The sequence below is a fragment of the uncultured Methanobrevibacter sp. genome, from assembly GCF_902770715.1.
Lineage (GTDB): Archaea > Methanobacteriota > Methanobacteria > Methanobacteriales > Methanobacteriaceae > Methanocatella.
In genome coordinates this window covers 1-48,312 of the sequence record NZ_CACXTS010000013.1, presented here as the reverse complement: position 1 = coordinate 48,312, position 48,312 = coordinate 1, and the positions used below count along the sequence as shown (strand labels likewise).

Here is a 48,312-nt window from a genome sequence, read left to right as displayed (position 1 = left end):
AATCCTTCCAACAGTAGTAGAAGTGTACTTTGAATCTTTTAAAAGAGCTAAATCCATGTCAAAATTAGATAAGCGATTAGCCAAACTTTTATTAGACTTTAGTTCACTTGTTTCAGTGTCGAGTGCGGCCAACTTACTTTCAATAACACTAGTTTTACTTTCCACTTGTGCTAAAGTATCTTCAGCTTTTTCAATAAAAGCAGGAGTGTCTAATTTCTCAACTTCCTTTTGAACAGGTACGTCTGGACTAATAAAAGACATTAAAGTATCTTTTAACCCATGGCCTTCAGATAAAGAATTTCCTAGTAGTTCAGATATACCGTTTGTTTTCATCAGAAGTGAAGATAATTTACCAGTGTAAGGACTAGTTTTTGAAGGAGTTACTAATTCCGCTAATTCAGGATCTTGCTGAATGCTTTCAGAAATATCACTGACTTGTATGAGCCCTGATTCGTGGAGAGCGTCCACTGTAGGAGCCACATACTTTTCCAGTGTAACAATTCTAATTTTACGCATTCTAGCTGTCTTGAACATATAAACTCACACTACAATATATTTTTGACAATAATAGAAGCAGCATCATCAACATTTGCCATAGCTTTGTCTTTTAAGGCTTTAACTTCACCTTTGGACTTTTCAGCAATAGTTTGCGCTTCTTTTTTAGCCTCATCTTCTTTCACAAAAATAGAATTTTTCGCTTCTTCTTCTGCTGCAATTTTAGCTTCGGAAATAATTTCTTCAGCTTTTAATTTTGATTCTGCAATCAAATCTTTTGATTGAGCTTGTGAATCAACAATAAGTTGTTCAGCATCAGATTCAGCTTTTTTTATCATTGCGATTGCGTCTGATATCTCTGCCATAATTAATCACCATGGTGTATTTATTTTTGTTGTGTAATATATATATCTTTTACTATTTAATATTGGTAAAAATAGCTGAAATTTAAATTTAAATGAAAAAATCTATTCAAAAGATAAAATTTAGATTAAAATAATAATTAAAAAAAAGAATAAAAGAAAAATAGATTATCTATAAAACCATTTCAAAATATTAGGCGGTAATTTTTGCAAATAAGCAAGGATTGCTATCACAATGATGATAAGACCCACTATAGAAAGCTCTATGTTGTATGGATAATCCAATAACATATACCCTGCAACACCAATGACAATTCCTTCAAAAAAGAAAACCGCCTTGGTCCAGCTAGGATTATATAAGATTATCAAATAAGCCACACCTATCAAAATCAATATGATTGAAGTAGCAAGTACATCATTTGTCAAAGCCTGATGTCTGAAAATTGGTGTTAATGCCCAAACTATCAGCATTAAAGCCAATGCCATACCTAATAATTTAAACATTTTAATATTTGCCATAATAACACTAATTTTAGTATTTATTTCATAATATTTATATCATTTTATACAAATCACTATACATGGAAAGAGCTGTTTGGATTATTTTAAATGAAAATTTTTCACTTACTTTGGATAGTGAGATAGATAATGGCAAAATTGTTGACAAGAAATTCTCTCCAGGCGAGGACATCTGGACAAATGAACTTCCGCGTTTGGGTTTCAGTGATGAAAACATACAAAAAGATTATGATGAATTTATAAATGACATCATATCCTTATTTAGCGAACCGGAAGTCAATAAAGTATTCATTGATGCAAAAATAGGAGAAGAATCAGAATACATTAATGCTAAAAATCCATTAGTAATAAGAAAAATAGAAGAATATAGTGTAGATGAAATTATAGAATAGCATTTGCCTTGTTTAATACTTCATTCATATCACTAAATTCTAAAGGATTGCCTTCATCATCAACCTTTTCAGTCGTAATCAGCACATGTGGAGATGCCCAAAGGTATGAATAAGTAAAATAAACCACATTTAAAATTAAAAATACCCAACTGACCTGCAAAGCCAACAATAATGAAACAATCTGGACTAAAATATTGCCGTACCTTCTTTTTCTCATCAACTTGAACCTATCGTCTTCATCAATGAGTTTGAATTTTTTTAAAGACAACTCGCCGGCGATATCATCCATCTCTTTTGAGTTGTCCGCTTTGAGAATGTAAAGTTTCATCTTAATCCATATATACTACAAATTCGTCCAATTCTTTTCTTGGAGTATCGCGAGGTTCTGCATCCCCATAACCCAATGGAGTGAACAATATTGCTTCTTCATTTTCATCCAAATTTAAGAATTGGTGAGCTTTATTTTTCTTAAACGCTCCAATGTAACATGTTCCAAGACCAACATCAGTGGCGGCTAAAATAATATGATCCATCACAATTGTTGCATCTATATCAGCAATGTTTTTACGGTCCCATGGCCTTGTCCATGCTTTATCCCTTAAAGCAACAACACACAATACATATGGTGCTTCAACAAACCATTTAGCCCCATAGATTTCAGACAATTCATCCTTATACTTTTTAGCATTAATCACATAGACTTTGAATGGCTGGTAATTTACACCAGTCGGAGCCAATGTAGCTGCCTTTAGGACATATTCAAGCTTTTCTTTTTCTACTTCCTTATCCAGATATCCCCTTACGCTATATCTTTCAGTAATTACGTCTATAAATTCCATTTTATCTACCGCTTTGATATATTATGTCATCTAAATCACAAAATCTTCTAAATTCCTCTTCGTCCATATTTTCTTCATGAATATGTGCAATGATACCAGGTATTCTACCAATTATGAACACACCCAATCCCAAATCAGGGCTGAATCCCAAATCGGATAAAATTGCGGCATTTGCACCGTCGACATTGAGTCTGATTTTTTTCTTTTCAAAAGCCAAATCCTCAACAGCCAATGCTAATTTGACATGAGGGCCAACAAATCCTTCCTTTATAGCCAGTTCCATTAATTTATCAGCACGAGGGTCCACATTATGATATCTGTGGCCGAAACCTGGAATCTTCTTATTGCCCAGGATATATTCATTATAAATATCAATAGCCAAACCTGCAATTTGCTTATTGTCAATGTCAGAGTCTTCAGTTATGTAGAGAGACCCGATTTTTGATTGATATAACTGCATTGCCTTTTCAATAGCTCCGGCATGTTTATGTCCGAAGGACAATAATGCTCCGGCAACTGCAGAATTCATTGGAGACCCTGAAGATGCAACAAGACGTGCTGTTTGTGTACTTGGCGGAGTTGCACCATGGTCACAAAATGAAACAAGCACATGATTAAATATTTTTCCTTCAATGAGGGAAGGCAACCTTCCCTTCAACAGTAGAAAAACCATGTCGCTATATCTTATTTTCTCAATTAGATCTCTTTGGTTATAACCCCTAGTTATGATTCTATCGGTTTCAACTCGAGATATGGCAGTTTTTAAAGAATGAGGATTAACTTTAAAATTATTTTCTTGCATTTTTCATACCTTTTTGTTTAATTAATTAAGAATAATATTAAAAATGATATATAAATATTTACAATTTCAATGTCGCAACCCTTGGTTCGACAAAACAGGACGGCCTGACTGAAACAATTCTAACGCCGCTTGCCCTTTGATTTCCGATATTTAGATAAGTTCCCAAAACAGTAGTCTTTCCACCTAAACCCAATGGTCCAATGCCGCTTTGATTCAATCTATCAGAAATATGCTGTTCATGTTCGCTTTGATTATCCAGACTGCCGTATGCAACTGACTTTAAGAGCAGTGATGTCGCTTCAAAATGAGTTCTTCCAATGCCTATTGAAGGAATTGAAGGAGTGCAGCCAAGCATTTTTAAGGATTCCTCCAGCCATCCGCAAGCGGTGTCGATGACATTTTCAAAGGATCTCTGATGATATACCCTATATGTTTTTGCTCTAATTTCCGGACCTCCGCCTTCAAGTAGAAAATGAATATTCAATGTATCAGATGAAATGTCTCTTTTATAGCTGGAATCATCATTTGCGTTATCAATCAATATATTTGCAGGATGAAGCATTCCTGGTTTTTCATATAAACCCCTGCTTTGCTCAATTCTTTCAACAAAATCACCTTTAACTGCCATTGGCCTTGCAGGGAGATTATTTAAACCTAAAGCTATTCCTTCATGAATCTGGTTTAAAAGCTTGCCGGAAATTTCCCTATCCTGTCCGATTTCGATAATAACATGAGAAATTCCCGTATCATCGCACAAGGGAAATCCAGTCTTTTCAGCAACATGATAATTTTCCAAAATTTGTGCCAATGCCCATTTGGCATTTTCATTGTCTTCCATGTCAATAGCTTTTCTTAATGCCTTGTACTTATCGCTGGAAAGAGTAGTGGATGCCTTAATAATGGTATTTGAAATTTCATCTAAGATGTCCATGAAAATCACTCAGGAACTGATAAATCATCTGACTGCTTTGGAGAAGCAATCGCATCAGAACAATACTCTTCAATGACTCTTTTAACTAATAGAACCTGTTTTATACGAGCTATTGCTTCTTTTTCTGTTGTATCCCAATTATGATTGGTTGCAACAGACCCTCCTGTTTTTAAATATACGGGAGATGCAACTCTAATAAACTCGGGAACTTCATAATGCCTTATAAAACCGCCAGTTGACTTTGGATTTTCAGTATGCAAATCAATTGACATGTCACAGGCATCCCTGATAGATGCAATCATAGGAATCTGCAAATCCCTTACTGGATTTAACGAATCAAGACCTTGAGCTTCAAGCAGCTTTGCAGAAGCGGGGTTCGAATGGCCTGCATGGGCCGATAATTTAAAATGGACATTATGAGGTATTTCCCCTTCTTTTCTCATTTGATTTAAAATCCATAACAGACCTTCATCATACAGTAATATTCCTCGAACTCCAAGAGAGCAGGCTCTTTTTACATCTTCAATTGCATAAACAAGATTATCATAGCCTCTAAGGCGATATCCTATTCTTGCCCCCTCTTTTGTTTGAACGGTTGCTGAAGTGTCATATGTTGCTCTCGGACCGACGGCTAAAAATAGTTCGCATCCATAATTAATGGCCAAATTAACCATTTCCCTGATTTCATCATCAGTCAAAAGCATGATTCCCTTTGTTTGAGTTACCCTGTGAATGAAAACGTTCTGTTTGACGGATTCTTTCAATAAGGCACTCATTGTTTTTGGGGTTTGGATTCCCGGAACTTCAAAACGATATTGTCCACCATCATTAAACCTTTTCTGGGAAATGAAATCTTTTGAAACTTCATTTATGCCTATTTTTTTAAGGAATTCCTTTGTCTTTTCCATAATATCTACTCATTTAATTTTCGAACAACATAATTCATAGAATAATCTTCAAGAGAATCAATGACAGTTAGATTCTTAACATCATAATTAGGATTGAGATCTTTGAATTTGTCAATTAGCTCTCTGAGCTTGAATGGATTTTCAAAATCACCTTTCGGAATGAATGTAATGTTTTGGAAAATGCCATTTCTAAAGTTTTCATCTAATTTAATAATTACATTTGACGGCCGTTTAGCCGGATATAATTCATTCAACTTATCATCTGAAATGATAATCATCCCGTTTACAAGATTTTTAATGCTGTTTACTTTATCAACGGTGGAATAATTATCCAAAAGACCGTATTCAATCAATTGATTTATTGAATCTACACTTACCTCACCAACAACCAATGATATTGCAACAGCATATGGAAGGCTTTGCTTTAGCTCCTCTAAGTTTTTAGGTTGGAAATTATTGTGTTCAGCCGCAACGGAGTATGTTTTAATGGCAACATTTTTGATGTGGTCATATTCATCGCCAATACTTGCCTTCAGCTTTAATGCAGTATCAATCGAGGAGTGTATATGTCTGCAGAAGGGATATTTCTTAAAGTAAATATCGCGAACCCTTACCTTTCCAATGTTCTTCAAAACAGTTTCAAATGAGAAATCATCCATATTGTAATCAGTATTCTCAACAACCATTGTCTTTAGAAATCCTTCATCACCTTCAAAAATGGTTCCGCTACCAGTAAAACCATTCCTTGCCAAGAATGCTGATAAAATTCCATTATAAGCTGCTTTTCCAACATGCAGAACCTTTCCCATAGACCCGCCATGGTCTGATTCCAAAAGACCTGACGCCTGTGTTCCGCATAATCCTAACGCATTTAAGATCTGCTCATCATCAAGCTTTAATAATTTAGAAGCCACAGCCCCTGCAACAAATGTTCCTATGGTTCCTGTAGTGTGGAACCCTTTATTTCTATGTTCCGGATTTACGATTTTACCAAGAAGTATGCCGACTTCATAGCCAACAATAACTCCTTCCAAAAACTCTTTTCCGCTCAAATCATAAGCTTCTGAGATGGCTAAGGCTGTGGGGAAAATTACAGCACCCAAATGAAGCTGAGCACCTCTATGCCCATCATCCAATTCCAATACATGGGCGGCAACACCATTTACGAAAGCAGCACTTAAAATATCAGTTTTAATGTTTGTGCCGAATATAGATGCTCTTAAATTTGAATTGAAGTTTCCTGAAAATATTTCTTCAACAGTATTTAATGCAATTTTAGAAGCTTCTTCCCCCATTCCACGGTAAGTTACTCCTAAAAAGTCTAAAAAAGCAGCTTTAACAGTACTGACTGATTCGACTGTTGCCTGTTCATAGCGATAGTTAGAAATAAATTTGGAAATATTTTGTAAAAACATAGAACACCTATCTAAATATATGTCAAAAGTAGTATTAAATAGTTAAGTTAAAGAAAAAAATATTTTACAGAAATGGTTTAAGCTGCCGGAACGCCAGTTAAAACAAGCACAATATGCGCTACAATAGCTGCACCATAATAAGTAGCTGCAATAACTAAAACGGTTATGACAATCGCTCTCCAACCTAAAGCTTTGAATTCATCCCAACTTTTACCCATTCCAATACCCACATAAGCTAAAAATACGGTTACAATAGATAATAGTTCAACGTGAGATACGTAATATAAAACAAATTCTGAAGTAGGCATGCCTGGAAACGCTACTAAAATACCAATTATACTTATATAAAGGATGGATGAAATATCAAACGGCAATTCCCTTTCTAACCAAACACCAACAAGAGTTATAACAGATAAAATCGCCATACCAATTAATGAATCAGTCATAGGATGCTTATACCCTAAATAATTACCAATAACTGTGATTATTGAAAAGATGACCAATAACAAAATCCAATTGAAAATACCATGGACGGAAACGTTTTCTGATCCTTCAAGCAAATCAGGCATCTAATCATCCTCCTTTTTTTGAGTAATTGAATCTTTACCAATTTTAGGCTCTAGTATATCATATAATTTTTCAGTTAAAGGCATTGCAAGGAATATTACAATATATATTCCTACACAGAATGAAAGCAAGTTACTGAATCCTGCAAATGCTTCAATCTGGGTTTCCATTCCCGGAAATGCTGCAAGAGTCGGCCCAATAGCCGCAGCATTCATACTTGCACTTCCCACACCACTGGCCATAGCGAATGCATATGGGTGCAACGGTAAAAATGATAATGACAATGTGACAACAAAACTAATGAAAATTGTACCGATTACAGTACCGATAATGAATATGGCGAATACTCCTCTTGATTCGGGAGAATTAAAACCGAATTTATCAACAACAACAGCAACATTCGGTTCACGACCAATAGAATTTGTCATACCAATTGATTCACGTTTAAATCCTAAAAGCAATGCGATTGGAAGCACCAAAATAGTTGCCAAGTGCCCTATTTCTTGCAATATCAAAGCAGGACCCATCTCAAATATTAAAGTTATAGACTGTCCACTGGAAACTGCCAATTTTGCAATCAAAACACCAATGAAAAGCATCATCGCCCCTTCAGCAATACGGGCCTGTTTTCTTTTAATCCATTTAATAGGTTTTGCCAGATAAAATGCCAAACCCAAAATAATAGTATAAATCAAAGGCATTATGGTAATGGCAACATCATGGGTGATAGGAATTTTGATTGTGCCGATTAATTCCGCAATAACAACTAAAATAAGCACAGTAATATGTAAATTATAATCCTTCCACGGATTCTTCTTTAAAATACGTTTATCGGTTTTTTCCCTGTAAATATGTTCTACATGCGCATCGTCGCCCTTATCCGGAATAGTAACAATCTCCTAAAAAGTTTTAGAAATTTCCTTAGAAAATCTATTATAATTAATATTTTCTCAAAACATATTATATAAATTAATAACATTTAATTTTAAAAAATTCACTAAATAGGAATAAAAAATATAGGTAATATTCACAAAATAAGAAAAAAATTATGCTGGAACACCAGTCATAACCAAAACGCAATGGGCAACAATAGCAGAACCCAAATAAGTGGAAGCAATAACAATAACTGTAATGATGACTGCTTTTCCACCTAAGGCCTTAAATTCATTCCAACTTTTGCCCATACCAATACCCACATAAGCTAAAAATACGGTAACTATGGATAACAATTCCACTTTGGAGACATAATAAAGTAAAATATCAGATGTAGGCATTCCCGGAAATGCCAATACAATACCCATCACACTAATATAAATAATGGAAGAAATATTAAAGGGCAAATACCTTTCCATCCAAACGCCGGCCAATGTGATTAAGGACAGAATTGCCATCCCAATTAACGAATCACCAATCGGATGACTAAAACCGATTGAATTACCAATGACTGTAATAATTGAAAATATGGCTAAAAGCAAAATCCAATTCAAAATCCCCTGAACAGAAACATTTTCAGATCCGTCGATAATCTCAGCCATCTAATCAACCTCCTCATTAACAATTGATTTTTTTCCTATTTTAGGTTCTAATAGAGAGTATAATTTTTCCGTCAATGGCAATGCAATGAAAATTACAATATAAATTCCAACAGAAAATGAAAGCAAATTACTGAATCCTGCGAATGCTTCAATTTGAGTCTCTAAAGCAGGGAATGCTGCAAGTGTAGGGGCCAAAGAAGCTGCATTCATACTTGCACTGCCAACACCACTAGCCATCGCAAATGCAAACGGATGTAATGGTAAAACAGAAACACAAATGCTGGTTAAAAAACTGATGAATACGGTTCCAATAATTGTTCCTACAATAAAAAGTGCAAATATTCCTCTGGATTCCGGAGAATTGAAACCATATTTATCTACAACAACTGCAACTTCAGGCTCCCTACCAATAGAATTTGTCATACCAATTGCTTCACGTTTAAATCCTAAAATCAGTGCAACAGGAAGTGCAATTAAAATTGTTGCCAAATGCCCCAATTCTTGCAGCATCAATGCGGGACCCATTTCAAAAATCAAATGAATAGATTGTCCACTGGAAACCGCCAGTTTTGCAATCAAAACTCCAATAAAAAGCATCATTGCACCTTCAGCAACTCTGGACTGCTTTCTTTGAATCCATTTGATGGGTTTTGCTAAATAAAAAATTAATCCTAAAACCATCGTATAAAGTAATGGCATTATTGAGACTGTAACCCCTTTAGTAAGCGGAATCTCGATAGGCCCTATTATCTCTGCAATTATAACTAATATGAGTACAGTTAAATGAAGGCCATAATCCTTCCAAGGGTTTTTCTTTAAAATACGCTTGTCTGTCTTCTCACGGTAAATGTGTTGGATTTCATTCGTTTCATAATCTTTTTCTGAAATAATACCCCCTCCAATCCAGCATGAAAAATATGTCAGTTAAATTATTCTCTCACAATCATCATATATAAGTTAATATGATTTAGTTCTCAAAAGTTCTAAAAAATAGAATAAAAATCATTATAAATAAGAATTTATTTCCTAAAAAGTGAATTTAAAAAAAAGATTAAAAATCAATTATTTTAAAGATAAAGAATAAAAAAATAATTGTTTAAATTATAACATCCTACAAAGTGGTTTTGAAAGATGTCTCCTTGCAGAAACTGGAGTTTCATAAAACTGAGCATTTTTTAAAAAACGAGTTATCATAATAGGAACTTTTTTATCAGATTCAATTTTTCTTCCACATTTTTTGCATTTAAATCCCTTATTTTTACCAGCAGAAGTCATTCTTTTTCCACATTCGCAAATTGGATTTTTATATTCAATCTCATTTAATTTGATTACCTGAAACTTTTCAATATTGAAAGTGTTTTGCTCACCAATCCCGCCAAAAACTTTTATGATATCTCCAGGGCGCAAATGTGAAACGATTTTTCTAAAATTCTTTGTTGGTTCATAGGCGCCACATTCAATCTCCCCCGAATCATCTTGAATATAGAAGAACATATGTCCACCGTCGATGATTGTAGGTCTGTTTTTAACCTCACCCGTGACGCAGTAACATCCAAATTGTTTCATTGAAGCAATATTTTCTGCATTTTGTATATGCATATCAGTGTGTTGGTTTGTCTTGAAAATACACCAGTCCACAATAGGTTCATCGACTTTAACAATGCTTTTTGCTTTTTTTAATGCCTCAACAGTATTTGATCTGATTCCATATAAAACAGGGCACGGTGTTTTAGGCTCAATTGCAATGTAGTTTTCAGAATAGTCAATATTTTCAAAAGTGTCGGGAAAAGTCTCCTTATCCATTTCATAGACTGAATCATAGTCAATCTGCCTTTTGGTGCCGTAATTTTCACTGGACCTATATGCCAATAATTCAAAGGTGAAATCATCTAGAGGTAAGCTAATGGCCGCAATAGATCCGATAATGCCCCTTCCCTTTTTGAATTTATGAATTTCACACCCGACAGATTTTCCAAATTCTTCGGCTTCATCAATTGTTATGAACTCATAAATAGCCCTAAATGCATAATTTTCCATTTCCTCAGTTATTTCACCATCATAGAAAATTACTCCGGGATTTGTATTATCACAGTCAAACATGGATAATTTTTCAACTTCCGACAAAACAATCTGCTTGGCCAAACCGGCCTTATCATCGTTTGAAATCCTTAAGCTAACGCCCCCATTTCCACGAGTTTTAAATCGTGCAAAAGGATTCAAGCGGATTAGTCTTGGATAGTCCAATAATTCAATTCCGTTATCTTCAAACTTGTTTATAATCTGGCTTGCCAAATATGTTGTGCACATCCCATCGGGGGAATCTGTGTCATCTATTCCAATATGTAAAATATTAATTATAATCACCTTTAAACAAAAATATATTAGAGTTATAACAATATATATTTTAAACAAAGAGGTTATCTTATGTTAACTCGAGGAAACTTGTTACAGCAAATTGAAAAATTACTAATATCTCAAGGTTTTAAAACCTCCGATGTTTACGACCAGGGAGCATTTGATTTAGTAGCGAGAAAAAACTTGTTAATTTTACTTCTAAAAACTTTTTTGAATATTGACAGTATCAATGAACATAACGCCCATGAAATGAAGCAATTGGCCAATATATTCCTAGCATCACCGATTATCATAGGTGAAAAATCAAGAAACGGCATTCTTGAGGAAGGAGTTATCTATGAGCGTTATGACATTCCGACCATCGGCTTTGATACCTTCAAAAACATGATTGCCTATAATGAGTATCCTGAAATTCTGGCAGACCGTGGAGGATACTTCGTTAAAATTGACGGAAATGTTATAAAACAATACCGTGAAGAATATTCCATGTCCCTTAAAGACTTAGCTAGCCTAGCCCACGTGTCCAGGGCTACAATGTATAAATATGAAAATGGAATTGTCCGAGCAAATGCCGAAACCGCAATGATTTTAGAAGAAATTTTGAATACGAAGGTCACCCTCGACATTGATTTATTAAAACAGCCTCAACAAGAAAACATTGAGTACAGCGATGATGTTAATGACTTATCAAAACTGGGATACGGCGTCCTATCAACAAATAAAAGTCCTTTTGATGCCGTGGCAAAAATGAAAAGTTCGGATAAGCACTCACCATTAATGGCAAATGTTGAAAAAAACAGGACTGAAAAAACCTTGAAAAGAATGGCAATACCTTTAAAAGACTTATCAATGGTTACAACATCAGAACCTGTCTTCATAATTAATAACGATAAAATTAAAGAGTCAATCGGCACAATCCCCGTTATAAAATCCTGGGAATTGAAAGAATTTGAAAATTCAAAAGAACTATTGAAAATGATAAGGGAAAGAAAAGAGAACTAGAGTGATAATATGGAAAATTTACAGATTACCGGCATGGAAAACTATCCGATCAAATGGGTTTGCAACTTTAAAGGACAAAAAGCAATTGGAATATGTGGAAAAACCCAAAAAATAGCTATGTTTGCATCAGATGAAAGAGTTTCAAGAATCCTGGACGATATTGTGATTGGAACCGACGAAGTTCAAGAAGGATACGGATGTGAAGAAAAAGACAGATGCTGTAATTTCGAGTGTGAATACTGTGAAATTTCACCAAGACAATACCTGCAAATAACCGGTAAAAAACCATCCAATAAGAATATAACAGATCTGATAAATGGATTAATAGATTTGAACTTATCACTCGAAGCTGACGGCCACGTTCCATTTGAAGAATATGAAGTCGTTAAACTTTAATATTCTTTCAAAAGTGAAAAATCTTCAATAGCTTCATCTTTACTGGCAACACCCATACAGATTGCATCAACAAAATCAACATTTTTATAAAATGCAAAGGCCTCCTGCGGTTTTAAGACGCCTGTTGCCATAATTCTGGTGGCTATTATTTTTTTATTTAACTTGACTATTTTTTCTATAAATCCCTGCCTTTGAGAGGCATTGAATGCGCTGATATCCATCATGTATGAAAGACTGTTATATGGAATCATATAAAAATCAAACAGATTCATGTCTAAATTTTCCGCAACCAAATCTGATGTTTTTGATGGAAATGCGGTTACAAGGCCTGAAAGAGACCCGGCATCATTAATCCTATTCAAAATTTTTGATGTCAATGCCCAGTCATAAGCATCAGTTATAAACTCGTCAACAAGCATCACCGGACAGTCATACTGACTAAATAAATCAATATCCTCATCCCAATCCACTTCTTTTGCAACTTCATAATTTGGATTCAAATAGTCGACATCGCTTTTGCCAACAGTTGCAATGACTTTCATTTCACATCCTTCAGAAACTGCAAGATCGTATGCTTTAAGTAGATTATCATCATTGACAAGATTGATAGCTCTGATACCTTGGTTATATGATTCAATTATAACTTCAGCAATATTTTGAGGATTATTGTATAAATTATCCAGGTATAGCCTGAATCTATGGCCGAAATACAGTTCTGCCATGAACGGACCATAACCTAAAATAGCTTGCGGAATGGATTTGCCTTTATATTCAAAATCCTCAAAAAACATCATATCACTATTCCTTTTCAACTACAACAGCAGTTCCGTAAACTAAGATTTCCTGCATTACATCAGATATCTCATTTGAGTCAAATCTGATTGCTACAATTCCATTGGCGCCCAATTCCTTTGCATGTTGAATTGCCCTATGTAATGCTTCCTCTCTTGATTCTTCCATCATCTTAACATATTGGGTGATTTCCCCACCGAAAAGAGATTTGATACCGGCACCAATTTGTCCGCCAGCACCTCTGCTTCTAACGGTTAAACCATAAATAAATCCTTTAGTTTCAACAATTTTAAATCCCGGAATGTCGTTTGCAGTTGAAATTGCAAATTCGTCAACAGATACCATTTTTATACCTCACTAAATTTTAATATTTACAAGTTTATGTTAAATTATATTTAATAGTATCTAAATGCAGAAAAATGTGATATTTATATTTAATTTTAAATATTATAAAACACATAAATTTAAGTAATATTTATTATTAAATATTCATTTCAAATTAACAAATTATGGTGAAAAAATGAAAGTACTTATTGCTGATGCTATTAACGAAAAGGGTATTGAAAATTTAAAGGAAGTAGCTGAAGTTGTAGTAGATACAAGCATTACTCCTGAAGAATTGGCAAATACCATCCACGAATACAATGGAATTATTGTAAGAAGCCGTACAAAATTAACTGCTGATATTATCGAAAAAGCAGACAATTTGCAGATTATTGCAAGAGCTGGTGTTGGAGTGGACAACATTGACCTTAATGCTGCAACCGAAAAAGGTATTATGGTTGTAAACTCACCTGAATCCACTTCCGTTACAGTAGCAGAACATACAATGGGATTAATTTTAAGTATGGCCCGTAAAATTTCCATTGCAGACAAATCTGTAAAAGAAGGCAAATGGGAAAAGAAAAAATTTATGGGTGTTGAACTAAGAAACAAAACCCTTGGTGTAATCGGAATGGGAAGAATCGGTTCACAAGTTGTTAACAGATGTAAAGCATTTGGAATGGATGCTATGGCATATGATCCATACTTGCCTGAAGAAGTCGCTAAACAAATGGGAGTGGCTTTGACCGATTTGGATACTGTGCTTCAAAATGCAGACTTCATCACTATTCATGTACCTCTTACACCTGAAACCAAACACTCCATTTCCACAGAACAATTTGAAATAATGAAAGATAGTGCATTCATTGTCAACTGTGCTCGTGGTGGAGTCATTGATGAAGACGCATTATATGATGCATTAGCAAATGATAAAATTGGTGGTGCTGCACTAGATGTATATGAAGAGGAACCACCTGCAAAAGATTCAAAATTATTCGAACTTGACAACATCGTATTAACTCCTCATATTGCTGCTTCAACCAAAGAAGCACAAAGAGACGCTGCAATTATCGTGGCTGATGAAATCATTGACTTAGCAAAAGGAAACACTCCTAAAAATGTGTTAAACATGCCACGTATTGATAGGAATACCTATGCAGAATTAGCTCCATACATGGAATTATGTGAAAAATTAGGTTGCTTCATCTCCCAAGGAGTTAACGGTAAAATTAAAGAAATTGAAATCGTTTACAGCGGAGAATTAGCTGAAATCGACAACCTTGAAATATTGACAAGAACAGTCATTCAAGGTGCTGTAAACCCATACTTAAGCTCCCCTGTTAATGCAGTTAATGCTGCTTTAGTTGCAAAAGACAGAGGAATTAGCATTACTGAAGGCAGAAAGAATAATGCTAAAGGATACGAATCATTGATTAAAGTTATTGCAAAAAGTCAGGATGACGTTTTCTCAGCTGAAGGAACTCAATTGCACGAAGCAAGAATTTTAAAAGTAAATGATTATTGGGTCGATGTTATCCCTAAAGGACACATGTTTATTGCAAAATATGAAGATGTTCCTGGAAGTATTGGAAAAATCGGAACTAAATTAGGCGAACATAATGTAAACATTGGAATTATGCAAGTTGGAAGAGATGAAAAAGGCGGTAAAGCTATCATGGTTCTAACTTTAGATAAAGAAATTCCAAAAGACGTAATCAAAGAAATCCAAGCTTTAGACAATGTTTATGAAGCTAATGGATTAGAATTATAAAAACAATTTTCACCATAATTGTTTTTATTTTTTTACTTTTTTTAAAAAAAAATAGAATTACTCTTTAAATTCCCTGAAAATTCTTTTTACACTGCCATCAGGGTTGAGCTCAATTTTAATAACTTGATTTGAAAATTGATTATTTGGAATAGAATTCATCTGACTCCTTTTTTCATATTCCTCATACTGATTTCTTTTTTCATCATTCAGAGTTTGGAAAAATTCATCATCATCCTCATCGAGAAATCCCGGTTTGAACTCATCATCATCCGTTAAGACATCATCTTCATCAAAGAATTCATAATGGTCATTATTTTCAGCAAGATAACTGTAATCCCCTACTGTATATTCTGCACTTTCACCATACCTGTCATAAGCCCTGAATGTTTCTAAAGAGTAAGGAAGACAGACAATCATGTGAAAATATCCGTGCCTTGAAAATGTGATTAAATCTGCATCAGAGGGTCTTGCACTTGGTCCTGGATGTGAGTGAACTGATCCAAAATATTTGGTGTTGATTGGAATCAATTCCGTGTGAACGACAGCACCAGTACCGCAGGTTTCGCCAGGGACAAATATTAATCCTGTGATATAGAGAATTTTATTCTTTATTTCGCCGTCAAAAAATGCCAGGAATTCATTTGGATAAGCTTTTTTTGAGTAATAAATTACGGATTCGAGAACTTCCCTATCTATTCTGACTTCTTTGAATTCTTCATCATTATTTCCAAGTATCTTTGAGATAAAACTCATTCAATCACCCCAATTTCCTTAAAGAATTCTTCACTGAATTTTGGAAGTTCCCAGTCTGTGTAGACATAACTTCTGTAGGAAGTTTGATTTTTATTTTCTTTTTTATTAAATCCTACGACTTTTTTATTTTTCCTATATACTCCGATGCCTCGTTTTTTGTAGGTTTCAATATCATTTAAGTTAATTCCATTCTGGAACAATAATTCATGTATGTCGCTTGAATTCATGCCTTTTATTTTATCATTTGCTTCAGTATTTGAGTACTTTGATTTGAGGTATGAAATTCCATGAGCGTTGACGCAATTCCTCCATGATTCATCCTGTCTCCATTTGAAGTATTTAATAATATCATCATTTAAGATTGGAATTATTCTTGAATCAAAAGAAGGTGGCTTTTTAAATTGAGTATTATAATGTATGACAAAAGAGCTGGAAGTAAAACTAGCGATTACAGAATTGATTTTTTCAATTCTGCCGTCAAAAGGAACTTTATCTAAAAGCAAGCTTATCTCATCTGAAAAAGTATAGACAAAAAGTGGTGAAAACTCCTTAAACAAATCTTCGCACACATTTGCAATTACCTGATAAAAATTTTCATCATATGGCTTGACAAGATTTAAATCCTGAGCCAACTGATGAAAGCTTCTGCCATCTAAGCGAATGATGATTTTTGAGTTTTTTGGAACTTTTAATGATGAATAAACTTCATACTCCTTCATTACGCTCCCACACTGATTGTTTCATTGAAACTTTTAAGCAATTTAATAGCTGAAAGTGCGGCCAACATGCTTGTTTTTGGATTTGCAGAACAAGGGAAATTCATAGTTCTTGTTTTAAACTCACCGAAGTCACCTTTGGCGGTTATTTCATGAACATTCCTATCGACATTTGGATCAACAATTATCTTTACATCAATGTCCCTTTGGCATGCAATACTGATTGTTGCAGCAACATTGATGTTCAACGGGAACTCTTTTACTGCTTCGGAAGCTTTACCCTCAAACAATACCTCTTCCCTGTCAATGTCCTTTCCAAGAGATTTCGGAGATTTGCGGGTTACGAGACTAACTTCCTTAAGGCCAAACTTGGCGACAGCCTTTATTCCATCAAGACCAACAATTGCCCCTGAAGGCAAGTGAACTCTTGCATTGTTGTCTTTAGCAATTTTTTCAATTCTTTGATAAAAATCCATATCCATAAATGCGCCAATGCTCATTACAATCATGTCGCATCCTTTTTCTAAGACTTTAGGTGCAAATTCCCTGACTGAATCTGGAGAAGCTGATTCCAAGACCAAATCGACATTATCAACCATCTCATCAAAATCAAGTACGGCAACACCGCCCGCTAAAGTCGCCAAATTTTCCGCTCTTTCAATATCCTTATCAAAAAAATAATCAATATCGATTCCGTTATCCTCTGGAACTATGCTTGTTGTAATGATATTAGCAATAGCTCCACAGCCTAAAATACCTACTTTCATAGTATCACGCTAAAAAAAAGTTATAAAAAAAAGAATTCATGAAAGATTAATTATAATCTTTCAGCATCAAATTGGACTTGAGTTTCTTGTGGTTGAGTTTCAGGTTGTTTTGGAGGTACAGCTTCAGGGATTTGTGGTTCAGGAGCTACTTTTTTAATATCCCTTGGGTTTATTAACATAATATCTCCAATAGCTTGAACTTTATCAAAGTCCACAGTCAATAAATCACTTTGGAAAGACCTCATATCATTTTCTTCAGGCATTTCTCCACGAATACTTCCCAAAAATGTATTAATAACTCCAGTAGGTTTTCTTTCTTGTTCAATTGCTCTTACTTGTAATTTTGAAATAGTTCCTAATCTAATATTAAGAATAACATCTTCTACACGACCAACATAATGACCTGTGTTGGTATAAATATCTAAACTGCGTAATTTTGAAACTTCTACCATTTTTACACCACAACATAAATAATAGTTAAATAAATATGTATAAATTTATTTTATTGTTAATATAAATAGTTTTTGTTTTTAAAAGTTTAAAATCGGCTTATTTTACAAAAAATTTATTAAATTATAAATTTAAACTATAAAATAGATAAAAAGGAGACTTCAAATGTGGGATACAACAAAAGATTATAGAATTTTGGTAGCAAGCAAAGCAAGGGAAAATTATATGAATCTTATTCCAACAGCTTCATTCAGAGGAAGCTGGAATAAAAAACAAGCTATTGATATGGGAAAGCAGATGAACAGTGATTTTCAATCATTGACCTATTCATACCTTGAAGGAGATGAATTGGTAAACTCTCCAGATGTTGCTGCATTAAAAGAAAAAGCAGAAAAAATTATCGAATATTTGGGAGGTCCCGACTGGAATAAGAAATTCTTAAGCAATGCACCCAAAGAAGACAGGGAAAAGACCCAGGAAAATATTGCAAAAGTAAGATTTTTCCTAGACACAATTATCGGTTTGAAAGACAGATTGGCATTAGGCTCCATCAATGATCCCATTATGGGGGTTGACATCAAAGTTGGAGAGGTAATGAGCGTTACAAAACATCCGAAAAACGATAATCTCTTAATTTGTAATGTTAATCTTGGAAAACGCGCAATAACAGTTGTCACTAACGATTTGAATGTTAAAGATGAAAATAAAGTTAGCGTCTCCTTACTCCCACCGCAGGCATTCAGTGACATTGTAAGTGAAGGAATGTTTCTCGGAATGGATGGAAGCATCCTCAAGGATGTTGGTGGAGAACTTGGTGAAATGCCTAAAGGAATACCAATGGAATCCCTCAACGAAACACGCAACCTTGTCGAAAATTATCTAAAATAAGTTCAATATACTTATTTTTTCTTTTTTTATTATCAAATATGATTTCAAAGAAGGAAATCCTACCTTAAATTCAAACCAATCAATTTTGTCTTGGTCATCTCTTCAACTGCATATTTTATGCCTTCTTTTCCAACACCACTGCTTTTAAATCCTCCAAACGGCATGTTATCTGTTCTGAAAGTGGATTGCTTATTCACAAATACGGTTCCTGCTTCAATTTCCTGAGCGCATCTCATTGCAAGGGCATAATCATTTGTGAATACTCCCGCCTGCAAGCCATAATCTGTTTCATTGGCTACCTTAATGGCTTCATCAACATCATTGACGCGAATTATAGGTGCAACCGGGCCGAATGTTTCGTTAATGACCAAATCCATTTCAGGTGTGACATTATCGATTACTGTAGCTTCATAAAATGCACCGTCACGAGTGCCCCCAGTCAATATTTTTGCACCATCACTGACTGCATTGTTTACTGTTTCCTCAACCTGCATTGCTGCATTTTCGGATATCAATGTTCCCAGGGTAGTTTTACTATCTGAAGGGTCCCCCATGACTAATTTTTCAGTTTCACAAACCAATTTTTCTACAAATTCATTGGCAATGCAATTATCTACGATGATTCTTTTAACACCCATGCAGACCTGTCCCGCATTTAAGAATGCGCCGTTGATAACGCCTTTGACCGCTTTGTCAATATCTGCATCAGCAAAAACAATCATCGGATCGTTTCCACCAAGCTCCAAAGTTACCTTTTTCATTCCCGCTTTCTGTGATATCATCATCCCAGTTGTTATGCTTCCCGTAAATGAGATTTTATTAATGTCAGGTGATGTTACAAGATGGTCTCCAACTTCTGACCCATATCCGGTTACAGTATTCACGACCCCATCCGGAAATTCTTCATTCAATAGTTCACAAAATTTCATTACTGTTAACGGAGCCTCAGTTGGCGGTTTTACAATTACAGTATTTTTACATGCTATTGCAGGTGCAATCTTATGGATTGTTAGGTTTAGCGGATAATTAAATGGAGTAATGGCCGCAACAACCCCCAATGGCAAACGCTGGGTGAAGGCGAAAAATCCTTTGCCGTTCAAACCTGCATCCAAGGGCACACTTTCCCCATAGATTCTTTTTGCTTCTTCTGCAGCCAACTTCAATGTTTCAATGGATCTGTCAAGCTCAACCAAAGATTCGTTAATAGGCTTTCCAACCTCTGATGTCAATAATCCAGCAAAATCTTCACGGTTGGCCTTCAATTTTTCAACAACATTGAACAATTTATTTGAAACTTTAAAAGCAGACATTTCACATAAACTTTCTTTGGCCTTATTTGCTTCGGCAATTGCCAAATCCACAGTTTGTCTATGGGCAATTGGCACCGCATCTATTACTTCACCATTGTAAGGGTTAACTACATCTTCCAAATCTTCACTTGAAATGTGTTTTCCGCCAATCAACATATCCATTTTATCACCTTAATCTAATATTTATATTAAAAGCAATAAATATTCACCCATGCAGACAACTAGATTTGAAACATTTTTCGATGCAATTCTGGCAATCATCATTACAGTTCTAGTTTTGAAAATCCCTCAGCCGGCATCACCTACGTTGGGAGCTTTGTTTGAATTATACCCAATTTATATTGCTTATTTGATAAGTTTCTTAATATTATTCAACATTTGGTATGCCAACCATAACCTATTCCAGGTAGTTGATACAATTGACAACTTGTCTGTTTGGTTTTATGGGGCAATGACATTTGTTATTTCTCTTTTGCCCTATTTCACCATTTGGCTTGCAAATAATGTTTATTCCATTCCGGCAGAGACCATGTTCGGACTAATTTTTATTGTAACCCATATTTTAAGCACCTTGGCCACACGGGCAATTTACAGAAGCAACCCATATAATCAGGAATTAATGGACATTCATTTTGACTCATATTACATGAATCTGCCAGTTATAATTTTAATTATTGGGTTTATTTTAACTTACACAATTTACGTTCCAGGAATATATGTCTGCTGCTTATTATCAGTCATCATGTGGATTTTGCTTGGAAGATTACTCAGGAGGCATTATGATGGAAACTGATAGATTTGAAGCATTCATTGATGCAATTTTAGCAATTATAATTACAATCATTGTTTTGGAAATACCTCTTGCAAGCTCCGGCAGTTGGGAGGCACTTTATGAGTTAAGGTATGAATTCATAATTTATGCAGTCAGCTTTATTGTGTGTTTCAACTTTTGGAATTACAACAACAATTTATTCAGCATCGTGAATAAAATTGATTATAAGGTCATATGGACCATGGGAATAACATTATTCATATTTTCTCTCCTTCCATACTTTACAACCTTTGTTGGTGAAAACTTCCATCAGTTCATACCTCAATTCATATATGGATTGTGTTTTATAATAACAGCAATTTTATCCATGTTTATTGGCAAATCCATAAAAGAGGCGGATCCCGCAAACATTGCGCTGCAGCTTGCATTAAGCAACCATTATCCTATGTATGCAACAATCATTATAGTTTCAATAGGAATCATAATTGGATATTTCATATATCCTCCGGCCATCATTGCATGCTGTTTAATTTCAATTATCGGAGTATGGTTCATACCAAAAATCCAATATTATTTGAAATGAAGTGAGAGGTGCATTTCAAGTGTAAGTGCTTGAGATGCTTACTTTTTTTAAATTATGTGCAAAAATTACTTTTTTTAGATATTTACAAGTTATTTACAAATATTTCAAATTTTAATTGGTGAAAACATGAAATAAGAAAATTGAATTTTTAAATTGAGGAATCTGGAAAAAATCTTGAGTTACTGGGAAGAAAATTTTTTCCAATAATTTTGTAAACATGGTTTAAATCAATAATATCTGCTTGAAAAAGGTTTGATTTGACATATAATTTTTTATTAGCATTTATAAAGACAATCATAAATGTAAAAGTCCTAGTTTGAAAAAATAAGAAAATTTTAAAAAATCATACTTATAACTCAAATTTTAATAATTTTTTGAGCCAACTAAAGTAATATGATTTAGCAATGAAGGTAATACAAAAAAATTAAATTTCGAAAAAACGGATTAACATACCTTGAACAGGGAAATAAATTTCAACAATAGCCCCCTCAATAAGAATAATATAATTTTATGGCAAAAATATGGAATTCCTAAGAAAATTATTATTTATTGGAAAAAAATTAAATTCAAGAAAAAGCATGAAAAAAGTTTATTTAACTAAATTTAAAAGAAAATCATCACAATGAAGAAATAATGCTATTTAATTAATGTAAAATTAAAATAAAAAGATTAAAAATTGAAGTGAAATGCACTTCCAAACTAAAAATTATTTAAAATATTTCCCAAGATTATTTAACTGATTATTGAATTCATTGACTTCCTTTGATGAAATTTCACTACTTAAATCATCCATATAATTATTATACATATAAATAACCAACAAAACCACAACCATTATTCCACCAAAGAGCAAAATCAGTTCTGCAGATGCCTGACCAGTTTCATCCATTAAAATCCCCCCATAAGAAGATTTCCACCAAAAGTGGAAATCATGTAAAAAATTCCGAAAGATGCTGCTGCCAAAGGCAGTGAAAACTTAATTCCTTTTTTAACCTCACCATACATTATGATGCTAATAATAAAAGCAACTAAAACAGAATGAATAATCAGATAAATCTCACCTGCAATTGGGGCTGTTATGATAATCTCCGATTCCATTCCATAGCTTTGCATAAATCCGGAATATACACTCACCATACCAATCGCAAAGGGTGTTGCAACAACAGCTGAAATTAACAAAAACATGACCGACATCATAACGGCAGATTTTCTCTCGCGTTTAAGCGCCATCAAATCCCTCAAATCATCAGAAACATCAGACAATACTGTTGAAATGCTTGATCCGGATTTTCTTCCATCAAGAATAATGCCAAAAATCCTCTCCAATTCTTTGGATTTCAAACGTTTAGCCATTGCTCGCCAAGCATCATCAAAATTGCGGCCCATACGAATTTCAATAATCGTCCTGCGCATTTCGTCGTATAGTGGCCCTTCACCGTACTGTGACATGTCCTCCATTGCATTTTCGAAGCTTAAACCAACTTGAAGCATGCTTGAAAGCTGTCTTAGAAAGTCAGGGGCAGTACGTTCTATTTCCTGTGCTCTTTTTTCCTGCTGGACAATGACATATGTGAAAAGACCAGGAATAACAAAAAATGGCAAAATCCACACTGACAACGGTAGGTTTATAGTTGTCACCATTATTGTCAGTGCAATTTCACTCACCACTATGAAAATTATAATTATTGCTAAAACTTTACTTACTTCTGTAAAAATGGCTCCACTTAGCAAAAATTCCTGCAATATAGATAATTGCTTTTCAGGGACAATATTATCCAAAAATATTGCTAAATTATTTATTATTTTAAATTTCATAAAATAATATTAGACTTTAAAGCATATAAAGTGCCAGTTGTCTTTCAAAACAATTTAGCAAACAGGAACCAAAATTAATTTTGATTAATTGTGTATACCTTAAGACAGACAGTTTTATTTTTGAGACTTATATCATTCCATGATTGTCCGTCACCGCTTACAAGGCTCATTCCCGGAACATAGTGCTGTCTTGAAAAAGCCTGGTACGGAACTGCATTATTCTTAAATACAACCTTAAAATTATCGCCGGTTTTAATCGGAACATATTTGTCCAAAACGATTGTCTTGAATCCCGCAAACTCACTGGTTCCGTTTTGGGAATGCATCAAATTGCCGTTGACTTGAACTTCCGCCAACTTTTAAGAAGTTGGGGATTCTCGATTTTTTAACATGCTCTTTGTTGAGTGGAATGTTAATACTTTCGAGCCGATACCCGCACACCGCAGGCCATGACAATCCCAATATGAAATTGTCTTTATTATTTTTTCTCGGATTAATCTTAATCCTTCATTTTTTATATTAATACTTGCATTTAAGTCCCTATCATGATGTTTTCCACATACCGGACAGATCCAATCTTCTTCACCTAATTCCAAATCATGGTATTGATATCCGCAGTTGCTGCATTTTTGGCTTGAAGGAAAAAATCTTCCCACCTGAATTATTTTACGATTATTTCGCTCTGATTTGTATTTTAATTGTCTTATTATCTCGTATAATGATATGCGGTGTAATTTTGGAGCCCAATGCTTATTTTTAAACCATCCTTTTATGTTTAGTGTTTCTAGTACTATTACCTGATTGTTTTTAACTATATGGTGTGTGATTTTGTGATATTGGTCGTTTTTCTTGTTGATTTTCTTGTTCAATGCTTGCCAGTATCTTTTTTGAGCTATACAATAATTTTTGCTTCCCGGTTGTTTTTTACTCATTTCACGCTGATAATATTTAACGTTTTTCTCTTCTCGTGTTAAATCAAATTCTTCGATTTTTAAACCATTGCTGCAGGTTAATGGTCTTCTAATACCCATATCAATGCCAACGGCTTCAAAACAGTACTTCAAGAGAGTATTTATCGTGTTTATGTTTATTATTCCTATGTATATGCCATTTTCGTGTTTGATTGTTATGTTGTTGATTTGGGATTCCTGTATTTTTTGTTTATGTTCTTTACTGGTTTTGAATTTGATTTTACCGATTGTCGGCATTTGTATTCTGTTTTTTCGTTCATTTAAGTGGATGTTATTGTTGTTGGCTTGTATTCTAAATGAGATATTGGGATTTTTTTCTGATTTGAATTTTGGAAATCCTCGCCCTTCTTTCTTATGTTTATTATATGCTTTTATAAGATCCCGGTAAACCTGCTGTCGGCTGCTGGATTCACTTTTTTCAAGGAATGGATATTCGTTTTTTAGTTCTTTGAGAATATTGTTTAAGTTTTTCTGTGTTGGTTTCACGTTTTCATATTTTATTTTTACAAGCAGTTTATTCCAAATAAAGCCCCTATTGCCAATATTTTGATTAATTATCTTTTTCTGCTCATCCGTAGGGTATAATCTAATCTTGACTGCTTCAGTTACATCTTGTTTTCCCCCATAATAGTTATTTTCATCAATACAACTTGACATGTTTACTATATTAGCAAAGAGCACATATAAAGAAAGTGATAGAGCATTTGAAAAGTATTCTGATTACCAATGAAAAATTATAAATTATATTCTTATTATTTTTCTCGTTGTCGTTCAATATACTGACGAATAGTTTCAATATTTGCTCCACCAGTTGTTGTAATAAAATAACCTGTTTTCCAAAATGCACTTTTCCATAAACTCTTTTTTATAACTGGATACTGTTTTTTTATCATTCTGCTACTTGCACTTTTATAAGAATTAATGAATTTAACCAAATTAGTACTTGGTTTGGCTTCAAATAAAATATGAATATGATCAACCTCCCAATTCGCTTCTTTAACTACAATACCATATTTAAAACCTATATCTTCAAAAATAACCATAAGTGAATCAAAAATATCCTCATTAATAACCTTTCTACGATATTTAATAACCAATACCAAGTGATAAGTTAACATGTATACTGAATGCTGATTCCTATTCAAAATACTACCCATAATAATTATTATAAGAAAATAACTATTTAAAAGTTAATAAAAAAATAGTATACCCAACTTGCAATTCATCCACAACTTACAGAAGTTGTGGTATTCTTGCATCATTTAGATAAAAATTTGATTGAAAAACTATTTAAATTTTATAAATTTAAAAAAAGATATAAAATAACATCCATGATAATCACACATTTTTTGTAAAGAATAATTCACTGATAAATTTATATGTTTATATATTAAAAATTTAAATGAAACAGAAAAAAAGTGGGGAATTTTATGAGATATATACACAAACATGATTTGTTAATCATTGCCAGAAATTCCGGATTTTTAATGATTGGAATTGGAGTAATGTGTTTAGTCCCCATTATAGTCGATTTGATGTATGTCGAATACACACCACTTGGTTTCTTCATACCTGCTTTAATATCAATATGCACAGGTTTCATTCTTACGGAAGCCCTAAAGAAATACGATACCGGCAAAATACGCCCAAAGCATGGGATGATTATATCAGCATTGTCATGGCTATGGGCATGCATTATTTGCGGCCTGGTACTTTATATTGTTACAGACATACACATAATAGATGCCATTTTTGAAAGTATGTCCGCTTTAACTGGCAGTGGAATTACAATATATAGCGATGTGGAATCCCTACCGCACAGCATATTATTTTTCAGAGCATTGCAACAATGGATTGGCGGTTTGGGAATTATAGTTATGATAATCTCATTTTTAATAAAGCCCGGAACCGCATCATATACATTATATCAGTCTGAAGCTCGTGAAGACCAGCTTAAGCCATCCACAAACTCCACAATCAAGGAATCCTTCAAAATTTATTCTATATATACCTGTTTTGGAATTATTGCGTATACGCTTGCAGGAATGCCCCTTTTTGATTCAGTTTGCAATACATTCTGCATTATCTCAACTGGAGGAATGAGCGTGAAAAACGCGAATATTGGTTTCTACAATAATGAACTAATTTATTTCATAACTATTATTTTGATGATATTGGGAGCTACAAGCTTTTTGGTTCATTATAATTTTATTAAAACACGTGGAAAATCATTAATTCGGGATTTGCAGTTTAAGGTAATGATTTCATTGATAGCGGTTTCATCATTATTGATATATTATACATCAACTATCATTCCAATGGACATGTTTTTTACTGTAGTTTCAGCCATTACAACAACCGGAGCAAGCATTCCAAATTCTGTTACAATGGGCGGATGGCCATCATTTACTATTTTAATTATAATGACCCTGATGCTTATTGGCGGTTCCACTGGATCTACTGTAGGTGCAATCAAATTACTGCGCATCATTACATTTGCAAAAGGAATATATAAAAATTTACGTGAAATTCTGTCTCCCGAAGGCAGAGTCGTTAAAATGAAAATTTCTGGTAAAATCCTTCCTGAAAAAGTTGCAACAGCAAGTGGAAACTACATAACCCTTTATTTCATCTGTATTTTAATTACCTGGTCATTATTATGTCTATACGGCCATGATCCATTCAATTCATTATTCTTCACAATGTCCATGCAGGGTAATGTCGGTTTGGAAATAGGGCAGATATCACAAACAATGGAATTGCCATTGAAAGCCATTGGAATATTCAATATGTGGACTGGAAGACTTGAAATTTATCCAGTATTAATCACATTTAGAGCATTTTTTGAAATATTTAAAAAATGACCAATTAAAAAAAAAAAAAAAAAAATTAAATTACTTTAGATATGATATCAGCATTTCCTGTAATCTGAACGCTTTTTCCATCTTGAGCATACAGGAATGTAGCCACACCATCAGATTCACTATAGAATCCTTCTGTATCGTTGATTGTTTTTTTAGCAAATCCATCCTCATCAGGATTTAATGACTCTGTAGTGAAGTTTTTATCCTTGGCGAAGATTACTTGAAGATTGAGCAAATCCCCATCTTCATTCAAATACTGATAATTACTTAAAGTAACTTCCATATTCCCTACAGAAAGTGTATCATTTTCTTTTCTAATATCTTCTTGTTCCCCATAACCTTTAGGAACATTAAAGTCAATTCCATCAATGGTTACTGTTGTATCTTCACTGAATGGAGTGATTTCCAATGCGCTTAATATGCTGACATCATCATCAGCCGCTGATACAAAACCAATTGATATTATTGCAATTGCAAAACCAATTATTAATAAATGTTTAAAATTCATAATATCACATCATCCATATTAAATAATAGATCTTCATTTAAATTTTTACGTTTATTGATAATCCCGCATCATAAGAAAAACTCATGACTTATACTCCCATTTTAAAATGTAAAATTAATACTACTTATAAATTACCATAATGAAGAATTTCAAAGAAAAAATGAGAAATGCTATAAATTCCTTAGCTAAGATTAGACATATCTTCTAAATATATATGCAAGAATCGATCCTGCGAAATTCTGCCAAACGGAATAGAGAGCTCCAGGAACTGTTGCCTGAGACAAACTCGGGAAATGAGTCTTTGCAAGACCTGTGGACAAACCTGAATTTTGAAATGCAAGCTCAATTGCAACAGTGATAATTTGTTTTCTGCTCATTCCGGCCAAATAGCCTACTGCAAATCCGAGAAGCATTGCAAGGAAATATTGTACAATAATGACTATGATGATTATTGAGGAAGAAGTTAAAATAGCATGTTTATTGACACCAATTACTCCAGCAACAATTAAACAAATTACAATTGAAGATAATGCCGGCAAATAATCCTTTAATTTCTCACAGAAATCTGGGAATTTGTAATTCAATATCAGACCTAAAATGATAGGTATTATCACAATTTCAATAATTGAAATGAACATGTCGACCGGACTGAAATTAATCTGATTGCCAATCAGGAATAATGTGATTATTGGAGTTAATATCGGTGAAATAATAGTGGATACGGCAGTTAAGGAAACTGATAGCGCCACATCCCCCTTTGCAAGAAAAGTGATTACATCGGATGCTGTTCCACCAGGCACAGTTCCTACCAGAATAAGACCAACTGTCAGCGCGGTGTTTAGGGAAAAGACACTTGCAAGAGCCAATGCCAGGAGGGGCATTATGAGGTATTGTGCTGAAATCCCAACAGCTATTTCCTTTGGATTTTTAAATACGTTAACGAAGTCATCGACTTTCAAAGTGGTTCCCATTGTAAAAAGAACTATGCTTAAAAGCAGATTTAATATGCTTATTCCATTATATTCGCTTAAAACCCAATTAAATAAGCTTGGATAAATTAACGAAATGACAACAGCAACCAATATGATTATAAAAAAATATTTTTCAATTAATTTAAAAATCCTTTTCATACTATAATATATTGATATAATCTATTAAAAAAATATATGCCCCTTATTCAGAATAGCTGATTTTAAATGCAATTGTACACTTTAAATGATTAAATAAGGTTATTAACTATAAATAATTAAAAAATCAAATTAAATAATAACTAAACAATATATCGGTGATATTGAATGGAATATGAAATAAAGGGAGGTGCATTTCCTATTGTAATATGCACCTTGCAAAAAGGAGAAACCATGAAGAATGAAACTGGAGCCATGGCTTTCATGACTTCAGACATGAAAATGGAAACAAGTACCGGCGGAGGCCTATTAAAGGGTCTTGGAAGGGCATTGGCCGGAGATACATTATTCTTAAATTTCTTTACAGCACAATCCGACAACGAACAAATCGGATTTTCAGCCTGCACCCCTGGAAAAATCATGTCTATAAGGCTGGATGGGTCACGCACAATTATCGGTCAGAAAAATGCGTTTTTAGCTGCAGAAGACAGTGTTGATGTGGACATTTTCTTTAAAAAGAAACTTGGAGCAGGATTATTTGGTGGAGAAGGTTTTGTACTCCAGAAATTCAGTGGAAATGGAATGCTATTCATAGAAATTGACGGAGAAGTTATTGAAAAAGAATTGCAACCAGGAGAAAAATTGCTTCTAGACCCAGGACACATTGCCGCAATGGACGAAAGCATTGATTTTGATATAGAAAGAGTGAAAGGAGCTAAAAACATATTGTTCGGAGAAGGATTATTCTTTGCAAAATTAACAGGGCCTGGAAAAGTATGGATACAAACCATGCCAATCAGCAAATTAGCTGCAGCATTAATTCCATTCTTGCCGACAAGCTCCGGATCCGACTGGGACTTTTAGTATAGACAATTGAAAAAAATGGAGAATAGCAATGGGAAAAACTAGAGTTGAATGGATTGACCTTGTACGTGCAATTGCGATTTTGACTGTATTGTACATTCATGCTACAGATGGAATCTTCATCATTTCATCTGATGCAATAATGAATTATACAATTTATTCCAGAATATTTAATTTTATATCCCTGTTTATTGGTCGTATTGGGGTTCCATTCTTTTTAATGATTACGGGTTATCTGTTACTTGATAGAACTTATGATGATGAGAGAGTTCGAAAATTTTGGACAAAAAACTGTAAAGGACTTATCATAATTACCATCCTTTGGTCAGTGATTTATGCTATAAGTTTGCAGTTCGTTACTGTTAAAAGCGGCCAAGTTAACTTTTCAGAAGCTGGAAACTTATTTTTCAGCCATATGTGGTATATGCCGATGATTATTGGAATGTATCTCTCAATGCCATTTGTTTCCGCCGCTCTTGAAAAATTCGATGCAGAAACCATTTGGCAAGCAACAATAGTATTTTCACTTTTAGCATTCCTGCTGCCGTTTGTTACAACAGTATTGGCCATGCAGGGTATTGAAAATGTTAACATCCAATATTGTCTTGGATTCAGTGGTGGAATTTATGGAATTTATATTATCATCGGATATCTGACTAAAAAAGGATTATTCAAAAAGTATTCCTCCAATAAACTGAGAATACTTGCAATCATATCATTTTTAATATGCGTAGTCTTCCAGTATTATGCATTTGTCAGAGGATACAACTTCTTCTTATGGTATGAATTCCCATTCATCTTAACTGGATCATTTGCATTATTTGAGCTTTGTTCAAGAAGGGAAAAAGTTAGAGCTTATCCAATCGTATCATTTTTAGCAAAATATTCATTTGCCGTATTTTTAGTGCATAACCTATTTAGGTTACCGCTACTGCCTTTAGTTGTGCAATTACCATATACAGAACCGGTAAAAGCTTTAATCCTTTGGATTTTATTAATATTCTTCAGCTACTTGGCTACTGTAATAATCTATAGAATCCCAAAATTTGGAAAATATATCCTATACATGAGATAATTATTTAATTATCTCTTTTTTTATTTCTTTAAATGCGCTAATTGCTTCAGGTATAGGAAACAGCGGATAAATGTGGAACAATTCACTGCCTATGACCAGTTTTACATTAACACCATCATTTTTTAGATTTTCAACATACTTTTCAATGTCCTTGCAGAAAATCTCATTTTCACCTACAAAAATTAGTGTATCCGGCAGGCCAGTATTATCTCCAAAAAGCGGGCTTACCCTATAGTCCTGGGCGTTCAAGTCACCAGCCCATGATTTTCCAATTTCCCTAAGACCAATTTCGCCCAAAATAGGATCATTTTCACTGTCATAAGGCAGATTGCTCATTGAAACATCCACCCATGGTGAAAAGGTTATTGTTTTATTGGGCTGGGGCAAATTTACCGTTTTTAGATATTGGCAAAAGGAGTAAACGAATCCTCCGCCTGCTGAGTCACCCATCAATATCAAATTATTTTTCATAATCAATTTTTTATACAATTCGACAATCACATCAAAAGTTTGCATCGCTTTACTTGAAGGAGCGAGAGGGTAAACAGGTGCAAGCACATGAGCATTTAATTTTCTTGATAGCAAAAAGCAATATAACAAATGTTGATAATTTATTTCACCAACAAAAGCTCCGCCATGTATGTATAAAATAGTGTTTTCAGCATTTTCATCCCCAAAAGTAAAGACTTGAGTTCCATTGAAATCCCTGCTTTTGAAAATACCCCCAGGAGGTTCATTATCTGATGGATTCTTTAAAAAATAATCCGCCTTTTCCTTTGAATCCATATAATCAGGTTTAGTGAAACTCAAAATTGCCTCTTCAACTTTTGCAATGAGCGATTTTTTATCCCGCATGAATATTACCTGATTTTAATTATTTTTAATTGTAATTACTGTACTGTTCAAACCCAATACCCTTGAATAATCGATTTTATCGGCAATTTTATTTAAAACACTTATGTTATCAAATTCAAGATTCGGATTTTCAATAACAGGATTGAAATCAATTCCGGTATCCTTAATGGATATCAATATGTTTTCAACATTATTTCTAACAATAACATCGATTGTATCGACTGTTTCATTAGTGTTAATTATATTTACAAGCATCTCTTCAATAGCCATACTGACCAATGCCGCTGATTTATTTCCAGACAGATATTCCTGAACGTCGCGCGACAAATTGACCGCCGCATTAACATCCCCATTTATTGTATGCTCAAATACATTCTCATCATCATTATGTTTGTTAATAAAGAAACCTGAGTATTCACCATCGGTTTTTCTGTTAATGTGTTTTGAATAAGCTAAAATGAACAATATTGTTAATAGCTCAGCAATTGCAAATGAAATCCAAATTCCATTTCCACCGATTGCATGAGAAAGTATGAATGCAGCTGAAATCGGCAATACAAAACCTTCAAGCAATGAAATTATTGTGGACAACTGATTTTTCTGAATCGCCTGAGCATAAAATGTATATAGGAATGTAATGGCTGTTCCAACATAACTTATGGCAAATATCCTTAATGCATTCAATACAACCGGAACGTCGGCAGGATTTTTAACGCTGTACAGGAAAAGTAAAGCTTGCGGATAAACTATGAAAAGAACTGATAGAGCTAAACTTGAAGCAACAACAATCTTTAAAGATTTCTTGATTATGTAATTAACCCCCGAATAGTCCTCTTCCTTAAAGTAGACCGAAACAATTGGAGACATTGTCTGTGCGGTTCCAATTAGGAAAATGTACAATATGAATAGGCTGTTATAGCATATACCAAATGCAACAACACCTGATTTTCCAACATAAATACCAACTAAAAAGTTTATGACCAACAATTTTAAGGTCAAGTACAATTGGGTTGATGCAGATGAAAATCCAGAAGTTACAATATTTTTAAGGAAATTAAAGAAAGAATTAACTTTCAATTTAATAAATTCCAAAGTACGTTCTTTTTTAAGGAAATAATATGAAATCAGAATTGAACCGACCAAATACCCTGTAGAAGTAGCTAATGCCGCACCTGAAAGCCCCATGCCTAAAAAGCGAATATAAATCACATCACAACAGATATTAACAATATTAGCTATCAATATTGCCCTGAACGGCAATGATGGAATACCATCCGCCCTTATAAAATAGGATAAACTCATCATATAACATAAAAATGGCATCCCTATTATCAATGCTGAGAAATAGCTGGATACATCAGAAACCAATTCAGGCTGTGAAGCGCATAAAAATTGCGCAATGCTTCCTGAAAAGAGCAATCCAAAAATCGTAATCAATATTCCGATTGATATAAGAGAAATAATTGATACTGAAAAATAACTATTGCTCTTTTCATCATCAAATTCCGCCTTTGCAACAGAGCACAATACGCTGCCACCCAATCCAATCATCCAGTAAATGAGATTGACAAATGTGATTACCGGCGCAACAATTTGTATTGGCGCAAGATTGCTTGCACCAATTAAAAAACTTACAATCAGCCCATCAACGAACAAACAGATATTCCCTGCCATTGATGTGAATAGCGTTGGCAGGAAAAATTCTGCGAATTTACTTCTTAGAAGTTCATAATTCCTTTCATACATTCTTTACACCTAAATACTAAAGAAATCTAATTCATTCAAATATTTAACAAAATTATATATGTACTCTTCTGAAACGAACGGCCATTTAATGCCTAAACGATATAATGCCTGAATGGTATATGTGTTGTCAACAGGCATCCAAATCTTCTTAACTTTTCCTGAACCGATTGAAGTGATGAGACCGGATACACCTTCCTGTTTTGATTTGTCGGCAAGTGCATCATCCAAAGCGTTTTCATAATCCTCCTCTTCAGCAGGTTCAATATTTAATCCTAAAGGTTTTATAATGTCAATTATATCTCCAAAGCTTATGCTGTGATAATCATATGGATGGAAAACAGTACATTCCTTAGGAGTTTTTGAAAGATTTATAATAGCCTTTGCAGTAATGTCAATCGGTGAAAATTCTACATTGGCCATCAACATTGAATAAGGCATTTTTCCAATAGTTACAAACGCTTTTAAACGATTGATGAAACCGTTTGATTCGAAATTGATTTGGAATTCACTATCTGAGCTTCTTGCCATTAAGTTTCCAACCCTCATGATCTTTACATCCAAATCATCATTGACGGCCGCTTCCAATACTGCGCGTTCTGCAAGGAATTTGGAATTGAGATATTGATTGTCTACTGCTTGACCAATAAATAAATCATTTTCCGTGAATTTAACATCAACTGGAGGGAAATTGTTTATACTTTCACCGGCGATACTGTATGTGGATACCTGGACATATTTTGCATCTTTCATTTTTGCAAATTTAAGTCCGTTTATTACACCACCAAGGTTAATGTCTTCGATGTCTGTTCCTGATGAGAAGTGTTTTACATTAGCCGCACAGTTAACTACAGCATCGATATTTTCAGAAACAAGTTTTTCAAAGTCTTCGAAGTTAGTGATGTCCCCTTCAACAACATGCAATCTTTCACCGAACATCTCTGAATAATCATTTGAGAAGTAATAGAACAGCAATGATTTTAATCTTTCCTCTCCGCTTAATACTTTATTGCCTCTAATGAAACAGTAAACATCTCCAGTTTCATTTTCAAGAATTTCATGAAGCACATGTATTCCTAAAAATCCGGTAGCTCCAGTAAGAAGAATATTGCCTAAACTATCCTGGATTTCTCCACCAATAATGTTTTCAAGATTGTTTTTCTTAAGGAGTGCATTGATTTGAGAGTAGTCATAGGACATTTCAGTCTTTTTCTCAAATGTTTCATCAGACAAAATGAATTCTGACAACGCTCTTGGTGTCGGATTTGAGAAAACATCACCATAACTTAAATTGTAATTCCTGTTTAAAGCTTCCATAGTGATTTTGGTAACCAGGAGTGATGTTCCACCAATTTCAAAGAAATTGTCAGTGACGCTCACTTCATCAAGCCCTAAAATTTCTGCAAACAAGTTTGCGAAGAAAGCTTCGATGTCATTTTCAGGAGCGACATATTCAGTTACCAATACCGGTTCAGGCAAGTTTCTCAAGTCTGTTTTGCCGTTTGCTGTTTGAGGCATTTCATCAAGTTCCATGTAAACAGTTGGAACCATGTAATAAACTAATTTTTCAGCAAGTGAAGCTTTTAACTCATCAATATCAATGGAATATCCGTTTTCTTCACGATTTTCATCTTTGAATTCATCATGAACCGTGAAGTAAGCACATAAATGGTCATTACCCTTGATTTTTTTAACTACAACGGCTACAGATTTGATTCCAGGGAATTTTGAAAGCCCGACTTCAATTTCACCTATTTCAATTCTTAAACCTCTGAGTTTAATTTGGTTATCCATTCTTCCGAATACATAATAGTCACCATCTTCAGTGACTTTGACAAAGTCCCCAGAACGGTAGAACCTGATTCCATTAATAATCTCATAGGCTTCGGCATTTTTCTCAGGACGGTTCAGGTATTCCCTTGAAACACCTTTTCCTGCAATGTATAACTCCCCAATAACATTTGGAGGCAGAGGATTAGAATCAAAATCCATAACCTTCTCATGAACATTGAATAATTCTTTTCCTATGTGGATATCTGAACTTTCCAGCAGTTGGCCGTTACAATAAACTGTAGTTTCTGTCGGTCCATACATGTTAAAGAATTTTCCATTAGAGTTTTCGGAAAGCAATTCATATAATCTTGCGGAAAATGGTTCTCCTGCATGAATATATACCTTAAAGCCGTACATTGTTTCCTGCATCGCTTCAATTTCCAAATATTGCAGCAAACGTGAAGGTGTGGCAACGTAAACATTTGCTCCAGACCTATGAATCAAATCCATCATTTCAATAGGATCCTTGTATTCAGTATCATTGGCAAATACCATAGGAACTCCGTTTAATAATGATCCCATCAACTCTTGTTGGAACACATCAAAAGCGACAGTTGTAGTGGATAATACTTTATAATCCTCTTTTTCAAGATTGTGAACCAATTCATAAGTACAGACGTTTCTAGGGTCTGGATATACGAAGTTGGCAATGTTTCCATGCTCCAGGATGACCCCTTTAGGAAGTCCTGTTGAACCTGAAGTGTAGATGAGATATGCCATATTGTTTGCATGCACATCAGGATTGGGATTTGATGTGTCTTCCTCTTTTAGCAATTCATTAACATCCAATAAATTATCAACATATTCTGATAAATCAATGCCTTTTTTCTCAATTACATCATCAACAATGATGAATTTTGATTCACTGTCAGTTAAAACATGCTCGATTCTTTCAGAAGGATATTCTGAATCTACAGGAATAAATGCAGCACCAGCCTTTAGAATACCAAATACGGATGCCATCACATTACTATCCCTATTCAATATGAACATTATCCTATCTTCAGGCCCTACACCTTTTTTAATAAGGCCATGTGCAATCCTATTGGCTTTTTCATTTAATTCTGCATAGGTGAACTCTCCGTCAGTGGCATATAAAATAACCCTATCAGGATGCATTTCAACCTGATTCTCAAATATTTTATTCAATCTGTCTTCAGGAATTTCATCATATTCCAAATCGTCGACACCCCAATCATCGTTTTCAATGATTGAAATATCCTTCATTAATGTACCTTCATCCAATGACTGGAATTTATTCAAAACTATTCCAATGCAGTCAAGGAAGGTGTTGATTAGAGTTTCAGAGTACAGCTGGTCGTTGTATTCACAGAAAATCCTGTATTGGCCATCAACTTCAACCACATTAATATTGATTTTAAATTTCAGTCCTTCATATTCAATTGATTGCCTTTCAACATTCATTCCACCGATTTCAATGTCTTCAATGATTTTTCCGTGATAAGCGTATAATATTTCAGGAGTAATGTCAAATTCATTTGAAATTTCAGTTAAAGGATATGATGAATAAGCCAATACATTAAACCATTCAGAATTAATATATTCGAAGTATTCCTTGAGATTGGAATCGGAATTTAATTTCAATGCCAATGGCAATGTTTTAACCATCATGGCTATTGTCTTTTGCTGATTCGGATTGAATCTTCCATTGGTGATTGTTGCAATCAATATATTGCGATTATAAACAAATTTATTTAAAACAAAGGAAGTTGCCGCCAAGAACAAATTATTCTGAGAAATCTTGGATTTTGAACAGAATTCATCAATAGCTTCCTTATCCAAGAAAATGTCTTTCATTGCAGCTTTACCCTCTGATTCATCACCGTTAATATCCTGTGCAATTACTGTTGCATCATCAAATTCCTTAATCTTATTGGAAAAGAATAATTCGGCTTCCTTGTATAAACTGGATTGTTCTGTCTTGATCTCATTCAAGGAGTATTCGAAACCGTCAAGTTCTTCAAGTTCGTAATCCTTTCCATCGTAGATTTTTGCGATTTCATCAAATAGAATGTTCAGGGAAGTTCCATCAACAATTATATGGTGGAAGTCCGCAAGCAACATTGAATTGCCAACTATTTTAAATCTGAACAATGGACCCTCATCAAGTTTGAATGGCTTTACGAACTCATCCAAGTTAACTTCATCAACTATCTCAATCAAATCATCGACTTTCAGATTATCCCTTCTTTGTTGGCAGACTTCACCATTTTCCATTACGATTCTAGTTTTTAAATAAGGGTGGTTATCGATGGCTTTGATGATTGATGATTTAAGCTTATCCGCATCAATGCCCTCACTGAATTCCATTTTCTTTGGAAGGTTATATGCGGTATTTTCAGAATCCTTAATGCAGTCAAAGTAAACTCCCAATTGATTTGAAGTTAACGGATACAATTCTTGAACATCGGCTGAGCTCTCATCATCTTCTTTAATTTCAGCAGCTATTCTTTCAATGGTTTTATAATTAAGTATTTCCGTAACATTCAACTGAGCATTCAAATTATTGTAAATTGCTGACGTTAGCTTAATAACAGACAGGGAAGTTAATCCTATACTGAATAAATCTGTGTTGACACCAAATTCCTCGATATTTAAAATTTCAGAGACTATGTTGAATAATTCCTGTTCTATTTCAGTTCTTGGTTTTATAAATTCATCAATATCGATTTCAGGATCAGGCAAGTTTTTAAAGTCTGTCTTGCCATTAGGTGTTTTTGGGAATTCATCCAATTGTGTGAAATAGGACGGAACCATATATTCAGGAATTGAATCAATCAGATGCTTTTTCAAATCATCGATTTCAATATCAGTTACAGCTGTGAAATAAGCGCACAGATGTTCGATTGAGTTGATTTTTTTAACAACAACCTTTGAAAGGGTAATGTTTTCATAGTTTGCAATCGCCCCTTCAATTTCAGACAATTCAATCCTTAAACCTCTAAGCTTAATTTGAGTATCGTTTCTTCCATGAACATATAACTCGCCGTTTGCGTCTTTTTTACCCAAATCCCCAGTATTGTAATATGGAATATTATTCAAAGTTAAAAAGACCTTTTTAGTCTGTTCATCATTATTAAGATAGCCCCTAGCAATTCCTGCACCACCGACATAAATCTCACCAGGCACATAAGGAGGCAGTTGATTTCCATCGATATCCATTATCTTATCAACCACATTGAGCATTTTCCAACCTGCAGTGACTTCCGGGCTGTCAATTAGCTTGTAATGTGATGCAATTGTTACCTCTGTTGGACCATAGGAGTTGTAAATATCTGCATTTGTGTATTTTGACAATCTGTCATATAATACTGGAGGGAAACCTTCCCCACCCACAATAATCACATTGCAGTTTCCGACAACATCTTGGATTTCTTCAAGCTGCAAGTATTCGAGCAATCTTGTTGGTGTTGAACCGAATCCTTCAGCATCAGTCTTTTTGAATAAATCAACCAATTCCAATGGGTCAACGGATTGTTCATCATTAGCAAATACAACAGGCAAACCATTGAGTATGGTACCGAATATCTCTCTTAAAAATACGATGAAAGATACTGTTGAAATTGAAATGAACTTGTTGCATTTGTGGTTTAGCTCATAAATTGGAACGTTTTCCTCAACATTGGCAATGTAGTTGGATATTCCTCTGTGTGTAATCATTACTCCTTTTGGTTTTCCTGTTGAACCTGAAGTGTAAATCAAGAAACATAAATTATCGGGAGTAAGCTCGATTTCAGGATTTGAATCATCTTCACAAGCCAACAGTTCATCCACATCGATTCTGTTGTCGCCCTCATAATCGATTTCAGAGCTTGTTATAACAAATTTGGAATCACTGTCCTCAAGAATCTGATTGATTCTATTTATAGGATAATTCGGATCGATTGGGATAAATGCTGCTCCCGCCTTGACAATACCCAGCACGGCCGCTATCAAATCGCTATTTCTTCTCATCATGAACATGATTCTGTCTTCAATGTTCACTCCTCTTTTGATTAATGAATTGGCAATCCTATTTGCTTTTTTGTTTAAATCATCATATGTGAGCTCGCCATCTTCAGCTATGAGTATTGTCTTTTGTGGATTCTGAGCGGATATCTCTTCAAATATCTTGCTGATGACACCATCATTTGCAAGCTCTATTTTGAAGTCCTCATCATATTCAAGTTCCCTTCTGATTGAAATATCCTTTAGCAAATCATCGCCTGAAGCAAACTTATCCAATAAAACATCGATTGAATCCAAGAAAGTTTCAATTAACTCTTTTGAGTAAAATGATTCATCATAAGAAATGTTTATGTTTCCGCTTTCATAATTAAATATAAATTTGTAGTCCTTAGTGTCATACTCATCTGTGAAGAACAGAATTTCACTTTCAAAATCCAATTTTCTATTGTTTAACAATGGATAATTTGAATAATGCTTGAAAGACTTTTTGAAATCGTTTAAATATTCGTTAACAGACAGGTTTGTGTCAAAATGATATCCGCAAGCCTGTTTATTATATGCTATCAGAATATCCTTTGAAAACGAGAATTTTGTTAAATTAAACAAGAATACCGACAGCAATATTTTCTCTTTGGACAAACGATATTGGTTTGATAAATTTTTTAGTTTATCTTCAGCAATCGGTTTTGAAATATCTGTAAAATTGATTTTGTCCCCATTGATATCTGGAGAGATTGCAGTTGAATTTTCAAAGGAATTTATCAGATTATTATAGTAATTCTCAGCATTGAAGAAATCAACCACATCAACATCATAATCCTTGCATTTTTTAGAAGAATCATCAATTACTTGCCTTACCAGGTCTTTTAGCCCATTTGCCATTGAAGCTATCTCATTATAGCTAAAGCAAGATTTGTCATATTCAATGAATAATGATTGCAATCCGTTTTTATCTGAGTAATTTTTATTTATCCTGAAGTGTAATGGGAATTTGATATCTTTTTGAAGTGTTAGGAATTTTGAATTATAATCTGTTGAATTGGATACTATTGAAATCATTGAAATGCAATCAGGATCAATATTTTCATTTCTTAAGTCAGTGGTGTATTCGCTGAACTGCAATTTTGCATGGGACAATCCTTCTTTTAGAACTGACTTGGAATATGATAACAATTCATCAAAAGTCAATTCTTCATCATAGGTCAATCTTAATGGAATCGTATTTACAAACATTCCCAATGCATCATCCTGTCCGAAGTATCTTCCATGAACTGAAGTATTCATTACAAGGTCACTGAACAGTTTATTGTCTTTTTTGGACTTTGCAAAGTATAAAAAGTCGAGTGCCAGTGCGGTTACGAATGGGGAATAATCGAATTTTGGAATCTGATCTAAAAGCACTTCATAATAACCAAGTTCAGATTTATCAAACGAATACCAGTCCTGAGCATAATCCTTTAGATTATCCAACCAATACCGTTTGTCTTCACTAGCTTCAGAAGATGCCAAATAATCCAATTCGTCATTAACATAGGTTTCATACGAATAATCCCTTGGAACATATTCTTCATTATTTTTTACACAATCAAGACACTTCTGAATTTCCATAGGAATTAAGGAAAACAATGAAGTACCATCCAATAATATATGTTGTACAACACCGATAAGCACTGTTGAGGATTCTGTTTTCAATATTGCCCATTTATACAATGGAGAATCAAAAACATCCTCAAAAGGTTTGTCTAAATAATCAACAATGAATTCATCAATATCTTCATTGGCAACTACAAATGATTCAATGTTTACATCAAAATCATCATAATACTGTTTGAAATCACCATTTTCATCATATTTAATTTTTAAATTCAAATAATTTTTAGAAATAATCTCTATCGCACTTTTTACATCTTCAAAATCTTTCAAATCATAATCCTTTCTAAATTTAAGATAAAAAGAGTCATTATTTGGATTGTTAATCTCCGAAAATAATAACATCTTTTGACAGGAGGATAACTTAAAATTTCCCATAAAACATAAACTCCCTCTATTTTCAATATAAGTAATTTATATTAAACAAAATATATAAAATTAATAAATAAATAAAATTAATTAGTGATTGAAATGGATATCATAAAAAAATATAATGAAAAAGAATTAACAATTGAAGTTAAAGACCGCATTGATACAGTGACTGCCCCTGATTTTGAAAATGAAATATTGGATGAAATGGGCAAATTCGATTCATTGATTATTGACTTCACTAATTTAGAGTACATTTCAAGTGCGGGATTACGTGTTTTGATTGCAACTCAAAAAAAATTGAAACCGGAAAACATACCAATGACCATTATTAACGTTAACGACACAATTAATGAAATATTCAGAATGTCCGGTTTTGATAAAATCTTAAAGATAGAATGAACTCAATTTCATTAAAACCCGAATTAAAGGAATTATACACCTTAAACGAGTTTATTTTAAATGAACTTCCAGAAGAAAACATCCCGGTTAATTTAATTTTGGAAGAAATTTTTGTCAATATCGTGGAATATTCGAAAGCTGACTATATAAAGGTCAATGCTGAATTCGAACCCCCAATATTGACCATAGAATTTATTGACAATGGAATTGAATTTAATCCTCTTTTAAAAGATGATCCTGAAGCTCCCACAACAATTGATGATGCTCAAATAGGTGGGCTCGGAATTTTCTTAACAAAAGAAATGGCAGATGAACTTGAATACCAATATGTAAATAATGAGAATCATTTAAAAATAATCAAAAAAGTGGAATAATGAAAACCAAACTAAAACAAATATTAGTCCCATTCTTATCAATGATAATAATTAACTTTATATTATATTCAGATTTCTTTCTTGAATTAGGAATAGAAAGTCCTTATGTCGGATTGCTATTTGTTTTTGGTTTATTATTCGGACCATATGGTGCTCTAGGTGCCGTGCTTGGAAATATAGTAATAGATTATATTGGTGGATTTACACCCCTTGAAATACTTCCTTCAGCTATTTTTAGTTTTGGTGTTTCCTGTTTGGCATATAAACTTTGGTATTCCGGTTTTAAAACAGACAAAATCACAAAACCGAAATTGGATAATCTTTACCATCTTAGCCTATTTTTATCCATCATGATAATATGTGGAATCATCTATTCTGCAATTCATGGAAAGTTAGTTGGTCTTATAATTAGTACTGATATAATTGACTTTTTCACCCCTTCCTATTTTTTAAACTTTGTTAATGGGGCATTTATTTTTGGAATAGTGAGCCTTTTCATTTCGGATAAAATTGATTTTATACATACTCCTAAAACAACAAAAAAAGCTTTTAACAGAAAATTATATCGGATATTATTTTATTTATTGCTCATCAGCGGAATAATCGCATTCATCACATCTGAATTTGATATGGGGAAAAATTTCATAATTGGGGAAATAATAGTGCTTGGAATTTTATTATTTGCCTACCTGACAAAACCATTTGAATATGAAATACAACCAAATGATGAAAACACCATGATTGAAAGCATTATGAGGAATTTTCTCATAGTAACCTTAGCCCTTGCTATTTTGGGGATATTGGTTTCTATTTTTAGTTATAAATATGTGGCCAGTTTGGATGCGAATATCTTCATCACCCTACTGCCTTTACTTATCATAACTGATGTGTTTATAATATTGTTCTTTATTCCTGGAATGATTATTTTCCGATACATTGAACGAAAACTGATCAAACCTATTTCATCATTTTCAAAAATTGAAAACTTCATTAATGAAAATGAAAAAATCGAAGCAGAAGGATTGCTTGACATTTATTCTAAATATGTTAATGAAAAAAATGAAATTGGAACTCTTGCTAGGTCATATTCCAAATTAATCGAGCATAACAACAATTATATTGAGAATATCCGTGAAATTGAAAGTGAAAAAGAACGCGTTAATGCCGAACTTGACATTGCGACTAAAATTCAGGCGGCAGCCCTTCCAACTGAAGCGCTTGAAACTGATGAATTTATTGTTAATGGTTATTCACATCCTGCAAAAGAGGTTGGAGGAGACTTTTTTGATTATTATATGATAGATGATGATAATTTGGCCATTGTAATCGGTGATGCATCAGGAAAAGGTGTTCCTGCGGCAATTCTTGCAATGATTACTCAGGTCATAATTAAACAATTGATTAAACATGAAACCGATCCGTCCAAAGTATTATGCTCGTTAAATAACCAAATAATCGTGAATAATTCTGAATCTATGTTCATTACAATATGGCTTGGAATATATAATAAATCAAGTAAAAAAATCATATTTTCAAATGCAGGACATAATCCCCCATTAATAAAGGAAAATGGAGAATTTAAATATTTGGATATTGAAACAGGACTTGTTTTAGGAATTATGGAAGACTTTGGCTATGTAAAAGAAGAAATTACATTAACCAATGAATTAGTACTCTACACTGATGGAATAACTGATGCCAATAATAATCGCAACGAAATGTATGGCGAAGATAGGTTATTGAAATTCTTTAATGAATTTAAAAGCGATGAAGGTCCAATTATTCCTTTGTTAAATGACATTTCCGAATTTACTGAAGATGCCAAACAATATGACGACATGACCATTCTCTATCTAAAGGACAAATCATGATTAAAGTAGCTTATTGCAATGTAGAAAGCTTGGATTTGAAGAAAGCCTACAAATTAGTTTCTCAAAACCGTAAGGAAAAAATAGATTTTTACAGGTTTGAAAAGGATAAAAAACTAAGTGCAGGAGCTTATCTCCTTTTAAAAAAATTACTTGAAGAAGAAGACATCACAAAACCTGCTTTTAAAACTGAAAAATATGGAAAGGCATACATATCCAATTATGACAACATTCATTTTAATTTAAGCCATTCCAACAGGATAGTTTTATGTGCAATATCAGACATGGCCATTGGAGTCGACGTTGAATATATTGATGCTGAAATTGATTTGAGCATAGCCAAACATTATTTCTACAACAGTGAATATGAAACCATCATGAAATCCAAGAATCCTCCGGACGAATTTTTCAAATATTGGGTTTTAAAGGAAAGCTACATGAAATATACTGGACTTGGAATGAATTTGGAATTAGATAGCTTTGAAATAATAATAAAAGATAAAATCAGACTTAAAAATGATAATGAAAATTTAAAATTCAACTTATTTGACATTGAAAACTACAAAATCGGAATAACCAGCAATTATGATGTGCATGATTTAATCGAGTATGATGTTGGGGAGCTATATCCCAAAGTTTAATTTTAAATAATATTTTAAGCTTTTTTATTGATTTTTTTAACTATTTAACTATGTATGTGAGCACTTGCATTCGAAAAACTTTATATATTGTCTTTTATAGACTAATCAACAAGTGTGGTATCTTAAGCACGAATAAAATATTGAATTAACAAATAAACTCACAAAGAATATGTGTAATCTTAAAAAAAGGAGAGATTAAGATGTTAGGTATGAACAAAAAGAATCCTGAAAATGAAAATATTAAAAATCCCCCTAGCGATGATTCTTATCCAATTGTTGCAACATTATTTAAAAATAAACGTTTGAACAATAGAGAGATTGATATTTCCTGCCTATCACTCACTGTTCTTGATTTGATTAATGAAAATCAGATTAAATGTGAAATCAACTATAATGATTCATATAATGTTAATGGCAAAGTAAATGAGAGTGACCTGGAAGTTATGAAAAATATTACTCTTAGAATCGCAAATAAAGGAGAGCTAAAAACATCCGAAACAATAGCCATCAATTTACTGAAGAAAATGAATAACTCCAAAAAATTCACTCTAAAAGACATGTACAAACAAAGCAAAAGCACTACTGTGGCCAATAACTTTTATAAGGATTTCTATTCATTCAAACAAGCCGTTGAAAATGAAAATGAATTTACATCCAAAGATTACATGGACATTTTGATTAATGGAAAATTTACCGATAAAGGAAAAGAAATCAAAAAAGAATGGAAATGCTTCCAAGATTATTTGAAATCAGAAGAATTGACAGAAAAATACCCTCCGGAATCTGCTGTGGAAAATTCCTCACAAATAATCTATGCAGCCTGTTTTAACCTTGAAAAAGACGCTTTAGAATTAAGGGAAAATAATTCAGAATTATGCGATTTCATTGATAAAGACGGATATAAACTATTGAATATGATTTTTGATAATGCATTATCCAATGTCAATGAAAAAAGCAAAGGAACTGGCATATTTTATGGCGTTAATGACAAATATACCATTCCTGGCGGAGGTTAATCAATATTTAACGGCAAATTGCCAATGACATTTGCCCTCTTAGAAATTGAAACCGTATCTTCAAGGCGAACTCCAAATTCGCCTTCCAGATATATTCCTGGCTCAACAGTGATGACCATTCCTTCTTCAATTATTGTATCATCACGAAGCGAAAATCCTGGAGTTTCATGAATGTCAAGACCTAAACTATGGCCTGTTGAGTGGATAAACTTATCACCATAACCATAATCTTCAATTATATCGCGAGCCGCCTTATCAATCTCACAACACTTTAAGCCCGGCCTAATAGCTTGAATTGCCTTATCATGTGCTTCAGCTACAATATCCCAAATTTCCTGTTGGCGTTCTGTATAAACCATAGTACGCGTATTATCAGAGCAATACCCCTCATAGATTGCACCCCAATCAATCAAAATTGGTTGATCTAATTTTTTAGCCTGCGGAATTGCATGGGGAAGACTTGAATCTGCCCCGCTTGTAACAATTGTGTCAAATGATTCCTTTGAAGCACCATTTTCAATCATCAAGCGGACCAAATCAAAAGCCACTTCTTTTTCCGTGGCCGAATTATTTAAAATATCCAATTGTAAAAATGACTTTTGAGCAATTTCAGTAGCTTCAGTTATCTTTTCTATCTCATGAGGTGTTTTAATCATCCTTTGTTTGTCAATATAGGTTTTTGAGTCAATTTCAAAATCGTCCCTGAATCTGACATATGTGCTGAAAGGCAAGCTGGGCTCAATAGCTAAATTCTTAACACCTTCCCTTTTTAGCTCATCAATCATGATTTCATATGATTCATATTTCTTAACTTCAATTGTTGAATCCCTGTTGGCCAGTTCCATATCCATTCCGGACGCATAGATAACAGGTTTTTCCTTTAGAATGCAAAAAGCGAAACTGGTTGGCTTATAACCTGAAATATATTCAACATTTGTAAATTGGGTAAGTAAATAAGCTTGAAAATTATCCTTTTTCAAATCCTTTAAAATATTGCTAATATGTATGTCCATGATTTAATATTTAGAAAAAACTTTTATATATAAAATTAGATATTTTAAAATTATGTTCAAATTTACAAGTAGTGAAGTAAGAGATTTAATAATTGCATTTGTCGTTATTTCACTTTGTTTTGCAATAGTGAATGCCGGAAGGGACATATCTGGAATTCTATCAACATTGCCTATTGTAATGGTTGGCGTAGGTGCCGGATTTATCCTGCACGAACTTGGACACAAATTCGTGTCAATGAAATACGGTTACTGGGCAGAATTCAAGTTATGGCCTCAAGGATTAATATTTGCACTTATAACATCCTTTTTCGGTTTTGTATTTGCAGCACCAGGTGCAGTTTACACTTATGCAAATCATATGACTGATGAAATTAACGGTAAAATATCTATTGCAGGACCTATTGTCAATATAATTCTTGCATTGGTATTTTTAGGCATTGCAACAATGGTATATCCATCTGCACTTTATTCAGAAGGTACAGCATTAATATTCATTATTTGTGCTGTAGGTTACTCAATCAACAGTTTCTTGGCTGTATTCAACCTATTGCCTATAGGAAACTTGGATGGATCCAAAGTATTGACATGGAACTTTGGAATTTGGCTTGTTACAATAGCTATTGCCGCCATATTAACAGGATTATCCATGACAATAGGCGTTCAAAATATTGTTAGATTAATTTTAGGATTTTAAAAAATGACAGACGAACTTACATATTTCAAAGGGACACACAGAGTTATAGCTCCTAAAAAAACTATCGAAATCAATGAAGATAAGTTAAAAATAGCTGGAATTACCCGTATTGCAGACATAACTGATTTGGATAGAATCGGACTCCCAATATACACTGCAATCAGGCCAACTGCGGAAGATGGTGCCATCAGCATTTATGGTGGTAAAGGAATTACAAAAGACCATGCAAAAGCGTCAGCAATGATGGAAGGTTTTGAGAGATATTCCGCTGAAAAACAAGATGGTGATGAAGTCATAGTTGCCAATATAAAGGAAATATCCGAAAGAGGAGAATATATTGATCCCGTTTCTTTGAATTTGCCAAAAGATTTCAAAAAAGAGAACATTGAAGAGATGCAACTTGAATGGAGCATTGCAAAGGACATTATATCTGATGAAGAATTCTATATCCCTACTAATGCAATTTATCATCCATATCTCCATGACAATCAGGTACAGAGTTTATTTAAATCAAATACCAATGGTTTAGCTTCTGGAAATGTCCTTGAAGAGGCAATATTGCATGGAATGCTTGAAGTTATTGAAAGGGATGCATGGAGCATTTTCGAGTTGACCCATAAAAACTATGCTCAAATCGACCTTGACAGCATTGAAAGCGAAACAGTTAATGACATACTTGAAAAATTCGAATCTGAAGGCATCAAGATTAAATTGATGGACTTTACAGCCGATGTTAAAATTCCAACAATAGCTGCATCCGCCGATGATACAGTTACAAAGGATGCAGGACTTTTAACTTTAGGGATGGGAACACATCTTGACCCAGAAGTTGCAATCTTAAGAGCATTGACTGAAGTTGCACAGAGCAGAGCCACTCAGATTAATGGAGCACGTGAAGATACTGTAAGAGCGGATTTTGCTCGTGAAGCAGGTTATGAACGAATGAAAAGAATTAATAAATTTTATTTCCGGGATGAGGAAGAAAAAATTAAGTTAACAGATATCGAAAACAAGAGC

At 33.8% G+C, this 48,312-nt stretch carries 48 protein-coding genes and 1 pseudogene; 17 read left to right on the top strand and 32 right to left on the bottom strand.

Going from position 1 to position 48,312, the window contains the following annotated elements:
- From QZU81_RS05575 to QZU81_RS05565, 3 genes and pseudogenes are all read right to left on the bottom strand, one after another.
- Nucleotides 1-534, bottom strand: a pseudogene (locus QZU81_RS05575) (V-type ATP synthase subunit I); the annotation flags it as partial.
- 11 nt (nt 535-545) lie between these two features.
- On the bottom strand, nt 546-860 hold the full coding sequence (locus QZU81_RS05570; protein WP_292823532.1) for a V-type ATP synthase subunit H: 315 nt from the start codon (nt 858-860) through the stop codon (nt 546-548).
- 165 nt (nt 861-1,025) lie between these two features.
- Nucleotides 1,026-1,376 carry a hypothetical protein gene (locus QZU81_RS05565; RefSeq protein ID WP_292850243.1) on the bottom strand — a complete coding sequence of 117 codons (351 nt, stop codon included), beginning with the start codon at nt 1,374-1,376 and terminating at the stop codon, nt 1,026-1,028.
- 62 nt (nt 1,377-1,438) lie between these two features.
- On the opposite strand from QZU81_RS05565, the gene QZU81_RS05560 reads away from it, so the two are divergent.
- Complete coding sequence (locus QZU81_RS05560; RefSeq protein WP_295590115.1) at nt 1,439-1,768, top strand: hypothetical protein; 330 nt, start codon at nt 1,439-1,441, stop codon at nt 1,766-1,768.
- Here QZU81_RS05560 and QZU81_RS05555 read toward each other — a convergent pair.
- The 11 genes from QZU81_RS05555 to QZU81_RS05505 all read right to left on the bottom strand — a co-directional run bounded on the left by QZU81_RS05555 (nt 1,758) and on the right by QZU81_RS05505 (nt 11,129).
- A complete protein-coding gene (locus QZU81_RS05555; protein WP_295590111.1) occupies nt 1,758-2,096 on the bottom strand; it encodes a hypothetical protein in 339 nt (112 codons plus the stop codon). The genes QZU81_RS05560 and QZU81_RS05555 overlap by 11 nt on opposite strands.
- A gap of 1 nt (nt 2,097) precedes the next feature.
- The gene (locus tag QZU81_RS05550; protein WP_295590107.1) at nt 2,098-2,607 is read right to left on the bottom strand and encodes a nitroreductase family protein; all 510 of its coding nucleotides are present in this window, start codon (nt 2,605-2,607) and stop codon (nt 2,098-2,100) included.
- A 1-nt stretch (nt 2,608) separates the two neighbouring features.
- Nucleotides 2,609-3,409, bottom strand: a complete 801-nt coding sequence (locus QZU81_RS05545) for a citryl-CoA lyase (protein ID WP_292823571.1) — start codon at nt 3,407-3,409, stop codon at nt 2,609-2,611.
- A 58-nt stretch (nt 3,410-3,467) separates the two neighbouring features.
- Entirely contained in the window at nt 3,468-4,340 is an 873-nt protein-coding gene (locus tag QZU81_RS05540; RefSeq protein WP_295590103.1) for a fumarate hydratase, read from the bottom strand.
- Nucleotides 4,341-4,345: 5 nt separating this feature from the next.
- The gene (locus QZU81_RS05535; protein WP_295590101.1) at nt 4,346-5,248 is read right to left on the bottom strand and encodes a peptidase; all 903 of its coding nucleotides are present in this window, start codon (nt 5,246-5,248) and stop codon (nt 4,346-4,348) included.
- 5 nt (nt 5,249-5,253) lie between these two features.
- A complete protein-coding gene (locus tag QZU81_RS05530) occupies nt 5,254-6,663 on the bottom strand; it encodes an MmgE/PrpD family protein (RefSeq protein ID WP_295590098.1) in 1,410 nt (469 codons plus the stop codon).
- Nucleotides 6,664-6,740: 77 nt separating this feature from the next.
- On the bottom strand, nt 6,741-7,232 hold the full coding sequence (locus QZU81_RS05525; RefSeq protein WP_295590095.1) for a hypothetical protein: 492 nt from the start codon (nt 7,230-7,232) through the stop codon (nt 6,741-6,743).
- Nucleotides 7,233-8,126 (bottom strand): DUF3100 domain-containing protein, encoded by an 894-nt coding sequence (locus tag QZU81_RS05520; RefSeq protein WP_342764263.1) that lies wholly within the window; start codon nt 8,124-8,126, stop codon nt 7,233-7,235.
- Nucleotides 8,127-8,276: 150 nt separating this feature from the next.
- Nucleotides 8,277-8,765, bottom strand: coding sequence for a hypothetical protein (locus QZU81_RS05515; protein WP_295590089.1), 489 nt, complete (start codon nt 8,763-8,765; stop codon nt 8,277-8,279).
- The gene (locus tag QZU81_RS05510; RefSeq protein WP_342764262.1) at nt 8,766-9,668 is read right to left on the bottom strand and encodes a DUF3100 domain-containing protein; all 903 of its coding nucleotides are present in this window, start codon (nt 9,666-9,668) and stop codon (nt 8,766-8,768) included. It lies immediately after the preceding gene.
- A 198-nt stretch (nt 9,669-9,866) separates the two neighbouring features.
- Nucleotides 9,867-11,129, bottom strand: a complete 1,263-nt coding sequence (locus QZU81_RS05505; RefSeq protein WP_295590086.1) for a tRNA(Ile)(2)-agmatinylcytidine synthase — start codon at nt 11,127-11,129, stop codon at nt 9,867-9,869.
- 60 nt (nt 11,130-11,189) lie between these two features.
- On the opposite strand from QZU81_RS05505, the gene QZU81_RS05500 reads away from it, so the two are divergent.
- Together QZU81_RS05500 and QZU81_RS05495 are read left to right on the top strand one after the other, a co-directional pair.
- The gene (locus QZU81_RS05500; protein WP_292850264.1) at nt 11,190-12,122 is read left to right on the top strand and encodes a transcriptional regulator; all 933 of its coding nucleotides are present in this window, start codon (nt 11,190-11,192) and stop codon (nt 12,120-12,122) included.
- Between the two features lie 9 nt (nt 12,123-12,131).
- Nucleotides 12,132-12,518 carry a hypothetical protein gene (locus QZU81_RS05495; protein ID WP_295590083.1) on the top strand — a complete coding sequence of 129 codons (387 nt, stop codon included), beginning with the start codon at nt 12,132-12,134 and terminating at the stop codon, nt 12,516-12,518.
- Here QZU81_RS05495 and QZU81_RS05490 read toward each other — a convergent pair.
- Together QZU81_RS05490 and QZU81_RS05485 are read right to left on the bottom strand one after the other, a co-directional pair.
- Nucleotides 12,515-13,330, bottom strand: a complete 816-nt coding sequence (locus tag QZU81_RS05490) for a hypothetical protein (protein WP_295590081.1) — start codon at nt 13,328-13,330, stop codon at nt 12,515-12,517. The two genes, QZU81_RS05495 and QZU81_RS05490, sit on opposite strands and share 4 nt — an antisense overlap.
- Complete coding sequence (locus QZU81_RS05485; RefSeq protein WP_295590078.1) at nt 13,317-13,655, bottom strand: heavy metal-binding domain-containing protein; 339 nt, start codon at nt 13,653-13,655, stop codon at nt 13,317-13,319. The genes QZU81_RS05490 and QZU81_RS05485 overlap by 14 nt, the downstream gene beginning before the upstream one ends.
- A 175-nt stretch (nt 13,656-13,830) precedes the next feature.
- Between QZU81_RS05485 and serA the strand changes: the two genes are divergently transcribed.
- Complete coding sequence (gene serA / locus QZU81_RS05480) at nt 13,831-15,405, top strand: phosphoglycerate dehydrogenase (RefSeq protein ID WP_292850270.1); 1,575 nt, start codon at nt 13,831-13,833, stop codon at nt 15,403-15,405.
- Nucleotides 15,406-15,462: 57 nt separating this feature from the next.
- Here serA and QZU81_RS05475 read toward each other — a convergent pair whose 3' ends face one another.
- From QZU81_RS05475 to QZU81_RS05460, 4 genes are read right to left on the bottom strand one after another with little or no spacing between them, the layout of a single operon-like run.
- Nucleotides 15,463-16,158, bottom strand: coding sequence for a Mov34/MPN/PAD-1 family protein (locus QZU81_RS05475; protein WP_295590075.1), 696 nt, complete (start codon nt 16,156-16,158; stop codon nt 15,463-15,465).
- The gene (locus QZU81_RS05470) at nt 16,155-16,877 is read right to left on the bottom strand and encodes a tRNA(His) guanylyltransferase Thg1 family protein (protein WP_292823617.1); all 723 of its coding nucleotides are present in this window, start codon (nt 16,875-16,877) and stop codon (nt 16,155-16,157) included. The genes QZU81_RS05475 and QZU81_RS05470 overlap by 4 nt, the downstream gene beginning before the upstream one ends.
- Nucleotides 16,877-17,641, bottom strand: coding sequence for an aspartate dehydrogenase (locus QZU81_RS05465; RefSeq protein ID WP_295590071.1), 765 nt, complete (start codon nt 17,639-17,641; stop codon nt 16,877-16,879). The genes QZU81_RS05470 and QZU81_RS05465 overlap by 1 nt, the downstream gene beginning before the upstream one ends.
- 50 nt (nt 17,642-17,691) lie before the next feature.
- Nucleotides 17,692-18,093 (bottom strand): PRC-barrel domain-containing protein, encoded by a 402-nt coding sequence (locus tag QZU81_RS05460; protein ID WP_292823623.1) that lies wholly within the window; start codon nt 18,091-18,093, stop codon nt 17,692-17,694.
- A gap of 163 nt (nt 18,094-18,256) precedes the next feature.
- Between QZU81_RS05460 and QZU81_RS05455 the strand changes: the two genes are divergently transcribed.
- The gene (locus QZU81_RS05455) at nt 18,257-18,979 is read left to right on the top strand and encodes a tRNA-binding protein (RefSeq protein WP_295590068.1); all 723 of its coding nucleotides are present in this window, start codon (nt 18,257-18,259) and stop codon (nt 18,977-18,979) included.
- A gap of 59 nt (nt 18,980-19,038) precedes the next feature.
- Here QZU81_RS05455 and QZU81_RS05450 read toward each other — a convergent pair whose 3' ends face one another.
- Complete coding sequence (locus tag QZU81_RS05450; protein WP_295590066.1) at nt 19,039-20,451, bottom strand: lactaldehyde dehydrogenase; 1,413 nt, start codon at nt 20,449-20,451, stop codon at nt 19,039-19,041.
- Between the two features lie 49 nt (nt 20,452-20,500).
- On the opposite strand from QZU81_RS05450, the gene QZU81_RS05445 reads away from it, so the two are divergent.
- Entirely contained in the window at nt 20,501-21,082 is a 582-nt protein-coding gene (locus QZU81_RS05445; protein WP_295590064.1) for a TMEM175 family protein, read from the top strand.
- Nucleotides 21,069-21,644 carry a TMEM175 family protein gene (locus QZU81_RS05440; protein ID WP_295590059.1) on the top strand — a complete coding sequence of 192 codons (576 nt, stop codon included), beginning with the start codon at nt 21,069-21,071 and terminating at the stop codon, nt 21,642-21,644. The genes QZU81_RS05445 and QZU81_RS05440 overlap by 14 nt, the downstream gene beginning before the upstream one ends.
- Before the next feature lie 706 nt (nt 21,645-22,350).
- Here QZU81_RS05440 and QZU81_RS05435 read toward each other — a convergent pair.
- From QZU81_RS05435 to tnpA, 5 genes are all read right to left on the bottom strand, one after another.
- On the bottom strand, nt 22,351-22,533 hold the full coding sequence (locus tag QZU81_RS05435) for a class III signal peptide-containing protein (RefSeq protein WP_295590056.1): 183 nt from the start codon (nt 22,531-22,533) through the stop codon (nt 22,351-22,353).
- Complete coding sequence (locus QZU81_RS05430) at nt 22,533-23,459, bottom strand: type II secretion system F family protein (protein ID WP_295590053.1); 927 nt, start codon at nt 23,457-23,459, stop codon at nt 22,533-22,535. The genes QZU81_RS05435 and QZU81_RS05430 overlap by 1 nt, the downstream gene beginning before the upstream one ends.
- 74 nt (nt 23,460-23,533) lie before the next feature.
- Nucleotides 23,534-23,815: a lectin like domain-containing protein gene (locus QZU81_RS05425; protein ID WP_295590050.1), complete on the bottom strand. Its 282-nt coding sequence runs from the start codon at nt 23,813-23,815 to the stop codon at nt 23,534-23,536.
- A 3-nt stretch (nt 23,816-23,818) separates the two neighbouring features.
- A complete protein-coding gene (locus QZU81_RS05420; RefSeq protein WP_295590048.1) occupies nt 23,819-25,087 on the bottom strand; it encodes an RNA-guided endonuclease TnpB family protein in 1,269 nt (422 codons plus the stop codon).
- A 95-nt stretch (nt 25,088-25,182) separates the two neighbouring features.
- Nucleotides 25,183-25,587, bottom strand: coding sequence for an IS200/IS605 family transposase (gene tnpA, locus QZU81_RS05415; RefSeq protein ID WP_295590046.1), 405 nt, complete (start codon nt 25,585-25,587; stop codon nt 25,183-25,185).
- Between the two features lie 273 nt (nt 25,588-25,860).
- Between tnpA and QZU81_RS05410 the strand changes: the two genes are divergently transcribed.
- Nucleotides 25,861-27,294: a TrkH family potassium uptake protein gene (locus QZU81_RS05410; RefSeq protein WP_292850309.1), complete on the top strand. Its 1,434-nt coding sequence runs from the start codon at nt 25,861-25,863 to the stop codon at nt 27,292-27,294.
- Nucleotides 27,295-27,319: 25 nt separating this feature from the next.
- On the opposite strand, the gene QZU81_RS05405 is transcribed toward QZU81_RS05410, so the two are convergent.
- Nucleotides 27,320-27,802 carry a hypothetical protein gene (locus QZU81_RS05405; RefSeq protein WP_295590043.1) on the bottom strand — a complete coding sequence of 161 codons (483 nt, stop codon included), beginning with the start codon at nt 27,800-27,802 and terminating at the stop codon, nt 27,320-27,322.
- 191 nt (nt 27,803-27,993) lie between these two features.
- Nucleotides 27,994-28,932 (bottom strand): bile acid:sodium symporter family protein, encoded by a 939-nt coding sequence (locus QZU81_RS05400; RefSeq protein WP_295590040.1) that lies wholly within the window; start codon nt 28,930-28,932, stop codon nt 27,994-27,996.
- 165 nt (nt 28,933-29,097) lie between these two features.
- Between QZU81_RS05400 and QZU81_RS05395 the strand changes: the two genes are divergently transcribed.
- Complete coding sequence (locus QZU81_RS05395) at nt 29,098-29,793, top strand: TIGR00266 family protein (RefSeq protein ID WP_295590037.1); 696 nt, start codon at nt 29,098-29,100, stop codon at nt 29,791-29,793.
- Nucleotides 29,794-29,824: 31 nt separating this feature from the next.
- Nucleotides 29,825-30,868, top strand: a complete 1,044-nt coding sequence (locus QZU81_RS05390) for an acyltransferase (RefSeq protein ID WP_295590034.1) — start codon at nt 29,825-29,827, stop codon at nt 30,866-30,868.
- Here the strand turns inward: QZU81_RS05390 and QZU81_RS05385 are convergent, their stop codons facing one another.
- Genes QZU81_RS05385 through QZU81_RS05375 form a run of 3 tightly spaced genes read right to left on the bottom strand, consistent with a single transcriptional unit; the run spans nt 30,869 to nt 41,296 of the window.
- Complete coding sequence (locus QZU81_RS05385; RefSeq protein WP_295590030.1) at nt 30,869-31,723, bottom strand: alpha/beta hydrolase fold domain-containing protein; 855 nt, start codon at nt 31,721-31,723, stop codon at nt 30,869-30,871.
- Between the two features lie 15 nt (nt 31,724-31,738).
- Nucleotides 31,739-33,469 (bottom strand): MATE family efflux transporter, encoded by a 1,731-nt coding sequence (locus QZU81_RS05380; RefSeq protein ID WP_295590027.1) that lies wholly within the window; start codon nt 33,467-33,469, stop codon nt 31,739-31,741.
- Nucleotides 33,470-33,478: 9 nt separating this feature from the next.
- Nucleotides 33,479-41,296 carry a non-ribosomal peptide synthetase gene (locus QZU81_RS05375; RefSeq protein ID WP_295590024.1) on the bottom strand — a complete coding sequence of 2,606 codons (7,818 nt, stop codon included), beginning with the start codon at nt 41,294-41,296 and terminating at the stop codon, nt 33,479-33,481.
- A gap of 93 nt (nt 41,297-41,389) precedes the next feature.
- On the opposite strand from QZU81_RS05375, the gene QZU81_RS05370 reads away from it, so the two are divergent.
- From QZU81_RS05370 to QZU81_RS05350, 5 genes are all read left to right on the top strand, one after another.
- Nucleotides 41,390-41,689 (top strand): STAS domain-containing protein, encoded by a 300-nt coding sequence (locus tag QZU81_RS05370; protein ID WP_292823686.1) that lies wholly within the window; start codon nt 41,390-41,392, stop codon nt 41,687-41,689.
- Entirely contained in the window at nt 41,686-42,063 is a 378-nt protein-coding gene (locus tag QZU81_RS05365; protein WP_295590019.1) for an ATP-binding protein, read from the top strand. Before QZU81_RS05370 ends, QZU81_RS05365 begins: the two co-directional genes overlap by 4 nt.
- Nucleotides 42,063-43,934 (top strand): PP2C family protein-serine/threonine phosphatase, encoded by a 1,872-nt coding sequence (locus QZU81_RS05360; RefSeq protein ID WP_295590016.1) that lies wholly within the window; start codon nt 42,063-42,065, stop codon nt 43,932-43,934. The genes QZU81_RS05365 and QZU81_RS05360 overlap by 1 nt, the downstream gene beginning before the upstream one ends.
- A complete protein-coding gene (locus QZU81_RS05355; protein ID WP_295590013.1) occupies nt 43,931-44,572 on the top strand; it encodes a 4'-phosphopantetheinyl transferase superfamily protein in 642 nt (213 codons plus the stop codon). The genes QZU81_RS05360 and QZU81_RS05355 overlap by 4 nt, the downstream gene beginning before the upstream one ends.
- Nucleotides 44,573-44,781: 209 nt before the next feature.
- A complete protein-coding gene (locus QZU81_RS05350; RefSeq protein WP_295590011.1) occupies nt 44,782-45,588 on the top strand; it encodes a DUF2207 family protein in 807 nt (268 codons plus the stop codon).
- Here the strand turns inward: QZU81_RS05350 and QZU81_RS05345 are convergent.
- A complete protein-coding gene (locus QZU81_RS05345) occupies nt 45,585-46,601 on the bottom strand; it encodes an aminopeptidase P family protein (RefSeq protein WP_295590008.1) in 1,017 nt (338 codons plus the stop codon). The genes QZU81_RS05350 and QZU81_RS05345 overlap by 4 nt on opposite strands.
- Nucleotides 46,602-46,653: 52 nt before the next feature.
- Here QZU81_RS05345 and QZU81_RS05340 point away from each other — a divergent pair, with 52 nt between their 5' ends.
- A complete protein-coding gene (locus tag QZU81_RS05340; RefSeq protein ID WP_295590006.1) occupies nt 46,654-47,295 on the top strand; it encodes a site-2 protease family protein in 642 nt (213 codons plus the stop codon).
- Between the two features lie 3 nt (nt 47,296-47,298).
- A partial coding sequence (locus QZU81_RS05335) for a YcaO-related McrA-glycine thioamidation protein (RefSeq protein ID WP_295590003.1) occupies nt 47,299-48,312 on the top strand: 1,014 nt, incomplete at its 3' end.

What these genes read in the sequence shown, in the direction of transcription:
- QZU81_RS05570 (WP_292823532.1), bottom strand. Translation starts at nt 860, where the DNA reads ATGGCAGAGATATCAGACGCAATCGCAATGATAAAAAAAGCTGAATCT.
- QZU81_RS05565 (WP_292850243.1), bottom strand. Translation starts at nt 1,376, where the DNA reads ATGGCAAATATTAAAATGTTTAAATTATTAGGTATGGCATTGGCTTTA.
- QZU81_RS05560 (WP_295590115.1), top strand. Translation starts at nt 1,439, where the DNA reads ATGGAAAGAGCTGTTTGGATTATTTTAAATGAAAATTTTTCACTTACT.
- QZU81_RS05555 (WP_295590111.1), bottom strand. Translation starts at nt 2,096, where the DNA reads ATGAAACTTTACATTCTCAAAGCGGACAACTCAAAAGAGATGGATGAT.
- QZU81_RS05550 (WP_295590107.1), bottom strand. Translation starts at nt 2,607, where the DNA reads ATGGAATTTATAGACGTAATTACTGAAAGATATAGCGTAAGGGGATAT.
- QZU81_RS05545 (WP_292823571.1), bottom strand. Translation starts at nt 3,409, where the DNA reads ATGCAAGAAAATAATTTTAAAGTTAATCCTCATTCTTTAAAAACTGCC.
- QZU81_RS05540 (WP_295590103.1), bottom strand. Translation starts at nt 4,340, where the DNA reads ATGGACATCTTAGATGAAATTTCAAATACCATTATTAAGGCATCCACT.
- QZU81_RS05535 (WP_295590101.1), bottom strand. Translation starts at nt 5,248, where the DNA reads ATGGAAAAGACAAAGGAATTCCTTAAAAAAATAGGCATAAATGAAGTT.
- QZU81_RS05530 (WP_295590098.1), bottom strand. Translation starts at nt 6,663, where the DNA reads ATGTTTTTACAAAATATTTCCAAATTTATTTCTAACTATCGCTATGAA.
- QZU81_RS05525 (WP_295590095.1), bottom strand. Translation starts at nt 7,232, where the DNA reads ATGCCTGATTTGCTTGAAGGATCAGAAAACGTTTCCGTCCATGGTATT.
- QZU81_RS05515 (WP_295590089.1), bottom strand. Translation starts at nt 8,765, where the DNA reads ATGGCTGAGATTATCGACGGATCTGAAAATGTTTCTGTTCAGGGGATT.
- QZU81_RS05500 (WP_292850264.1), top strand. Translation starts at nt 11,190, where the DNA reads ATGTTAACTCGAGGAAACTTGTTACAGCAAATTGAAAAATTACTAATA.
- QZU81_RS05495 (WP_295590083.1), top strand. Translation starts at nt 12,132, where the DNA reads ATGGAAAATTTACAGATTACCGGCATGGAAAACTATCCGATCAAATGG.
- QZU81_RS05485 (WP_295590078.1), bottom strand. Translation starts at nt 13,655, where the DNA reads ATGGTATCTGTTGACGAATTTGCAATTTCAACTGCAAACGACATTCCG.
- serA (WP_292850270.1), top strand. Translation starts at nt 13,831, where the DNA reads ATGAAAGTACTTATTGCTGATGCTATTAACGAAAAGGGTATTGAAAAT.
- QZU81_RS05475 (WP_295590075.1), bottom strand. Translation starts at nt 16,158, where the DNA reads ATGAGTTTTATCTCAAAGATACTTGGAAATAATGATGAAGAATTCAAA.
- QZU81_RS05470 (WP_292823617.1), bottom strand. Translation starts at nt 16,877, where the DNA reads ATGAAGGAGTATGAAGTTTATTCATCATTAAAAGTTCCAAAAAACTCA.
- QZU81_RS05465 (WP_295590071.1), bottom strand. Translation starts at nt 17,641, where the DNA reads ATGAAAGTAGGTATTTTAGGCTGTGGAGCTATTGCTAATATCATTACA.
- QZU81_RS05460 (WP_292823623.1), bottom strand. Translation starts at nt 18,093, where the DNA reads ATGGTAGAAGTTTCAAAATTACGCAGTTTAGATATTTATACCAACACA.
- QZU81_RS05455 (WP_295590068.1), top strand. Translation starts at nt 18,257, where the DNA reads ATGTGGGATACAACAAAAGATTATAGAATTTTGGTAGCAAGCAAAGCA.
- QZU81_RS05450 (WP_295590066.1), bottom strand. Translation starts at nt 20,451, where the DNA reads ATGGATATGTTGATTGGCGGAAAACACATTTCAAGTGAAGATTTGGAA.
- QZU81_RS05445 (WP_295590064.1), top strand. Translation starts at nt 20,501, where the DNA reads ATGCAGACAACTAGATTTGAAACATTTTTCGATGCAATTCTGGCAATC.
- QZU81_RS05440 (WP_295590059.1), top strand. Translation starts at nt 21,069, where the DNA reads ATGATGGAAACTGATAGATTTGAAGCATTCATTGATGCAATTTTAGCA.
- QZU81_RS05435 (WP_295590056.1), bottom strand. Translation starts at nt 22,533, where the DNA reads ATGGATGAAACTGGTCAGGCATCTGCAGAACTGATTTTGCTCTTTGGT.
- QZU81_RS05430 (WP_295590053.1), bottom strand. Translation starts at nt 23,459, where the DNA reads ATGAAATTTAAAATAATAAATAATTTAGCAATATTTTTGGATAATATT.
- QZU81_RS05420 (WP_295590048.1), bottom strand. Translation starts at nt 25,087, where the DNA reads ATGTCAAGTTGTATTGATGAAAATAACTATTATGGGGGAAAACAAGAT.
- tnpA (WP_295590046.1), bottom strand. Translation starts at nt 25,587, where the DNA reads ATGGGTAGTATTTTGAATAGGAATCAGCATTCAGTATACATGTTAACT.
- QZU81_RS05410 (WP_292850309.1), top strand. Translation starts at nt 25,861, where the DNA reads ATGAGATATATACACAAACATGATTTGTTAATCATTGCCAGAAATTCC.
- QZU81_RS05405 (WP_295590043.1), bottom strand. Translation starts at nt 27,802, where the DNA reads ATGAATTTTAAACATTTATTAATAATTGGTTTTGCAATTGCAATAATA.
- QZU81_RS05400 (WP_295590040.1), bottom strand. Translation starts at nt 28,932, where the DNA reads ATGAAAAGGATTTTTAAATTAATTGAAAAATATTTTTTTATAATCATA.
- QZU81_RS05395 (WP_295590037.1), top strand. Translation starts at nt 29,098, where the DNA reads ATGGAATATGAAATAAAGGGAGGTGCATTTCCTATTGTAATATGCACC.
- QZU81_RS05390 (WP_295590034.1), top strand. Translation starts at nt 29,825, where the DNA reads ATGGGAAAAACTAGAGTTGAATGGATTGACCTTGTACGTGCAATTGCG.
- QZU81_RS05385 (WP_295590030.1), bottom strand. Translation starts at nt 31,723, where the DNA reads ATGCGGGATAAAAAATCGCTCATTGCAAAAGTTGAAGAGGCAATTTTG.
- QZU81_RS05380 (WP_295590027.1), bottom strand. Translation starts at nt 33,469, where the DNA reads ATGTATGAAAGGAATTATGAACTTCTAAGAAGTAAATTCGCAGAATTT.
- QZU81_RS05375 (WP_295590024.1), bottom strand. Translation starts at nt 41,296, where the DNA reads ATGGGAAATTTTAAGTTATCCTCCTGTCAAAAGATGTTATTATTTTCG.
- QZU81_RS05370 (WP_292823686.1), top strand. Translation starts at nt 41,390, where the DNA reads ATGGATATCATAAAAAAATATAATGAAAAAGAATTAACAATTGAAGTT.
- QZU81_RS05365 (WP_295590019.1), top strand. Translation starts at nt 41,686, where the DNA reads ATGAACTCAATTTCATTAAAACCCGAATTAAAGGAATTATACACCTTA.
- QZU81_RS05360 (WP_295590016.1), top strand. Translation starts at nt 42,063, where the DNA reads ATGAAAACCAAACTAAAACAAATATTAGTCCCATTCTTATCAATGATA.
- QZU81_RS05355 (WP_295590013.1), top strand. Translation starts at nt 43,931, where the DNA reads ATGATTAAAGTAGCTTATTGCAATGTAGAAAGCTTGGATTTGAAGAAA.
- QZU81_RS05350 (WP_295590011.1), top strand. Translation starts at nt 44,782, where the DNA reads ATGAACAAAAAGAATCCTGAAAATGAAAATATTAAAAATCCCCCTAGC.
- QZU81_RS05345 (WP_295590008.1), bottom strand. Translation starts at nt 46,601, where the DNA reads ATGGACATACATATTAGCAATATTTTAAAGGATTTGAAAAAGGATAAT.
- QZU81_RS05340 (WP_295590006.1), top strand. Translation starts at nt 46,654, where the DNA reads ATGTTCAAATTTACAAGTAGTGAAGTAAGAGATTTAATAATTGCATTT.